Here is a 56,559-nt window from a genome sequence, read left to right on the forward strand (position 1 = left end):
AGCGGCTTAGCTGCGCCATCCATCGTCCCTATCAGGCTGTTGAAAACGGCTTGGTCTCGGACCTCCAGCCTGTTTCTTGCTGGGATTCCGTCGAGCTGACGTTCGGGCTGGATTACCTTCTCGTGAATCTCGTTCCGAAATACAACCTGGTCGTTAATAGCCGGAGCATCGCGGAGGCACGCGAGAAGAATGCAGAGAGCCGTAAGGCGTTGTTGCCCGTCAACGATGTCGTACTGCGAGATCGCACGCCGGTGAAGTACAAGGGTTCCGAGAAAATAAGGTTCGTCTTGATCGGTCCCCATGAGGTCATCGATCAAGTCGGTGAAGTCGTCAGCATCCCAGAGAAAGGGGCGCTGGTATTCGGGAACGCGGAAGAAGTAGTCCTGGGAGAAGAGCTTTGTTACGGGCAGCATGCCGCTTTCAAGGGTCTTGGACAATGCGATTCCTACTTTCACCTAACGAACGTTGTGATGCCTCGCGAGCAGTATGTCAGTTTCGGTCATCGTCGTCTGCCCGGTGTGGATGGACTCGCCTACCTCGCGCGTTGGCCCCACCACCGACGTAGACCTCCATGACGTTGCAGTACAGCAGAGAAGTACAGCAACGCCAGCAACCCGACACGGCCGAGGACGACCCCAGAACCCCGCATGAGCACGGCCGAGACCTCCAGCGATCTTGCCGCCGCGAGTTCGCATCGAGGGGTCAGGGGTTTAAATCCCCTCGTCTCCACCAGTACCACCGTTGAACCCGCGACTATCCTGCCGTGGTGGCAGGACCGAGCGGGCTTGCCGTCCGACTTGAGCGCTGAGACACTCCGGGCCATGCCTCGTGATACCAACGCCATCGATTCGGTGCCTCTTCGCGCGTCACGGTCGATCGAGAACCTTCCGAGATTTCTGCGGGTGGCGCTCTTCGCGGTGATCGTGGCTGTGGTCAGTTACGCAGCCGGCTCGCGGCGAGGATGGCTCATGGGCCTCCTTGCGGCACTGTTCTACGGCGGGCTTTTCCTTTGGAATACACAATGGCCCGATCGTGCGCGTAGGTGGTCTAGCCGGCATCTCGTGGCGGACGCGGCGCTCATCGTGCCCATGTTGTTCTTCGTCTTCGTCTTCTTGTCTCCGAGCACGTCCCTGCTCAAGGCCGCAATCATTGCGCTCGTCGTCGGGGCTGTACTGACTCCGATCACGGTCTGGCGACGTCGTCGAATACGGGCGCGTCGCCTCGATCAGGACCGCGCGGCCCTTGGCTAACCCGCCGCTGAGCGCCGGCGATTTTGTGTTTCCGGCCACCTCGACGAGCGGGGTCGGCAAGCGCTCAGACGGTAGCCGACGCGGGTAACGATCCCGGATCTGGATCGGGCCGTACCGAATCTTGTCCACGCCAGCGACGTGCCGTTCGCCGCCCCGGGTCACGAATGAGATCTCATAACAGGTCTCGGTCTGGCATGCAACACCGTGGTCGCAGGCCGGATCGAAGGTGATGCGCTTGTCCGAGACCACCTCGACGCGCTTGCGGTTCAGCGCGGGAAACCAGTAGACGCTCGCCAGAGCTGCGATCGCGACCGCTGACAGCCACCAGGCGGACCGGTCGGCGTATCGCGGCGGTGGACTGTGGCCACAGGGAAGGCCGCAGTCCAAGACCGGTTTGACAGCGACGGCGACCATCGGGCATGGATTCGACCGCCATGAGTGCGCTGACGACGATCGCGTCGGTTCTTCTCGGTGCAGCGCTCACCTACTGGATGAACGTGCGGACGAGGCGCCGTACGGCGGCTGAGGACACCGTTGACGCCGCGATCGCCGCCGTGGCGTTGGTGGAGGTGAACAGCCGCATGGCACCACAAATCGTGCTGCCCGAGGGCATCGATGACGCTGTCGGGCTGGAGCGTACCGGGAGTTGGCCCTCGCGGCGATCGCTCAGCACAATCGCCGCGGCGGTGAGGCGCGGGAGGCGCTGGCGCGGGTGTTCGTGATCGATGAGCGAGTCAGGTCGTACTACCTCGATGAGGATGCGGTCTACGCCGTACCGGAGGAGATCGTCACCCTGCTGCGAGTCATCAAGGCCGACGTGGTCGGGCGGCGACCGCGGTTCCGTCTTTCTCGGCGGTGAAACTCGGCGGTCAAGCTGCCCACCGAAGGAAGGTGGGCTGGCATGATCGCCGGGATGGTGAGCGACGGGGTGAAGCGCTGGGTGCGGCGTACGGCAAGGGTTTTGCTGGCGCTGCTGGGAGTCGTTGCTCTCGTGGTCGCCGCCGCCTTGGTGGCGCTGTCCGCCGAGTACGCCGGTACGCCCAGCGCGTCAGCCCGTGGCACCGGCCACGACGCCGAGTGGCTGGGGCATGCCTGGGTCGACGGGCGGAAGACCCAGTCTGATGTGGACGCACTCGTGGCGCAGGTGCGTACGACGGGGATTCGGGATCTCTTCGTGCACACGGGGCCGTTCAACGATGACGGAACGCTGGATCCCGGCCTGCGGCCGCAGGGGCGGTGGTTCGTCGAGACCGTCCATCGGGCGCTGCCGGGCGTACGCGTCCAGGCGTGGCTGGGTGCACATCCAGTGCCGGGCGAGCTGGACCTCCAATCGGCGAGTACGCAAGCGAACCTGCTGGGCTCGGCGACGCAGGTGCTCGACGACGGCTTCGATGGAGTCCACTACGACTTCGAGCCGGTCGTGGACGGCGACGCCGACCTGTTGACCGTGCTCGGTCAGGCGCACGAGCTCACCCGGCGACGAGGTGCGGTGCTCTCGGTCTCGGCGATCCACACCGAGCCGTGGCCGGGCATGGCCGCCGCGGTGACCGCGCTGCCAACGTCGCTTGCTCTCTGGTCCGCCGACTACCTCGCAAAGGTGGCTCATGAGGTGGACCAGGTGGCCTTGATGGCCTACGACACCGCACTGCCTTCGGAGGCGGCGTACGGGGGATATGTCCGGCGAGTGACCGAGGCGGCGCTTCGGGCGGTGCCGGCGGAGGTCACGTTGTTCATCGGCATTCCGGCGTACCACGACGAGCATCCGTTCCATCATCGCGGCGCCGAGACGGTGGCCGCCGCTCTACGGGGGATCCGTTTGGCGATGGGCGACCAGCCGCTCACCCGCGAGTTCGGCGTGGCCGCGTACGTGGATTTCGCCGCCACCACCGACGACTGGGCCGCCTACGACAACGGCTGGTCGACCGCTACCGTGTCGCCATGACTCGCGTTGTGGCGCGCCCGCGTATCCGGATCGCCCTGTTCATGATCCTTTCCGACGTCTTCGCGCTCGCGGGTCTTTCCTACCTGGCGAACGGGCACGTGGTGGCCGACCGCAATTGGCTGGGCGTCGCCCTGGGCTGCGTGCTGACGATCTGCGGCGGTCTCGGCGTCTGGCGGGCCCTCCGGCTGGGCGTGGTGATCGATCAGAGTGGGCTGCTGGTTCGTCGATTCGCCGCAGCGGACAAGACCTTGACCTGGACGGCTGTTCGGTCGATCAGCTCGGAGAAGCTCTTCCTGCGCGGCGGCAGGCCGTTCTTCGCACCCGTTCTTCAGGTCGACGGCCTCGGCCGGCTGTCGGTGCAAGAGCTTGGCTCGCACGCGGTGGAGGGGGCCGAGCGGAACGCCGCCGATCTTCGGGGTCTCCAGGGTTCGCCCCAGAGCTACGCATCTCCGGTCGCCCAGAACTAGCGAGGTTACGAGGCGAACCAGGCTTCGGCGCGGTCGGCGTACGCGTCGGCGATGCAGGCCAGTTCCCGCTGGGTGAGCGGCGGCAGATCCTCGGCGGAGAACCAGCCCACTTCGCTGGACTCGTCATCGTTGACGGCGGCTTCGCCCTCGACCGCGTGGCACAGGAATGCGACGTCCATGAACTGCACCTGATCGCCGTTCGGATAGGCCGACGGTGCGAGCGACTGGATGCGCAGCACCCGAACGGCGACGGCGGTGACGCCGGTCTCCTCCCGGACTTCACGAAGCGCCCCGATCGCGGGTTGCTCGCCGGGATCGAGGCACCCGGTCACGAGTGTCCAGCGACCGTTGTCCTTTCGGCGTACCAGCAGGATTTGCCGATCGGCATTGAGCACCACGGCCGTGACCCCCGGCAGCCAGAGCGGGTCGTGGCCGATCTTCTCGCGAAGCGCGACGATGAACTCGGGAGTAGGCATCACGTTCCCAGCAGCGTGGGCCCGAGGCGGGGGTCGAGCCGGCCGAGTGCCGCCGCGAGCTTGCGTTCCTCGTAGGTGAAGTGGGTTTCGAGCAGCGCGGCGAGCGTGGCGCGTTCGAGCGCGGTCGGGCCGGCCGCGAGTTTGCGCAGCGATTCGACGATCAGCTCGTGATCGCGGCGCAGTTCGTCCAGGACCGGGCCGAGTTCAGGGGATTCTTCCTCGAGCTGCGGGAAGGCACCGGTCTCCTCAGCCGTGTGGTGACGGGTGAGGGCTTCGCAGAAGGCGAGACAGTGGGTCGGGAGGTCGTCGAGGTCGGCGAGCTGGTCCCGGAGGCGGTCGTGGATGTCGGCGAGCTGGTGGCTCAGGGCGAGCAGGCGGTTGCGGTCGGCCATGGTCCGGCAACTGTACCAACGGCGTCGACGCGTTGATCATGGAGTTTCCGGCCCCGCCGCGCCGTCGAGACCACCGTTGGGCTCACCGGCGGGCCACGATGAGGACGGGGTTGCCGTCCGGATCCGCCACATACGCCGCGCGCTCGCCCCACGGCTGGTCGGCCGGCTCGGCGAGGACCGGCGCGCCGGCCTCCCGCAGGAAATCGACCGCGAGATCGACGTTGTCCGCATAGACGCAGACCTCGACGCGGTTGCCGGTCTCGAGACTGCGCATGCGGCCGTGCAGCGGGACTGAGCCGGCCCGGCCGAAGCCGAACTGGGCCGGGCCGAGGCTCAGCACCACGAACTCGGGATCGTCCAATGGAGACGAGGGAAACCGGTACGCCTCGGAAAAGCCGAGGAGGTCGCGGTAGAACGCCGTGATCGCCGCCATGTCGTCGGTCAGGAAGATGGGGAACGGATCGCGGAACATACCGCGACGATAGCTTTCTATTCGGCGTTCTCCGGGGGAACGTAGAACTCCGTCGTGTTGCGCGTGGCCGTGGCCGCCTCCTCCGGCGTGGCGCCCGACGCGAGGAGCGCCCGGCCCCAGCCTTCGCTGCTGCCCGTGGCGAGTTCGCGGCCCTCCGCCGAGGCGCCCCAAGCCATCCGCTCCTCGAACGACGCCTCGACGCCGGTCAAATGCCAGCTCAAACCGAGCAGGCCCAACTCCCAGCCGACCCCGACGGCGCCCGGCCCGTAGGTCGCCCACCGTTCCGCGTCGACCGTCGCCACATGCTCCAGATCCAGCACGGTCCGGTCGCCGTCCTCGGTCAGGCGTACCTCGACCTCGGAGACGTCGCCCGCGGCGGGCTCGCCGAAGAACCAGCTCACCCGCAGCCGCTCGGGCGGCTCGCACTCCAGCACCTCGCCCCCCGCATTGCCCTCGAACTGGTACCGGCCGCCGAGGCGCAGATCGCCGCTCACCGGCAGGAACCACCGGGTGATCCGATCGGCTCGGGTCAGCGCGTCCCAGACGTCGTCGATTTTCGCGTTGTACGCCCGGCGCAGCCGGACGGTCCGGGCTTCACCGTTCGGCAGTGAACGGCGTCCGGTCTCACGCTGCACGGCGGCGAGTTCCGCCATTATGTCCATCATTGGCTGACTCCTGTTCTTGCTGGTTGGTCTCTTGCTGGCGGCGTTCGCGTTGGCCACGGACGAGTTCGGTGGCCAACGCGTCCAGCCGCTGGTTCCAGAACGCCCGGAATCGGCTGAGCCACTCGTCGACCTCCTCCAACGCTCCCGGGTCGAGCGCGTAGAGGCGCCGGGCGCCCTCGGCGCGTACGGTGGTGAACCCGTTGTCCCGCAACACTTTGAGGTGTTGTGAGACGGCGGGCTGGGAGATGCCGAACTCCGCCTGGACGGTCGCGCTCACCGTGCCGGCGGCCTGTTCGCCCTCCGTCAGCAGCTCCAGGATCCGGCGGCGTACGGGGTCGCCGAGAACGTCGAACGCGTGCACCTCCCGACTATTTCAGGACCAGCTTATATAAGTCAAGGCTTAGGTAGTTGGCGGCGCACCGTGACGGTGCTCAAACCCAATGTCATCAGGCGATTCAGTCGTTCGATGCAGGCGTGTCGCACCTTGACTCTGGCGAACATCCGTTCGATAGTCTCCGTCCGTGGGACGCACGAAGATCTGGCTCCCGTACGGTCATCCGCCTCGCCAGCGAGGTCGGGTGCAGGCGTGCCCCGCCGGGCACGGAACGATGCGTCCCGCCTGGTCGATGTGCCTGGACTGCGGGGTCTACTGCCGTCACTGGGAGTGCGGTGACTGCGCCCAGGAGCTGCGCGACGTCACCCACGTGTGCGGATCCGGCTGAGCGCCTTTACGGCGTTCAGCGGCGACTCGGGGGGCGTCGACGTCGAGTCAGAGGCGTCGGGTCAGGATCTGCCCGGGCCAGTCGCGGTCGCCCTGCGCCACCGAGAACGTCTGCGCCCGGGTGAAGCCCTGTCCTTCGTAGTAGCGGACCAGCGCGCCCTCACCTCCGGCGAAGCAGTCCAGGCGCAGCAGCCCCACGTCGCGCTGCCGCGCCAGCTCGGCGGCGTGGTCGAGCAGTGCCGCGCCAACCCCGCTGCCCCGGACGGTCCGGTCGGAGATGAGTAGCTGGACGTAGAGTTCGGGCTCCTCGGCTGGTGGTGCGTACGGCAGAGATTCGCCGACCGAGAGAGCACCGACCGGCTGGCCGTCCGCCTCGGCGATCCAGAGCCCGCCGCTCCGGGCGAAGCCCTCGATCTGGGCGATCCGTTTCGGGTTCGTCGAGTGCGCCTCCGCACCCCACTGATCGGTACGCCCGATGGAGACCAGCCACTCGGTCGCCACGTCCATGAAGCGCAGCACCGTGGAGACGTCGTCGAGGGTCCCGGGGCGGATGGTCAGCGAAGGCATCCGACCATCCTGCCACCCGGAGCGGCGGCTCAGTCGGCGGCTGCCGCCCGCAGACTCCCCATCGGCCAGCCCGCATCTGCCGCGGTGAGGTGGCCGAGGCGTACGAGGCGGGCTTTGACGCCACCGACCGTCCGGCCGAGCGTCTTCGCGATGTCGGCGTACGCCTCGCCGGCCTCGAACCGCTCGACGAGCGCGGACTCCTCCGCCTCCGTCCACTTCGTATAGAGGTTCGGGTGTTTGCGCCGCCGCTCCGCCATCGGATCCGCCACCACGGGTACGCCGCCCCACGCGCCCATGGTGGCGACCTCCAACGGCAGGACGCTCAACACGAGGGACACGTCGGCGGGCGCGATCACCCCGGAGAGGTCGGTCATGACCTGCCCGTCGGCGTCACAGATGACCAAGCTGAAGTCCCAGCGCCCGTCGTCTGAGGGCGAGGCGGAGATCTGGCCGGTGCGATCAGGGCCGGTCACCTCGCGCACGAGGGCCTGCGCCGGAAGGGTGTATGCGCTCATGGAGAAGACGCTAGGGACCAGGGCCGACAACCCGGGCCGATCGCACGACAAGATCCGGGATAACGCGGTCTCGCACGTCTGCAAGGCCGCATCATCCCGGATAACGCGATCGTCGCCTCCGGTGCCGGCCCGCATCACCAACCCGGTGCCAGCGGCGGCGGGCAGGGGCGGCGGCGGGGGTTAGATCCAGCGGTTGCCTAGCCACATGCGGTGGAGCCAGGACTCGTAGGGGATCGACTGCCCGGTGAAGATCGGGTAGAAGTACGCGAAGTTCAGCGCGACCAGCAGCACGAACGCCCCGGCGATCACCGCGCCGGTCATGCGCCTTCGTTCGTCGGGTAGCCCGTCCTTGCCCGGCCCCATGATCGCGCCGAGGACGTAGACCACGGCGAGGATGAGGAACGGCTCGATCGGCAGCGCGTAGAAGAAGAACATCGTGCGGTTGTCGAGCTCGTAGTAGAACCAGGGCAGCCAGCCCATCGCGATGAAGCCGAGGATCGCGCCGGCCCGCCAGTCGCGGCGGGAGATCGCCAGCCAGACGAGCGCCGCCAGGGCGGGCAGGAAGGCCCACCACAGTGCCGGGGTGCCGTTGAGGACGACTTCGGCGGCGCAGTTGCCGCTGCCGCACGGGTCGTTGCTCGACCAGTAGAACGCCACCGGGCGGGCCAGGAGCAGCCACTGCCACGGCCACGACTGGTAGGTGTGCGGGTCGTCGAGGTGGGTGTGGAAGTCGTACGCCTGTTGGTGGTAATGCCACAGGTTCTGCAGAGCGCCCAGGACGGGGAGTTCGGTGCCGCCGGTGTCGCGCAGCCAGTGCCGGTTGTAGCCGCCGTCGGTGAGCAGCCAGCCGCTCCACGTCGTCAGGTAGAGGCCGAAACCGAGGACGGCGATGAGCAGGAACCAGCCGGTCTCATCCAGCAGGGTGTCCATGATCGGGTGGCGTACGCCGGCGACGCGCCGCGCGCCGATCTCCCACCAGTAGACGAGCAGGACCATGATCGGGAGGAACGCGAGCGCGCTCCACTTGACGCTGAACCCGAGCGTCCACATGACGAACGCGGCGATGCGCCACCACGGCACGGCGAACGAGGGGCGGCTGCCCCGGCCGCGCCCGGCCGGGTCCCCGCCCGCTTCGACGAACTCCACCCAGCGCCGCCGGCGCTGCTGCCGGTCGAGGACGAGGCAGGTGAACGCGGCGAGCACGAAGAACATGAGGAACATGTCGAGCAGGGCGGCCCGCGAGAGCACGAAGTGCATCCCGTCGAACGACATCAGCAGACCGGCCGCGCAGGCGAGGACGATCGAACCGAACAGCCGCCGCGCGACGAACATCAGCATCAGGACGCTGGCCGTGCCGAACAGGGCGGCGGAGAAGCGCCAGCCGAACTCGTTGTAGCCGAACAGCTGCTCGCCGATGCCGATGAGCCACTTGCCGAACGGCGGGTGCACCACATATCCGGCGGTGTTCGCCTTCTCGTCCCACTCGTAGCCCAGGCGCCAGATGTTGTGCGCGTCGGTGGCGTAGTAGACCTCGTCGAAGATCTTGCCCTTGGGCGCGTCCAGCCCGACGAAGCGCAGGATGCCGGCGATCAGGGTGACGACGCCCATGGCGAGCCAGGCCCACGGGTCGGCCTTGACATCGATCGGCAGCAGGCGCTGCCGGATGTCGGAGACGGCCGGGGCGGCGTCCGGCGCCGCCGGCTGCGGTGCGCTGGCGGTCGCTTCGGGGGCAATCGTCATGGGCGCATAGTAGCGCTGAAAACTCGCACAGCGGTGGCTCAGCCATCGGCGTCCCGGGCAAGCCCACTCCGGTAGACGGTGAGCAGCTCGCCCATACTGTCAGCATGCTGATCCTCTGCGGCGCGCCGCTCGGAAATCCGGCCGACGCATCGACACGTCTGCGTGAGACGCTCGCCACCGCGGAGGTCGTCGCGGCCGAGGACACCCGGCGGCTGGTGCGGCTCGCGCGCGACCTTTCGATCGAGATGCCCGGAAAACTGATCTCGTACTTCGAGGGCAACGAGGAGAAGCGGACCCCCGAACTGGTCGACCTGCTGCGTACGGGGACGACTGTCGCGCTGATCACCGACGGCGGCATGCCCAGCGTCAGCGACCCCGGCTACCGGCTGGTCACGGCGGCGTTGGCGGTGGGCGTACCGGTGACGTGCGCGCCCGGCCCGAGCGCGGTCACCACCGCCCTCGCCCTGTCCGGGCTGCCCGTCGACCGGTTCTGCTTCGAGGGTTTCCTGCCGCGTACCGGGTCCGCGCGGCGCGCTCGGCTCGCGGAACTCGCGGCCGAGCCCCGCACGCTCGTCTTCTTCGAGTCCACGCATCGCATCGAGGCCGCGCTGCGCGACCTGGCGTCCGCGTTCGGTCCGGACCGCGCGGCTGCTCTCTGCCGGGAACTCACCAAGACATATGAAGAGGTACGCCGAGCGCCGCTGGGCGAGTTGAGTCAAGCGGCAGCGCAGTTCAAGGGGGAGATCACGCTCGTCGTCGCGGGGGCTTCGCCGCAGCGGGCGCCCCGGCCGAGCGACGACGAACTCCGTGAGCTGGTGGCCGAGCAGGTCGCGGGCGGGCTGACCCGCCGGGACGCGATCGAGGCGGTGGCCGCCGCCTACGAGATCCCCAAACGAGAGGTGTACGCCGCCGCGGTTACGCGCTAGTAAGCGGCGGCGAGGAAGCCGATGATCAGCAGCAGCGGGGCGGCGAGGCTGGTCGCCACGGCCGCCCGCCGGGCCTTGCGGTCGCTGAACCGGATCGCGCCGGTGCTCAGGGCGATCCCGAGTCCGCACAGCATGGCCAGGCTGAAGCTCACGACCCAGCGCAGATGCAGGCCACGCAACGCGTCCCCCACGTACGCCTGGTCGCTGTGCGAGCCGACCATGCGGGCGAGGAGCTGGGACTGCCCGCCTTGGGGCAGGGTCGACTGGTCGACCCCGAGCAGCGCCACCCGTTCGACCACCAGCCCGGAGTCGGCCGTGAAGTCGCCGACGCAGCGCTGACTCACCCCGCCGCCGACGCACTGGATGGCGCTGGCCTTCCCGTCGTGCCCGTGACCCACCGCCAGCCACAACGGTTCGGCGGTGACCCAGGCGAAGAACGCGGCCAGGAGCGCGAAGAGGACCAGGCCCGCCAGGCCGACGGCGGACGCTGTGCGTACCCCTTGCTCTGGCTTGGCCGGACGGGACGCGGACGGACGGTGACCGCGGACCGTGCGGCCGGCCATCATCTCGCGCGTGGGCCAGGCTTCGGCCTCGACCGGCACGGCGCGGAGCGGAGCCGGGGCGGGGACGGTGACCACCGACTGGGCCGGCACCTCGACGGCCGGCGACTCGGCCGGCTCGAACAGGGCGGACTCGGTGTCGGACTCGGGGCGGGACCAGTGCGAGGCCCAGGGACTCGACTCGCCCTCCGGGCGCGCGGGCGGCGAACCGGCGCCGCCGTCGAACTCCGTTGATCCGGTCACTACATCATCTTCCCGGGAAAACCACCTCTAGCTGGACATTCCCCCGCGTGTCGCGCACAGTGATATCCAGTTAGCTGGCGTCCGACTCCCCTTACTAGGCTCTATGGCTATGAGTCACGTTCTCGCCGCGGTCGCCTGGCCTTACGCCAACGGCCCGCGCCATATCGGCCACGTTTCCGGATTCGGGGTGCCCTCCGACGTCTTCAGCCGCTACATGCGGATGGCCGGCCACGACGTGCTCATGATCAGCGGCACCGACGAGCACGGCACGCCGATCCTGGTGGAGGCGGAGAAGGAGGGCGTGACCGCGCGCGAGCTGGCCGACCGGTACAACCGGGTGATCGTCGAAGACCTCGCCGCTCTGGGCCTGTCCTACGACCTGTTCACCCGGACCACCACGCGCAACCACTACAAGGTCGCGCAGGAGCTGTTCAAGACGGTCAACGACAACGGCTACATGCTCGAGCAGACCACGCACGGGGCGATCTCCCCGTCGACCGGGCGGACGCTGCCCGACCGCTACATCGAAGGCACCTGCCCGATCTGCGGATACGAAAGCGCACGTGGGGACCAGTGCGACAACTGCGGGAACCAGCTGGACCCCGAAGACCTGATCAACCCGCACTCCCGGATCAACGGCGAGGTGCCGCAGTTCATCGAGACTCAGCACTTCTTCCTGGACCTGCCCGCGCTCGCTCCCGCGCTCGGCGAATGGCTGCGTACGCGAGAGGGCTGGCGCCCGAACGTCCTCAAGTTCTCCCTCAACCTGCTCGACGACATCCGGCCGCGGGCGATGACACGCGACATCGACTGGGGCATCCCGGTGCCGCTGCCCGGCTGGGAGGACAACCCCGCGAAGCGGCTGTACGTGTGGTTCGACGCCGTCATCGGCTACTTCTCGGCCTCGGTCGAGTGGGCGCGCCGCTTCGGCGACACCCCGGACGCCTGGAAGCAGTGGTGGTCGAAGGCGGAACGGCCGCGGTCCTACTACTTCATGGGCAAGGACAACATCACCTTCCACTCGCAGATCTGGCCCGGTGAGCTGCTGGCGTACAACGGGCAGGGGACCAAGGGCGGCAAGCCCGGCGAGTACGGCGAGCTGGCGCTGCCGACCGAGGTCGTGTCCAGCGAGTACCTGACCATGGAAGGCCGCAAGTTCTCCTCGTCGCGCCGGGTCGTCATCTACGTCCGCGACTTCCTGTCTCGCTACGACGCCGACGCGCTGCGGTACTTCATCGCGGTCGCCGGGCCGGAGACCACCGACACCGACTTCACCTGGTCGGAGTTCCTCCGGCGCAACAACGACGAGCTCGTGGCGAGCTGGGGCAACCTGGTGAACCGGACGATCTCGATGGCCGCGAAGAACTTCGGCGAGATCCCGGCGGCCGGCCCGCTGACCGTCGAGGACGAGCAGCTGCTGGCACTGGCCCGAGACGCCTTCCCGACGGTCGGCAACCTCATCGAGCACCACCGGCAGAAGCAGGCCATCACCGAGGCGATGAAGGTCGTCGCCGAAGCCAACCGCTACTTCTCCGACCAGGCGCCCTGGAAACTGAAGGGCGAGGAGGAGCGCGAACGGCTCGGCACCGTCCTACACGTCGCGCTGCAGGTCATCCGCGACTGCAACACGCTGCTGACGCCATTCCTGCCGCACGCCGCCCAGCAGATCCACGAACTGCTCGGCGGAACGGGAGTCCACGCCCCCATGCCGCAGATCGTCGAGGTCGACGACCTGGACGGCGGGCCGGCGTACCCGATCCTGACCGGGGACTACACCGGCGGGGCGAGCTGGGAGACCGTCCAGATCGAGCCCGGTACGCCGCTCAAGCCGCCGACCCCCGTGTTCAAGAAGCTGGACCCCTCCATCGTCGAGGAAGAACTGGCCCGGCTCGCCGGCTGACCTTCCCTTGTCGCTGCGGCCGCTGCTTTTAGCGCTGGATCAGGGATCTGGGTCGAATCTTGGCCCAAGATTCGGCCGATATCCCTGATCCAGCGCCATCGGCGGGTCATTCGCCGTTCACCTTCGGCGGCTACGGTCGCTGATTGTGACGATTGTCGATCACTCTGTGATCTCCACGAGTGAGCTGGACGGGCCGATGCTCGTCCCGCTGACCCGGGAGGTGAGCTGGGAAAGGATCCAGCGGCTCAGCCAGCAGCATGCGCGCGGCGCCGACGCCGAGCTGATCGCCACCGTCCGTGCCTCCGCCGCCGTCCGGCGAGGAACCCGGATGGTCAAGCCGTTGCCCGCCCGCGCCGTAGCCGGAGTGCTGAGGGGTGCGGTCGTGTCCGGCTTCTGCTACCGCGGCTACGACACCTCGTCGCTGCGTACGCCGGGGGACTGGTCGGTGCTCGGGGCCGACCCGACCGCCCCGGTCGCCTTCGTGCTCCGGTGGCGTGCCGTCGACCCGCTCGATTACGCGTACCCGAAAGCCGGCGGCGGCCTGAGCGCCATTCCGGCCCACGAACGGGTCGGCCCGCCTGTGCTGGGGACGGGGTTCGCCCCGAGCAGCACCGAGCTGATCCCGGAATTCCACACGACCCACTTCGCCGACCTGCCGCTCACCGCGAACGCCTCGCTGGTCGCGTACACGCCGGACGGGTCGGAGGCGATCCTCTACACCTACCAGCCGGAGCAGCGAGGCTGGCTGCGCCTGGCCGGCCCGCAGTGGCGGCCGCTGCTCTACGGGCTGCCCGGAGTCGCGCCCGAGCAGGAATATCACGCGCTGCACAGCGAGCGGCCGTTCAGCCGCCTCGTCGGCCGATTCCAGGAGGCCGACCACGACGCGGTCGCCGACCCGCCCGAGACGTTCCGCGTCCTGGCGATGTCCCGGGCTGCTCGCTTCCCGGTCGACTCGCTCGCCCGCCGCACCCGGTACGCCCGCTGGCGAGGCGTCCTCTGCACCGGCGTCGGAGCCGAAGGCGACTGGGCGCGACTGCGGATCTGCGACCCCGACGCGGTGAGCGTGGCCGCCACCGGGGCGCAGTGTCAGGAGCGGGGCGTCTACGAAGTGTGGGCACCGGTCGCCGAACTCACCGACGTGCAGGACGTCGACGTCCGCTACCAGATCTGACGCCGCGCTCCCGCGCTCCCGCGCTGCATGATCATTGCGTCACCCATGCTGTTTCGCGCGGCGAAATGTCCCTTGAAACAGCATGGCTGACGCAATGATCACCATGAGCGCGAGAACGCGCGCGACGGCGAGCGCGAGAACGAGCGCGAGAACGAGCGCGAGGAGCGCGGAGAACGAGCGCGGATAGGATCGCCGGGTGACCGACCGCAGCCGCCGTGCCGCCGACCGACGTGAACGTCCCGCCCCGGAGGCACCGGCGCCGCTGCCGTCGCCGGTGCTGGACAGCCACGTCCATTTGGACATCGTGGGGTCGAACGGTTCGGGTTGGTCGGTCGCCGATCAGGTCGCGGCGGCCCGGGCGGTGGGGGTGGACCGGCTGGTCCAGGTCGGGGTGGACGTCGCCTCGTCGCAGTGGAGCGCCGATCTGGCCGCGGCCGAACCTGCGGTGCTCGCCACGGTCGCCTTGCATCCGAACGAGGCCCCCCGGCTGGCCGATCTCGACGGGGCGCTCGCCGTGATCGACTCGCTCGCCGGGCAGCCACGCGTACGCGGCATCGGGGAGACGGGGCTGGACTTCTTCCGCACCGGCGAGGAGGGCCTGAAGGCGCAGGAGCACAGCTTCCGGGGGCACATCGAGATCGCCAAGCGCACCGGGAAGGCACTGGTCATCCACGACCGTGACGCGCATGCCGACGTCCTGCGGGTGCTCGACGAGGCGGGCGCCCCCGACACCGTGGTCCTGCACTGCTTCTCCGGTGACGTCTTCTTCGCCCGGGAGTGCGTACGCCGGGGGTATGTGCTGTCCTTCGCGGGCACGGTGACCTTCAAGAACGCCCCGCAGTTGCGGGAGGCGGCCGCGCTGACGCCGCCGTCGCAGATCCTCGTCGAGACCGACGCGCCGTACTTGACGCCGATGCCCCACCGTGGGGCGCCGAACGCCTCCTACCTGATTCCGCTGACGGTCCGGGCGCTCGCCGAGGCGAAGGGGCTGCCCGTCGAGGAGGTCTGCCAGGCCATCTCGGCCACCGGGGAGCGCGTGTTCGGCCCCTGGTGAAGACGCCCTGGTGAGGCCGTAGGCTGATCGACTATGACCGGACTGCTGGGGCCGGCGCAGATCCGCGCCCTCGCCGCCAAGCTGGGCGTACGCCCGACGAAGAAGCTGGGGCAGAACTTCGTTCACGACCCCAACACGGTCCGGCGCATCGTGGCGGCGGCCGGGTTGACCGAGGACGACGTCGTCTTGGAGGTCGGCCCGGGGCTCGGTTCGCTGACGCTGGGGCTGCTGGAGACCGCTGCCCAGGTGTACGCGGTGGAGCTGGATCCCGTGCTTGCCGCCGCCCTGCCGGAGACCGTCGCCGAGCAGGCGCCGGAGGCGAAGGACCGGTTGACGGTTCTGGCCGGTGATGCGCTGAAGACCACGGTCGGGGACTTCGCCTCGGCCCCCACCGCGCTGGTGGCCAATCTGCCGTACAACGTCGCCGTGCCGGTGGTGCTGCACCTGCTTGCGACGTTACCGAGCCTGCGGCACGGGCTGGTGATGGTGCAGTTGGAGGTCGCCGACCGGTTGACCGCCGGGCCGGGGTCCAAGGTCTACGGCATTCCGTCGGTCAAACTCGCCTGGTACGCCGAGTCGCGGCTGGCCGGAAAGGTGCCGCCGGCGGTGTTCTGGCCGGTGCCGAACGTCGATTCCGGGCTGGTGGCGTTCACGTTGCGCGCCGAGCCGCCCGCCGACGTCCCCCGGGAGGATGTCTTCACCGTCGTGGACGCGGCGTTCGCCCAGCGGCGGAAGACGTTACGGGCGGCGCTCGCCGGGTGGGCCGGTGGCTCGGCGGTCGCCGAGGAGATCCTGCGAGCGGCGGGCGTGGACCCGCAGGCGCGAGGGGAATCGTTGACCGTCACGGAATTCGCCGCCATCGCGGCCGCCCGCCGAGCCGTAGCGAGCGAGCCGCCGCGGGCGGTGCCAGACGGTAGGGTTGCCCGGTGACCGAAGCGTGGTGGCCGGACGAGGACGAGCAGGACCGGCCGTTGCCCAGCACCGTGAAGGTGCGCGTTCCGGCGAAGATCAACTTGCATCTGGGCGTCGGCCCGCTGCGCCGTGACGGGTTCCACGAGCTGCGCACGGTCTACCACGCGATCTCCCTTCACGACGAGGTGACCGCCCGCCGGGGCGACACGCTCACGCTCACCATGGAGGGTGAGGGGGCCGGTTCGCTCGCCCTGGACGACAGCAACCTGATCATCCGGGCGGCCCACGCGCTCGCCGAGTTCGCCAAGGTCAACGCGCACGCGCGGCTGCATCTGCGCAAGCAGATCCCGCTGGCGGGCGGGCTGGCCGGTGGCTCGGCCGACGCCGCCGCGACGCTGGTCGCCTGCGACGCGCTGTGGGGGACCGGCGTACCGCGGGACGAACTGGCCCGGCTCGCCGCGTCGCTCGGCTCCGACGTGCCGTTCCTGATCCACGGCGGCACCGCGCTCGGCACCGGCCGGGGTGAGGCGGTGAGCCCCGTGCTGGCGCGGGCGCATACCTGGCACTGGGTGCTCGGGCTGGCCGAAGGCGGTCTGTCCACTCCGGACGTCTATCGGGAGCTGGACCGGCTGCGGCTGAGCGGCGAGGCTCCAGAGCCGTTGGGGGACACCGACGATCTGATGGCGGCGTTGCGTCAGCGGGACCCGGCCGTGCTGGCCACCGCGCTCGGCAACGACCTCCAGGCGGCCGCGATCTCGTTGCGCCCGGCGTTGGGTGAGGTGCTGCGGGCGGGCACCGAGGTGGGTGCGCTCGCCGGCCTCGTTTCGGGCTCCGGCCCCACTTGTGTCTTCCTGGCCGCCAGTGCGGATCACGCCGGTGCGGTGGCGGCTGGGCTGGAGAAGGCCGGCGTGTGCCGGGCCGTACGCGTGGCGCAGGGCCCGGTGGTGGGCGCCCGCGCCGTCTGACAGCGTGATCATTGCGCCGGCCATGCTGGTGAGTGGGGCATTTCGCCGCGCGAAACAGCGTGGCTGACGCAATGATCACACGAAGTAGAGCAGGATCATGGCGAACATCATCAATCTCGACCGGGTCGGCAAGGGCTACGGCACCGCCGGGCAGCTGCTGACCGACGTGTCGCTGGGGCTGGACGAATCCGACCGGATCGGCGTCGTCGGGCTCAACGGCGCGGGCAAGAGCACGCTGCTCAAACTGCTCGCGAAGACAGAGGAGCCGGACACCGGCCGGGTCGCGCATCGCCGTGATCTGCGGGTGGCCACCCTGCCCCAGCGGCTCGACCTGCCGGGCGAGATCACCGTACGCGACGTCGTCCTGGGGACCGCCTGGCTCGACGAGGGGTTCGCCGCCGAGCACGAGTGGGCCGGCGACGCCGGTGTGCGTACGGTGTTGGACGGGTTGGGCATGCCGGGCATCGGGCTCGATGACCCGATCGGCCCGAAGTCGGGTGGCGAGCGCCGCCGGATCGCCCTCGCCGCGCTGCTCATCCGGCACTGCGACGTGCTGATCCTGGACGAGCCGACGAACCACCTCGACATCACCGGCATCGGCTGGCTGGCCGACTGGATCACCACCAAGCTGAAGTCCGCGCTCGTCGTCGTGACGCACGACCGCTGGTTCCTCGACGCCGTCTGCACCCGCATCTGGGAGGTCGCCGACCAGGCCGTGCGCGCGTACGACGGCGGCTTCGCGGCCTGGACCCTCGCCCGGGCCGAGCGGGCCCGCCGGGAGCAGGTGTCGGAGGAGCGCCGGCAGAACCTGCTGCGCAAGGAGATCGCCTGGCTACGCCGGGGCGCGCCGGCCCGGACGAGCAAACCGCGGTTCCGGATCGAGGCTGCGAACGCCCTGATCGCCGACGTGCCGCCGGTACGCGACTCGGTATCGCTGGCCCGGATGGCCACCGCCCGCCTCGGCAAGCAGGTGTTCGATCTTGAGAACGTCACCCTCTACGCCGGCCCCAAGAAGATCCTCGACGACGTCACCTGGCGGGTCGGCCCCGGTGACCGGATCGCCCTGCTCGGCCCGAACGGCGCAGGCAAGACGACCCTGCTCCGGGCGTTGACCGGGCAGCTCCAGCCCGAGTCCGGCCAGGTGCTCACCGGGCAGACGGTGAAGATCGCGTACCTGTCCCAGGAGCTGGCCGAGCTGCCCGGGGACCTGCGGCTGCTGGAGGCGGTCGAGGAGGTCGCCAAGCGGGTGCAGGTCGGCGACAAGGAACTGACGGCCACGCAGCTCGCCGAGGTGTTCGGGTTCACCGATCGTCGAGTGTGGACATACGTCAAGGACCTGTCCGGTGGGGAGCGGCGGCGGCTGCAACTGCTGCGGTTGCTGGCGGCCGAGCCCAACGTGCTCATCCTCGACGAGCCCACCAACGACCTGGACACGGACACGCTGGCGGCGCTGGAAGACCTCCTCGACGGCTGGCCCGGCACGCTCATCGTGGCCAGCCACGACCGCTACCTGGTCGAGCGGGTCACGGAGACGGCGTACGCGCTGCTCGGCGACGGCCGGATCACCCACCTGCCGGGTGGGATCGACGAGTATCTCGCCCGGTCTCCGGGCCTCGCGCCGCCCGCGGTGGCCGCGGCGGTCCGGGCGGAGCGGCCCGGTTCCTCGGCGGGGGACCTGCGCGCCGCGAAGAAGGAGCTGGTACGCGTGGAGCGGGCGCTGAGCAAGCTCGGCGAGCGTGAGGCGAAGCTGCACAAGCAGCTCGCCGACAACGCCACCGACTACGAGAAGGTGGCCGGTCTCGACGCCGACCTGCGGGCGCTGATCGCCGAACGCGAAGCGCTGGAGGAGGAGTGGCTCACCCTCGCGGAGACCGTCTCCGAGGGCTGAATCGCGGCGTTGTACCCTGCTCGGCGTTGTCTACGTTCCCGGCCGAGCCCCCGGTCCGCGCGACCCCACCCTCATCCGGGAACCCTCACTCGGGAGTGCGAGATGTTCAAGCACGCGCCGGTCAATCACCCGCTGCGCCCGCTCTACCGGACCATCGCCGCCGTCTCGGCGCTGGTGACCGTCGCGATCGGAGTGATCGGCTTCTTCGGCACCTCGTCCGACGACTACTTCGCCGCCGGCGACGGCAAGGTGCTCGGCCTGCTGGGCATGAACCCGGGGCACGCCCTGCTGATGGCCGGCAGCGGCGTCGTCCTCCTGCTGGCGCTGCTCGTCGGCCGCAACGTCGACCACGTGGTCAGCTTCCTCTTCGGAGCGGCCCTGATGGCGGTCGGCACGGCCGGCCTGCTGATCATGCGGACGGACGCCAACTTCCTGAACTACCGGATGTCCAATGTGATCGTGGCGTACGTCATCGGCTCGCTGCTGATGGCGGCCGGCCTCTACCTGAAGTCGGGCCGGGCCACCACCGCCGCCCACTGACGGATCCGTCCTCCGACGCTGGATCAGGGTTTCCGGTCGAACCTTCGCGCAAGATTCGACCTGAAACCCTGATCCAGCGCGTATGAGGGGCCGAAACTCGGCTGCGGTCGTCGCACCCGTCCGACATGCTGGGCGGATGAGTCTCGACATCGCCCTCGCCACCTTGGCCGACCACGACGACGCGTACGCCGTGTATCGCGCGGCCATGGGGGTGGACAACCCCCGCGGGCCGGTCTTCTCCCGTCGCACGTTCGACTGCTTCGTCACCGATCCGTTCCCCGGCCAGCTCGCCGAGCGGTATCTGGCCCGGCTGGACGGCACCGCTGTCGGGATGGTCCGGATCGAGGCTCCGTTGCACGAGAACACCGACCTGGCCAACGTCGACGTCATCGTCGCGCCGGAGTTCCGCCGGCGCGGCTTCGGCCGGGACCTGTTCGCGTACGCCGCCGACCGGGTTCGTGACCTCGGGCGGACGAAGCTGCACTGCGCCACGTTGTACGACGTCGAGGGCTGTCCGCCCGCTCCGGCCGCGCCCGCGGCCTTCGCCCGGTCGCTGGGCTTCGCGCCGGCGCTGCCCGAGATCGCCCGTCAGCTGGAGATCGCCGAGGTCGACGAGGCCGTCCTCGACCGGATGCTGGCCGAGGCGTGGGAGCGGGCCGACGGCTACCGCGTCGCCCAATGGCTCGGTACGCCCCCCGACGACCTGATCGACGATGTGGCGTACCTCGACGGGCGGTTGTTCTCCGACGCGCCGACCGGCGATCTCGAGATCGAGCCGGAGAAGGTCACCGCCGACCGGGTTCGGGAACGCGAGGCCTCGCTCGTCATCCGCGGCCGCAAGACGGTCCACACGGGCCTCGTCCACGAGGCGTCGGGCAAACTCGTGGCCTGGACGACGATCTGCCTCGACCCCGATCTGGACAACGGGCAGGCGCTGCAGTTCATCACCCTCGTCGACCCGGACCACCGGGGCCACCGGCTCGGCACCATCGCGAAGGTCGAGAACCTGCGCCGGGCCCGTCAGGAGGATCCGTCGGTCGCCCGGATCACGACCTGGAACGCGGCCAGCAACGGCTACATGATCTCCATCAACGAAGCGATGGGTTTCCGCCCGGCCTGGGGTGGTATGGAGTGGCAGCGCGCGCTCTAACGGGAATGGCCTGATTCGCGGGGTGGAGCGGTCGCGCGGATGGGAGAATCCGATCATGTCGCACATACCGGTCAACCATCGGCTGCGGCCGCTCTACCGGGCGCTGGCCGTCCTCATCGGGCTCTACCTGCTGATCTTCGGGATCATCGGGGCGATCCAGACCGCCGACGAGCCGTTCTTCTCACGCGGCGACACGGTCGTGCTCGGGCTCAAGACGAACATGGCCTTCTCGATCCTCTCCATCGTCATGGGAGCGATCGTGGTGCTCGCCAACCTCTACGGGCGCAACATCGACCACTTCGTCGACCTGGGGGCCGGCGGCCTGTTCATGTTCGTCGGCGTCTTCGGGCTGATCATCATCCGGTCCGACTTGAACAAGCTGAACTTCTCGGTCGCGACCTGTGTGGTGTCCAGCCTGATCGGCACCGCGCTGCTCACGATCGGCCTCTACAACCGCACCGGCCCGGCCGAGCAGGCCCGCCAGGAGGAGGCCATCCGCGTACCGGGCGGGCAGCATCCGGGGAAGAAGACGGCCAGCCACGCGGTGTGAGGCCGACCGCCGGGGCTACTTGCCCCGGCGGGTCAGCAGACCGGGCTTCTGCTCCAACTGGGCCAGCCCGTTCCAGGCCAGGTTGACCATGTGGGCGGCTACCGTCTCCTTGCGCGGCTTGCGCACCTCGAGCCACCAGCGGCCCACCAGCGACACCATGCCGACGAGCGCCTGCGAGTACAGCTCGGCCAGCTTCGGGTCGTAGCCCCGCGTCTTGAACTCGGCGCCGAGGATGTGCTCGACCTGGTGCGCGACGTCGTTGAGGACCGAGGAGAAGTTGCCCGAGGCCGACATCACCGGCGACTCCCGGACGAGCACCCGGAAACCGTTGGTCTCTTCCTCGATGTAGTCCAGCAGCGCCAGGGCGGCCTGTTCCAGGAGCTCACGAGGATGGCCGGCGGTCAGCGCGGCGGCGATGCGGTCCAGCAGCGAGCGCACCTCCCGGTCCACGACGACCGCGTACAGGCCCTCCTTGCCACCGAAGTGCTCGTAGACCACCGGCTTGGAGACCTTGGCCCGGGCCGCGACCTCCTCGATCGAGGTCGCGTCGAACCCGCGCTCCGCGAACAGCTGCCGCCCGATGGCGATCAGCTGCTCGCGACGCTGCGCCGCCGACATGCGGACCCGCCCCTTGGCCGTCGTGCGCTCGGCCGCCGGTCGCGCCGCCTGGTCGCGTACTCGCGCTTCTTCCACGCCGCCATCCTGCCAGGCCGACGCCCCCGCGGGTCGCTCCGGCAGTGCGGCGGTGAAGGTCACCGGCCGAGGCGGCCGGCGCTCGCCTGAGCGCCCTCCACCAGCTTCGAGGCCAGCCGGTCACGCTTGGGCCAGCGCACATTGGTCGCCCAGCCGGCCTTCTCGAAGAGCCAGATGGTACGCGCGGAGATGTCGATCTGGCCCTTCATGACCCCGTGCCGGGCGCAGGTCGGGTCGGAGTGGTGCAGGTTGTGCCAGCTCTCGCCGAACGACAGGATCGCCAGCGGCCAGAAGTTGGAGGCCTTGTCGCCGTCGCGGGTCTCGAACGGGCGCTCGCCGTACACGTGGCAGATCGAGTTGATGGACCACGTGACGTGGTGCAGCAGGCCGACCCGGACCAGCCCGGCCCAGAAGAACGCGGTCAGCGCGCCCTGCCAGGACCAGGTGACCAGGCCGCCGACGGCGGCCGGGGCGAGCAGCGAGACGGCGATGAGGGTGGGGAAGAGCTTGTCGACCTTCTGGATGTCCTTGTCGGCCACCAGATCCGGGGCGAACCGCGCGCGGTTGGTCATCTCCCGCTTGAACAGCCAGCCCATGTGCGCGTAGAACAGGCCCTTGGTCAGCGCCCAGAACGAGGTGCCGAAGCGCCACGGCGAGTGGGGGTCGCCCTCGTTGTCGGAGAACGCGTGGTGGCGGCGGTGGTCGGCGACCCACTGGGTGGGCGAGCCCTCGACCGCGAAGGAGCCTGCGACCGCGAGCGTCACGCGCAGCCATCGGGTGGCCTTGAACGAGCCGTGGGTGAGGTAGCGGTGGAAGCCGACCGTGATGCCCATCCCGGCCACGCAGTACCAGACTCCGAAGATCGCGACGTCGACCCAGGACAGCCAGCCGCCCCAGGCCACCGGGATCGCGGCGATCAGCGCGATGAACGGGATGACGACGAACGCCCACAGGCTGATCAGCACACCGGTCGACTGCGCGCCCTCGGTGAGCGGCTTCGGTCCCCGGATGGTCTGCTCGATCTCGGCGGCGCCGGTCGCGTTGGTCTCGAGGTCGGCCGTCACCGTTGACTTCGTGGCCGCGTGGACGTCTGTGCTCATGGGCAATGGCACCTCACTGTGCTGGGCGGGGGTGGGGCGGTCTCTTACGCCTACGTCACCGTAACTTACGGTCCCGTAGTTTTGTAGGGTCGGCACCTGTGAATTTCCTTGGTTCACCTGCACAAGCTCGAAGCAAACGCAAGACTCCCCTTCCTCGTACACCCGTGCTAACCCTTATGCATGGACATGGGGGAGGTGGCCCGCCGTCTGCGGGCCGACGATCAGCTGTCGATAGCCCAAATCCGTGAACTCCTCGGCGTCAGCCGCGCACAGATCGACGACTGGCTTCGGGGCGTACCCGTGCCGGAGTGGACCAAACGTCCGAACGCCAAGGACGAGTTGCGCGCCCGCGCGGTCGACCTGCGCCGCTCCGGGCACACCGTTCCCGGCATCGCCGAGGAGCTGGGCGTCGCCCGGTCCACGGCTTGGCAGTGGACCAAACACATCCCGCTCGCCGGTGATCCGGCGGACGCCGAGCGCCGCCGCGCCAACGCCCGGCGGATGACCGACGCCCGCTGGGAGCGGCACCGGAGCGAGCGTGCGGTCCACCGCCGGCGGCTGGCCGCCGAGAGCGCCGCTCGCATCGGCCCGCTCGACGAGCGTGACCTGTTGCTGCTCGGCTCGGTCATCTACTGGTGCGCCGGGACCAAAGCGACCCCGGCCCGGCCGAACGAGCGGGTGGAGCTGGTCACCGCCGACGCCCGGCTGGGCCTGATCTTCCTCCGCTTCCTGGACGCGCTGGGCGTCGCGCGCTCGGACCTGTCCCTCCGGGTGCTGCTGCAGGAGGCGGCCGATCCCGAATCAGCGGTCAGCTGGTGGGCGGATCACCTCGGCGCCCCCGTCGAGGACTTCCGTGCGCCCCATCGCAAACGGCTGCCGCCGATGCCGGTCCGGCCCGACCAGTCGGCGGAGCGCCACGGGAGACTCCGAATACGGGTTTGCCACAGCCGGGATCTCTACCGCACCATCGAAGGTGTCCTCGACGCGCTCGCCGAGCCTGCGGATGTGCCGGACGGCGAGGCGCGTTAGGCTTTCCGCGCACACCTTCGGCCGTGGTGAAATTGGCATCACCTCAGATTTTGGCTCTGAAGTTTCAGGTTCGAACCCTGGCGGCCGAGCTGCTCATCGCAGCAGACCCTGAAGACCTGCGGAACAAGAGGCGGTAACCCGCGTGGCGCGTACTGTGATCATCCTGGCGGCCGGCGAGGGCAAGCGGATGAAGTCCCAGCTGCCCAAGGTCCTCCATCCGCTGTTGGGTCGCAGTCTGGTCGGGCACGTCCTGGCCGCCACCGAGCCGCTGAGCGCCGAGCGTACGGCGGTCGTCGTCGGGCACAAGGCCGAGCAGGTCACCGAGCACCTCGCGGCGATCGCGCCGCAGGCGCGGCCGGTGCTGCAGGCCGACCAGCGGGGGACCGGGCACGCCGTGCGTACCGCCCTCGACGCTCTCGAGGACGTCACCGGCACTGTGCTCGTCGTCAACGCCGACGTCCCGCTGCTGCGGACCGAGACACTGAGCGCCCTGATCGAGCGGCACGAGGAGGAGGCCGCCGCGGCGACCGTGCTGACCGCGGTGGTGCCCGAGCCGGGGAACCTGGGCCGGATCGTGCGAGACGCCCAGGGCGGTCTGGCCGCGATCGTCGAGGCCCGGGACGCCGACGCCGAGCAGTTGGCCGTCCGGGAGATCAACGCCGGGGTCTACGCGTTCGAGGCGGACGCCCTGCGCGACGCGCTCGGCAAGCTGACCACGCACAACGCGCAGGGCGAGGAGTACCTGACCGACGTCTTCGGCCTGCTGCTGGCGGCGGGCCGCCGGCTCGCGGTCCACACCGCGCCCGCGGTGGAGGAGACGCTCGGCTGCAACGACCGGGCCGAGCTGGCCCGGCTGGGCGCCCTGCTCCGGGATCGGATCAACGACGCCCACATGCGGGCCGGCGTGACGATCGTGGACCCGGCGTCGACCTGGATCGAGCCCGCGGTCACGATCGATCCCGACGCGGTGATCGAACCGAACACGCAGCTCAAGGGAGCGACGTCGGTGGCGACCGGTGCGGTCGTCGGCCCCGAGGTGACGCTGATCGACACCGTCGTCGGCGAGCGGGCCGAGGTGGTCAAGGCGCACGCGGTGCTGGCCGAGATCGGCCCGCAGGCCAAGGTCGGGCCCTACGCGTACCTGCGGCCGGGGACGACGCTCGGCGTGAAGTCCAAGGTCGGCACCTTCGTCGAGGTGAAGAACTCGTCGCTCGGCGAGGGGACGAAGGTCCCGCACCTGTCCTACGTGGGGGACGCGACCGTCGGCGACTTCACCAACATCGGCGCGGCGAACGTCGTGGCCAACTACAACTGGCGATCGAAGAGCCGGACGATCATCGGCTCGCACGTGAACACGGGGTCCGACTCGGTGCTGGTGGCACCGGTGACGCTGGGAGACGGCGCGTCCACCGCGGCCGGCTCGGTCGTCGACACCGACGTCCCGCCGGGCGCGCTCGCGGTGGCGCGGGAGCGACAGGTCAACAAGGAGGGCTGGATCTTCACTCGCCGGCCCGACAGCGCCGCCGCACAGGCGGCCCGGGCCGCGCTCGACGCGGCGGGAGCGGCCGAAGAGGCCCCCGCTGACCAGGGGTGACACGCGTTGCGGTGATCTGTCGCACCTGATCGTGAACCGGCTACGACCTTGGTCAAGTGCCGGGAGAGGATGACCCGCGAGGGTCATACTTGGTCGCAGTGGCGCGCGGAGGGGCAGACAGAGCCGATGGGCAGCATCGTCGCGGAGAACCGGAAGAATCTGATGCTCTTCTCGGGGCGGGCGTACCCCGAGCTGGCGGAGGAGATCGGGCAGGCCTTGGGCGTCGCACCGACCCCCACCGCTGCTTACGATTTCGCCAACGGTGAGATCTTCGTCCGGTACAAGGAGTCCGTTCGCGGCTCCGACGCCTTCGTGGTCCAGTCGATCACGAGTCCGGTCAACACCTGGGTCATGGAGACCCTGATCATGATCGACGCCCTCAAGCGGGGCTCGGCCAAGCGGATCACCGTGGTGCTCCCGTTCTACCCGTACGCCCGGCAGGACAAGAAGCACCGCGGCCGGGAGCCGATCTCGGCCCGGCTGATCGCCGACCTGCTCAAGACGGCGGGGGCGAACCGGATCCTGACGGTCGATCTGCATACCGCGCAGATTCAGGGGTTCTTCGACGGCCCGGTGGATCACTTGTTCGCGATGGACACGCTGGCCGGCTACGTCGAGGCGAAGTACGGCGATCGCGCGCTGACCGTGGTCGCGCCCGACTCCGGCCGCGTACGCGTCGGCGAGCGCTGGACCGACCGGCTCGGCGGCTGTCCGCTGGCCTTCATCCACAAGACCCGCGACCCGCTCAAGCCCAACCAGGTGGTCGCGAACCGGGTGATCGGTGAGGTCGAGGGACGAACCTGCATCATCGTCGACGACATGATCGACACGGCCGGCACCATCTGCAAGGCCGCGGACATCCTCTTCGACTCCGGCGCGGGCGACGTCATCGTCGCGACGACGCACGCGATCAACTCCGACCCGGCGACAGAGCGCCTCAAGAACAGCCGCATCGCCGAGGTGATCGTGACCAACACGCTCCCGATCACGCCGGAGAAGCAGTTCGACAAGCTCACGGTGCTCTCGATCGCCCCGCTGCTGGCGCGAGCCATCCGCGAGGTCTTCGACGACGGCTCCGTCACGACTCTCTTCGGCGGCCTCAGCTAAGACGCCGCTCACAAAGCGGGGGTGGGCTGGGGTCACGCTAGGTGGTCGGGTAGGCTGGTCCGGTTGCCACGGCGAGGGTGCTCTGCGGGCTTCGCGGTCTGCGTTGAAGCACCGTGATCGACATGGTGCTCCGGGTCTGTGCCCGTGCGCCCTCGCGTCGGCCCACGACAGCCAGCCAGCCCGTTGAGCCAGGAGTATGAACCGTGTCTGAGGTAAAGATCAGCGCCGAGCCGCGTACGGAGTTCGGCAAGGGCGGCGCGCGTCGCACCCGCCGCGCCGGCAAGGTGCCCGCCGTCGTCTACGGGCATGGCGAGGCGCCCAAGCACATCGCCCTGCCCGCCCGGGAGTTCGCCGCCGCGATCCGTCACGGCGGCATGACCACCGTCTTCGAGCTGGTCGGCGAGGACGGCACCAAGACCCTCGCGCTGCCCAAGGCGATTCAGCGTGACCCGATCCGGGACACCTTCGAGCACGTCGACCTCGTGATCGTCAAGCGGGGCGAGAAGGTCACCGTGGACGTCCCGGTGCACCTGGTCGGCACCGCGGCCGCCGGCACCCTCGTGGTGACCGAGCACGACCGCGTCTCGATCGTCGCCGAGGCGCTGCACCTGCCCGAGGCGCTTGAGGCCTCGATCGACGGCCTGGAGGCCGGTTCGCACGTCACCGCGGGTGACATCAAGCTGCCGCGCGGCGTCGAGCTCGCGACCGAGGCGGAGACCACCATCGCCGTCGTCAGCGTCGCGCCGACCGCCGAGCAGCTCGAGGGCGAGACCGCCGAGGCGGCCGAGGAGGCGGAGGAGGCCCCGGCCGCCGAGGCCGAGGCTCCCGCCGAGAGCTGAGTTCGCTGTCGAAGAAGGCCGCCACGATGTGGCGGCCTTCTTCTTTCTGGCATGGTGTACGCGGGAGGTACGCGTGAGCACGTGGCTGGTGGTCGGGCTGGGGAATCCGGGCCCGCAGTACGCGCAGAACCGGCACAACGTCGGTTTCATGATCGCCGACCTGCTGGCGAAGCGGGTCGGGGGATCGTTCGCGCGCAAGACCAGGGGCGGTGTCGTCGAGGTGGCCGAGGGTCGCCTGGGGTACGGCGTGGACGCCCCGAAACTGGTGCTGGCCAAGCCGTTGACCTACATGAACCTGTCGGGCGGCCCGGTCGCCGCCCTGGCCCAGTTCTACAAGGTGCCGCCGGCACAGGTCGTCGCGGTGCACGACGAACTGGACATCCCGTACGGCCAGATCCGGATGAAGCTGGGCGGTGGCGAGGGCGGCCACAACGGCCTGCGCTCGATGAGCAAGTCACTGTCGACAAAGGACTATCTGCGGGTTCGCTTCGGCGTCGGGCGGCCGCCCGGTCGCCAGGATCCGGCCGATTTCGTCCTCTCCGACTTCTCGGCGGCCGAGCGTAAGGATCTCGACTTCTTCGTCGACCGCGCGGCCGACGCGGTGGAGTCGTTGATCGTCAAGGGCTTGGAACCAACTCAGAACGCTTACCACGCGGCGTGACGTCGTCGCTGCTCACCCGTTGAACATGCCGACATAACGGGCGTCCGCAGCGCCCGTGCGTCGGCGAGCGGGGGTGCGCGGATGGACGAGGTACGGCGACGGAATGGGCCTCGGCCACACCCACGGGGAACCGGGGCGCCCGTACCGCCGATCCTGGACACCCGGCCGGCGACGGAGATCGACACCGTCGTCCTGCCGAGGCTGTTGCCGGGGGCGTACCAGTATGTGCATCCGGCGCACGTGCGACGGGCGCGTCGTTGGGAGACGCGGTATCAGCTGACCCTGATCCTCGCCGACTTCCTCGTCGGCCTCGGAGCGGGCTGGCTGGCCTTCCACCTGCGGTTCAGCCAGCTCACCTCCTACACGCGGATCTACTTCGTCGTGTCCGCGCTGTTGCCGGTCGCGCTGGTCCTGGTGCTGGCCCTGGCGCGGGCGTACGACACGCGGTTCCTCTATGTCGGCACCGACGAGTACGACCGGGTGATCCGGGGCGGTCTGGCGTTGACGGCCGGGATCGCGATCGTCTCGTACGCCTTGGAGCTGCCGACCGCGCGTACCTATGTGCTCGTCGCCTTGCCGGCGGCCACCGCGACCGTCATCGTGGCGCGGTTCGCTCTGCGCAAACGCCTGCATCGCCGCCGGCTGCGGGGCGAGTGCCTGCGCCGGGTGATCGTCGTCGGGCACGAGCTGGCGGTCGTCGCGATCACGCATCAGCTGCGCCGGGAACGGTTCCACGGCCTGGACGTCGTCGGCGCGTGCGTGCCGGAGGACGGCGACGGGCAGGTCGGGCTGCCGGTGTTCGGCAACTTCGACGAGGTCGCCGAGGCCGTACGGCGGGCGGGCGCGGACACCGTGATCGTGTTGAGCTGCCCCGAACTGGACGGTCATCGGCTGCGCCGGCTGGCCTGGCGGCTGGAGGGCGACGACGTCGACCTCATCGTGGCCAGCGCGCTGATGGACGTCGCCGGGGATCGCACGACCCTGCGACCGGTCGACGGCCTGCCGATGCTGCACGTCGACCACCCCCGGCTGTCCGGTGGCAGCCGCGTGGTCAAGGAGCTGGTCGACCGGGTCGGCGCGGCCCTGCTCATCGGGCTGCTCTCGCCGTTGTTCGGGTTCATCGCGTGGCGGATTCGCCGGGACTCGCCCGGCCCAGTGCTGTTCCGCCAGGTGAGAGTGGGCCGGGACGGCCGGGAGTTCCGCATTTACAAATTCCGTACCATGCACGTCGACGCAGAGGCGCGTCTGAGCGAACTCCGACACCTCAATGAGAATGACCGGGTTCTCTTCAAGATCCGTGACGATCCGCGGGTGACCGATGTGGGGCGCTGGCTGCGCAGGCTCTCCCTCGACGAGCTGCCGCAGCTGTTCAACGTCCTCGCCGGGCAGATGTCGCTCGTCGGTCCCCGCCCGCCGCTGCCGCAGGAGGTGGCCATGTACCACGACGACGTGCTGCGCCGCCTCGCGGTGAAGCCGGGGATGACCGGCCTGTGGCAGGTCTCGGGCCGCTCGGATCTGCCGTGGGAGGAAGCCGTCCGGCTCGATCTGCGGTACGTCGAGAACTGGTCGCTCTCGTTGGACCTGGTGATCCTGTTGCGCACGCTCACCGCCGTGGTACGCACATCTGGGGCCTACTGATGACCGACATGCTGGACGCCGAACTCGCCCGTCACCTCGCCACCCAGGCCGGAGAGCTGCTCCTGGGTCTCCGGACCGAGCTGGGGTTCACCGACCCGAGCCGGCTGCGCGACGAGGGGGACCGGCGGTCGCACGAGTTCCTGATGACGCAGCTGGCCGCGTGGCGGCCCGACGACGCGGTCCTCTCCGAGGAGGCGCTGGGCGCCCGGGACGCCGACGAGGCCGCCGAACGCCTGGGCGCCGAACGGATCTGGATCGTCGATCCGCTCGACGGCACTCGCGAGTACGCCGAACCCGGGCGTACCGATTGGGCGGTGCACGTCGCGTTGTGGACGACGACACCGGCCGGCGCGGCCCGCAGAAGACGGCGTACCAGTGGCTCCTTGAAGAGCGAGCAGGGACGGCTCGCCGCCGGCGCGATCGCGTTGCCCGCCCAGGGCAGCGTGCTCGCCACGGACAGTGCGCCGCAGTCGCCGCCGGACCAGACCGCGCACGGCGCGCAGGTACGCATAGCGGTGAGCCGCAGCCGGCCGCCGGAGTTCGTGGCGCGCGTGGCCGAGGAGCTGGGCGCGGTGCCGGTGCCGATGGGGTCGGCGGGCGCGAAGATCGCCGCGGTGATCTCCGGCGAGGTCGACGCCTATCTGCACGCGGGCGGGCAGTACGAGTGGGACTCCGCCGCGCCGGTCGCGGTCGCGCTGGCCCAGGGTCTGCACGCGTCGCGGCTGGACGGCTCGCCGCTGATCTACAACCAGGCCGACCCGCGGCTGCCGGACCTCCTGGTCTGTCGCCCGCGGCTGGCCCGGCCGCTGCTGGAGGCGGTCGAGCGGGAACTGTTGACCGCGTCACACCCTGGGATGGCCTCAGCTGGTTGAACCGCCGTCGATCGCCGGGTACCTTAATTCCCCAGCAAAGCACTAGGAAAGGTCTGGAAATCTGATGTCCCAGACTGCGTATCGGATATCGCACCTGGACGCTCTCGAAGCGGAGAGCGTCTTCGTGATGCGCGAGGTCGCCGCCGAGTTCGAACGCCCGGTGCTGCTGTTCTCCGGCGGCAAGGACTCGATCGTCATGCTCCGGCTGGCCGAGAAGGCCTTCCACCCCGGGCGCATCCCGTTCCCGGTGATGCACGTCGACACCGGCCACAACTTCCCCGAGGTCCTGGAGTACCGGGACCGGCGGGTGGCCGACCTCGGCGTCCAGCTGGTGGTCGCGAGCGTCCCCGAGGCGCTGGCCCGCGGTCTGGTCCGCGAGCCCGCCGACGGCACCCGCAACCGCATCCAAACCCCGGTGCTGCTCGACGCGGTGGAGAAGTACCGCTTCGACGCCCTGTTCGGCGGAGCCCGCCGCGACGAGGAGAAGGCCCGGGCCAAGGAGCGGGTCTTCAGCTTCCGCGACGAGTTCGGCCAGTGGGATCCCCGCAATCAGCGGCCCGAACTGTGGTCGCTCTACAACTCGAAGATCAGCCCCGGTGAGTCGATCCGGGTGTTCCCGCTGTCCAACTGGACCGAGCTGGACATCTGGCACTACATCGCGCGCGAGCGCATCGACCTGCCCTCGATCTACTTCGCACACGATCGGGAGGTCGTCGACCGCGGCGGCATGCTCTACGGCGTCAACGAGTTCATCCGCCCCCGGGCCGGCGAGACGGTCACGAAGCGGCGCGTCCGCTACCGCACGGTCGGCGACGCGAGCATGACGGCGGCGGTGCCGTCCGAGGCCGACACCGTGGAGAAGGTGATCGACGAGGTCGCCTCGACCCGGATCACCGAGCGCGGCGCGACCCGAGGCGACGACAAGGTCAGCGAGGCGGCCATGGAAGACCGCAAGCGGGAGGGCTACTTCTGATGACTGTTCTCGAGTCGGCGCCGGTCTCGGCGCCGCCCGCCCGCATGGACCTGCTCCGGTTCGCCACCGCCGGCTCGGTCGACGACGGCAAGTCCACCCTCATCGGCCGGCTGCTCTACGACACCAAGTCGCTGTTCACCGACCAGCTCGAGGCGGTCGAGGCGGTCAGCGCCGCCCGCGGCGACGAGTACACCAACCTCGCTCTGCTGACCGACGGCCTGCGAGCCGAACGCGAGCAGGGCATCACCATCGACGTCGCGTACCGGTATTTCGCCACGCCCCGGCGCAAGTTCATCATCGGCGACACCCCCGGGCACATCCAGTACACACGGAACATGGTCACCGGAGCGTCCACCGCGGACCTCGCGATCATCCTCGTGGACGCCCGCAAGGGCCTGGTCGAGCAGTCCCGGCGGCACGCGTTTCTCTGCTCCCTCCTGCGCGTGCCGCACCTGGTCCTCTGCGTGAACAAGATGGACCTCGTGGACTACTCGCAGGAGGTCTTCGACTCCATCGCCGACGAGTTCGCGTCGTTCGCCGCCAAGCTCGACGCGCCCGACCTCACCGCGATCCCGATCTCGGCGCTCAACGGCGACAACATCGTCGCGCGCAGCGACAAGATGCCCTGGTACGAGGGCCCGTCGCTGCTGCACCACCTGGAGCACGTGCACATCGCGTCCGACCGCAACCTCGTCGACGTGCGGTTCCCGGTGCAGTACGTCATCCGGCCCCAGTCCTCGGCCGTGCTCGACTACCGGGGGTACGCCGGTCAGGTGGCCTCCGGCGTACTGAAGCCCGGGGACGAGGTCCTCGTCCTGCCCAGTGGCCTGACCACACGGATCGCCGGGATCGACACCGCCGACGGTCCGGTCGAAGAGGCGTTCCCGCCCATGTCGGTGACCGTCCGGCTGGAAGACGAGATCGACATCGCCCGCGGCGACCTGATCTGCCGCCCGCACAACGCCCCGGCGGTTGCCCAGGACATCGAGGCGATGGTCTGCTGGATGGACGAGAGCGCACCGCTCGCCGTCGGCGGCAAGTACGCCATCAAGCACACGACGCGGTCGGTCCGGGGCATCGTCAAAGCCCTGCACTACCGGCTCGACATCAACACGCTGCACCGCGACGAGGCGGCCTCCTCGCTCGGGCTCAACGAGATCGGGCGGATCCGCTTGCGGACGACCCAGCCGCTGCTGGCCGACGAGTACCGGCGGAACCGGACGACGGGCGGGTTCATCATCATCGACGAGGTGACGAACCGGACCGTCGGGGCGGGGATGATCGTCGCCGCATCCTGATCCGACGCCGCTTGTGTTTGCGCTGGATCAGGATTCCGGGTCGAATCATGGGCCAAGATTCGACCGAGAACCCTGATCCAGCGCGAACGACGGGGCCGACCGCTTTCGTGAATGAGGGCGGGTTCAGCTCGCGCGATCCCGGCGAACGGGTGATGATCGCTGGAGGAACGGACGATCCTCGCCGGGACTCCGATGGCTACAGTCCCGTCCGAAAGGGGGCGGCCATGACGCAGACCGTCCGGATCGGCGTGGCGGTCGACGTCCCGCCCCCGTGGGGACCGCAGCTGACCCGTCATCGCATCGAGGCGGGCGATCCGCTCGGCGCGGCCATCCCCGCGCACGTGACCCTCCTCGGCCCGACCGAGGTCGACTTGACCGACCTGGCCGCGATCGAAGGCCACCTGGCCACGGTGGCTGCCGAGCATGCTGAGTTCGAGCTGCTCCTGCGCGGCACGGGCACGTTCCGGCCGATCACCGAAGTCGTCTTCGTGGCCGTCGCCGCCGGGATCAGCGAATGCGAGCAATTGGCCGCCGCGATCACCGCTACGCCGCCGCTCCAGCGTCCGCGGCACTACCCCTACCACCCGCACGTGACGGTCGCTCAGGACGTGCCCGAGCCCGCCCTCGACGACGTCTTCGAGAAGCTGGCCGGCTTCGAGGCGCGCTTCGACGTCAGCGGATTCACGCTGTTCACCCACACCGGAGACATCAAGTCCCCGGAGAGCCGGTGGCACCCCCAGCGGGATTATCGGCTGGCGGGTCCGCCGATTCCGGTCGGCCCTCCGGCGGATCGGCCGGGCGTGGCCCCGCGGCCAGGTCGATGAACCGGCCCCGAGTCGACGTCGCCGCCAGCGCCGCGCCCCAGAGCACGATCTGATTGAAGAAGTAGAGGTAAAGCAGGAGTACGCCGGTCGTGGCGATCACCGTCGCGGTCGGGTAGAACCGCAGCGAGTGCGTGAAGTACGCCCGCCCGCCCCAGTTGAGCAGCGACACCCCGACCCCGACCGCGATCGCGGGTGGGATCAGCCGCCGGGGCTGGACGTGCAGGCGAGGCAGCACGGTCAGGAGCGCGGCCCCGATGAAGCTGTTGACGAGAAGGGTCACGGCGGCGGTCGCCAGCGTCAGCCAGACCGAGGACGTGTCGCCGGAGATCCACCCGAACAAGGCGGACGACAAGTCGATGACCGCCAGCGACAGCCCCAGCACCAAGGTCAGGGCCAGCAGCATCCCGAGGTCCACCACGCGGCGGACGAAGAGGTTGCCCGGATGCTGCTCCAGCCGCCAGATCGCCCGCTGCGAAGTACGGAAGGCGTCCACCCAGCCGAGCCCGGTCAGGACGAGGCCGACCAGACCGAAGATGCCGATCGCGGTGGAGTTGGCCTGCAGCTGCTCCGGCTGGAAGGTCGGCAGCGTCTGGGCGAGCCAGTCGGTGACGGCGCCCTTGACGGCGTCGTTCGAGCTGAACACGATGCCGAAGACCGAGAACGCGACGAGCGACAGCGCGAACAGCGCGAAGAAGGCGTAGTAGGCGATGGCGGCGGCGAGCCGGCCGCCGAGCACCTCCGAGTAGCGCTCCTTCGCGCCCCAGAAGTTGTCGAAGACCCCGGATCGCTTCCGTGCGGCGGCCACGGAATCTTCATAGCGCCCCAGCGCCGCGCTGCCAACCCGCTGGATCCGTCGGAAGATCGCCACCACACGTTCATCTTCGCGGATGCGGCTCGGTCGTCGCGCGCGCTCCCCGCTGGATCAGGGTTCTGTGTCGAATCTTGCCCCAAGATTCGACCGGGAACCCTGATCCAGTGCGGAAGGCTAGCGGTCGAGCGCGGAAGGCTAGCGGTCGAGCGCGGAAGGCTAGCGGTCCAGCGCGGAAGGCTAGCGGTCCAGCGCGGAAGGCTAGCGGGCGGTCAGGCGCGGCCGGCGCCGGCGCTCGGCACGGCCTTGAACGCGGCGGGCTCGGCGAACCCGTGCTCGGCGAACGCCTTCGCGACCGCGTCGGCGACGCTGTCCACATGGTCGGCGTCGACCAGGGCGATGACGCAGCCGCCGAAGCCGCCGCCGGTCATCCGGGCGCCGTATGCCCCGGCCGTCAGGGCGGCGGTCACAGCGACGTCCAGCTCCGGCACGGTCACCTCGAAGTCGTCGCGCAGTGACGCGTGCGAGGCGGTCATCAGCGGCCCGATCTGCCGGTGCCGGCCCGAGCGCAGCAGCTCGATGGTGTCCAGCACCCGCTGATTCTCGGTGATCGCATGGCGCGCTCGGCGTACCAGCAGGTCGTCGGAGAGCCGATCGAGATCGGCCGGGACCGCGTCGCGGAGCGCGGCCACCCCCAGCTCGGCCGCCGCCTGCTCGCACGCGGCCCGGCGCGCGGCGTATTCGCCGCCCGCGTGCTGGTGCGGGGCGCGGGTGTCGACCACCAGGATGGCCAGGCCGTCCGCGGCCAGGTCGAACGGGATCTGCTCGGTACGCAGCGAGCGGCAGTCCATGAAGAGGGCGTTGCCGGCGGTGCACAGGATCGAGGCCGACTGGTCGAGGATGCCGGTCGGTACGCCGACGTAGTCGTTCTCGACGCGCTGGGCGAGCCGGGGCCGGTCGGCGATCGGGAGGTCGAGGCCGGCCAGGTCGGCGAGGGCGGTCAGGACGGCGCACTCGAGCGAGGCCGACGAGGACAGCCCCGAGCCGATCGGGACGTCGGAGGCGATGGTGAGGCGGGCGCCGGGGATCCGGTGGCCCTGTTCGGCCAGCGCCCAGACCACGCCCGCGACGTATGCCGCCCATCCGTCCACCTTGGCGTCGAGGGTGAACTCGACGGTGTCGCCGCCCAGCTCCGAGGTGACCGACCAGCGCTGCTCTTCGAGCAGGTCGGCGGCGACCGCGGTGCGGTGCGGCAGGGCGAAGGGGAGGACGAAGCCGTCGTTGTAGTCGGTGTGCTCGCCGATGAGGTTCACGCGACCGGGAGCGGCCCAGACGCCGACCGGCTCCACCCCGTAAAGGCGCTGGAAAAGGTCGTGAGCGCGGGCGGCTGCTGTCATGGGCTGGATGGTAGTCGGCGTACATCGGAGCAGCCCAGCGGCCCTATCTGTTAGGACTCTTGACAGATGCTCGGCGGGGAGTGAGGGTCGTCACATGATTCGTTCACTCGTCAGGCCGGGTGTCGCCGTCGCGGCGGCGCTCGCCGTCGGCGTCGCACTCCTGCCCCCTCAGGCCGCGAGCGCCGGCGCCCCGCACGGGCAGGCGCCGAAGAAGGTCGTCTCGGCCTACTTCGCCGACTGGAACGTCTACGGGCGGGGCTACTACGTCAAGGACATCCCCGTCGACAAGCTCAACGTCATCCAGTACGCCTTCGGCGTACCCACCTTCGACGCGGCGACCGAGACCCCCGGCTGCTCCGTCCTCGACCCCTGGGCGGACTTCCAGCAGGTCTACTGGTCCGGCGAGAACACCGTCGACGGCGTCGCCGACAACTACCCCGACCAGCGCCTCTACGGCAACTTCAACCAGCTGCGGAAGCTGAAGGCGGCCAACCCCGGGCTGAAGGTCGAGATCTCGCTCGGCGGCTGGACCAAGTCCACCCACTTCGCCCAGGTCGCGAAGACCGCCGCGCGCCGCCAGGCGTTCGTCGCGTCCTGCATCGACACCTTCATCAAGGGCAACCTGCCGACCGGCGGCTGGCCGGAGAACGCGGGCGGCATCGGCGCCGCCGCGGGCGTCTTCGACGGCATCGACCTGGACTGGGAGTACCCGACGGCAAAGGCCGACGGCAACATCGACTACGGACCCGAGGACCGGCACAACGCCACCCTGCTGGCCCAGGAGTTCCGCCGTCAGCTCGACGCCCTCGGCCGCGAGACCGGGCAGCACTACCTGCTCACCGCGGCGCTCCCGGCGGCGAAGAACTCCACCAAGTACTACGAGCTGCGGGACTTCGTGAAGCAGCTCGACTGGGTCAACATCATGACCTACGACTTCAACGTCATGGGTGGAGCGGTCGCCGCGCACGACACACTGTTCACCCGGGATCCCCGGGACCCGAACGCGTCCGACTGGACCTGGAACACCGTCGGCACCGTCGCGTACTACCTGACGCAGGGCGTACCGGCGAACAAGATCGTCGTCGGCGTGCCGTTCTACGCCAACCAGTACATCCGTTCCGACGCGGGACTCTACGGCCCGTTCGACAACACGGGTCTCGACGGGGAATCGCTCCAGTGGGACCAGAAGCCCCAACCGTCCTACCACGACCTGGTGGACGTGGCCGGCATCGTCTCGCCTTCCGGGGTGGGCGCCAACGGGTACACCCGCAAATGGAACGCCCGGGCTGGTGAGCCCTACCTGGTCAACCCGGCCGGCGTACACGCGCTCAGCTCCGGGACCGTGACGGTCGCGACGACGATCTGCTACTCGGACCCGCAGTCGATCGGGGAGCGTACGGCGCTGGTCAAGGCGCTCGGTCTGCGGGGCGCGATGGCCTGGGAGATCTCCCAGGACTCCAACGACGGTGCGTTGATCGGGGCGCTCGCGCCGATCTTGGGCTGATCCCACGCTCGATTCGCCGCGCTTGATGCGCTGGACCCCTCTTGATCATCGCCGGATCCGGGATAGCGTCCTTAATTTCGCGAAGATAGCGACGTTATCCCGGAAAGCGCGATGATCAAGAGGGATCAAGGGGGATCAAGAGTGGGCGCGGTAGAACGCCCAAGCGTCCGCGACGATCGCCTCCAGCGACGTACGCGACGGCGCCCACCCGAGTTCGGCCTGAGCGAGGGCGGAGGAGGCGTACAGGGAGGCGGGGTCGCCGGGCCGCCGGGGCAGCCACTCGACCGGAACCGGGTGCCCGGTGACGGTACGCACCGCCTCGATGACCTGGGCGTTGGAGAACCCGCTCCCGCTGCCGAGGTTGTAGATCTTGTGTTCGCCCGGCACCGCCGCCGCCAGGGCGAGCAGGTGGGCTTCGGCCAGGTCGGCGACGTGGATGTAGTCGCGGATGCAGGTGCCGTCGGGGGTCGGGTAGTCGTCGCCGAACAGCGGCAGCTTCTCCCGCTTCCCGGCCGCCACTTCGAGGGCGATCGGGATCAGGTGCGTCTCCGGATCGTGGCGTTCGCCGATGGTCACGCCGTCTTCGCGTACCAATGCCCCGGCGACGTTGAAGTAGCGCAAGCTGACCGCGGCGAGCTTGTGCGCGCGGGCCTCGGAGGCGATGGCCAGGTCGACGGCGAGCTTGGTGGCGCCGTAGGTGTTGATCGGCATGGTGACGGCGCGCTCGGTGAGCGGCAGCTCGGACGGCTCGCCGTAGCAGGCGGCGGTCGATGAGAAGATCAGCTTCTTCACACCGGCCGTACGCATCGCGTCCAGCAGGTTGAGCCCGGCCCGGGTGTTGGCCTCCCAGTGCAGCTCGGGGTGGGCCATCGACTCGCCGGCGGAGATGAGCCCGGCGAAGTGCAGTACGCCGTCGAAGCCCGCGTCGGGGGTGAGGACCTCACCGACCTCCTGCACTCGGGCCTGCACGAAAGTCGCGTCGGCGGGGACCTGGTCGGCGTCGTTGCGCGACAGGTCGTCCAGGACCACGACCTCGTGGCCGGCGTCGAGCAGAAGGCGGGTGACGGTCGCGCCGACGAATCCGGCGCCCCCGGTGACGAGCAGCTTCATCTGACCTCCCTAACGGTTCGCTGGCAACACTACGTGCTGGTGGGACCTCGCCCACGCGGAGCCGTACGATGCAAAGATGCCCGATGGTCATAGACCCGGACTCTTTGCTCGAACTCTGTCCCCGTGGATCATGAGGGTCCTGCGGGAGCGGCTCAGCGAGGATCAGCTGCGCGCCCTCGTGACCACCAACACACACCTCGGCGGCGACGAACGCCGCATCATCGATGAGGTCTGGGCGAGTGGGAACTCCCTGATCCGCGAGGTCATGGTGCCCCGTCCGGACGTCGTCTTCCTCGACGCCCGCTGGGAGCGGCCACAGGCCGAGGCGATGGCCCGCGCGCACAACCACTCCCGGTTTCCCGTGGTCGACGGCGACGCCGACAACGTGATCGGCTTCGTCCATCTGCGGGACCTGCTCGCGGGCGACCCGGCCACGCCGTTGCGCGTACTGGTGCGGGAGATCATGCGGCTGCCGGCCGCGGTGCGCATCCTGCCGGCCCTGTCGGAGATGCGGCGCGAACGGCACCAGCTCGCCCTGGTCGTCGACGAATACGGCGGCACCGCCGGCATCGTCACGCTCGAAGACTTGATCGAGCAGCTCGTCGGCGAGATCCACGACGAGTACGACGAGGACGACGAGCCGTTCACCGGCCTGCTCCCGGCCGAGGTCGAGGGTCGCCTCAGCCTGGCCGACTTCGCCCGGCGTACCGGGGTGGAACTGCCCCAGGGTCCCTACGAGACGCTCGGCGGCTACCTCATGGCCGCGCTCGGCCGCCTCGCCCGGGTCGGCGACCAGGTCGAGGTCCCCAGGGCCGCGGTCACGCTGCGGGTCCTCGCGCTGGACGGCCGCCGGGTCGCGCGGGTCGTCCTCGCCCGGGTGGCCGAGGTCCCGCATCAGCTTCCGGCCGCGCCGGTCCCACTGGCCCTTCCAGCGGGTACGCCCACCGCAGCGATCGAAGCCGGCAGTCCTGCGCCGGCCGTCTCCGCCATCCTGGCGCAGAGCCGGGACTGACCCCCGGGGCGGTCGATGCGGCGGCGCGCGGACTGGAACAATAGGCCCATGTCTGTCGCGCCCACCGATCGCCGTCCCCGGGTCCTCTCCGGGATCCAGCCCACCGCGGACTCGTTCCACCTGGGCAACTATCTCGGCGCGGTGCGCAATTGGGTGACGATGCAGGACACCTGCGACGCGTACTACATGGTCGTCGACCTGCACGCGATCACCGCGGGCCACGAGCCGAAGGTGCTCCGCGACCGGACCCGGGTGAGCCTGGCCCAGTTGCTGGCCTTCGGCATCGACCCGGCGCGCAGCACCCTGTTCATCCAGTCGCAGGTGCCCGAGCACGCCCAGCTGGGGTGGGTGCTCAGCTGCATCACCGGCTTCGGCGAGGCGTCCCGGATGACGCAGTTCAAGGACAAGTCAGCCAAGCAGGGCGCCGAGCGGGCCAGCGTCGGGCTGTTCACCTACCCGATCCTGCAGGCCGCCGACATCCTGCTCTACCAGGCCGACGCGGTGCCGGTCGGCGAGGATCAGCGCCAGCACCTGGAGCTGACCCGCGACCTGGCCCAGCGGTTCAACCACCTCTTCGGCAAGACGTTCACGCTGCCGGAGGCGTACATCCCGAAGGAGACCGCGAAGATCCTCGACTTGCAGGAGCCCATGGCGAAGATGTCGAAGTCGTCCTCCTCGCCGACCGGCCTGCTGGAGATCATGGAGGACCCGGCGCGGTCGGCCAAGAAGATCAAGTCGGCGGTGACCGACACCGGTCGCGAAATCCTCTACGACCCCGAGGACAAGCCCGGCGTCAGCAACCTGCTGACGATCTACTCGGCCCTGTCCGGCCGGACGATCGAAGACCTGGTCTCGGCGTACGCCGGCAAGGGCTACGGCGACCTGAAGAAGGACCTCGCCGAGGTGTTCGTCGAGTTCGTGACCCCGATCCAGGCGGCCACCCGGGAGTACCTCGACGACCCGGCGCAGCTGGACAAGATGCTGGCGATCGGCGCGGAGAAGGCGCGCGCGGTGGCGTCCCAGACGCTCGCCACGGTCTACGACCGCGTCGGCTTCATCCCGGCTAAGTGACTCGCGCCCCGGCGCGAGTCACTTAGCCGGGATGAGCTGTGCTCCTGTGGCCGCTGCGCGGCCAGGGCGTTCCGCGTTCGGGAAGGCGGTCAGGCGGTGAGGTAGGCCGCCGTGTTGACCGGGAGGCAGCCGTCACCGTCGAGCGGACCGCTGGCCAGCAGGACCTCCGACCCGTACGCGGACAGGTCGACGGGTTCGCCGGAGACGTTGACGACGACCACGAGGCCGGGCTCCCGCCGGAGCACCAGTACGCCGGAGGGGCCGTCGAGCCAGGTCAGCGTGCCGCCGCCGAGCGCCGGGTGCTCCTTGCGGAGGCGTAGCGCGGCGCGGTAGAGGTTGAGCGTCGACGCCGGGTCGTTCTCCTGGGCTTCGGCGGTGAGGCCGGACCAGGACGCCGGCTGCGGCAGCCACGGCTGGGCCGAGCCGGCCGGGCCGAAGCCGAATCCGGTCTCGACCGTGCCCGACCAGGGCAACGGCACCCGGCAGCCGTCCCGGCTCTCGCCCGTACGCCGGAAGGCTGGGTCTTCGCGCAGCTCGTCGGGCAGATCGAGGACCTCGTTGAGGCCGAGTTCCTCGCCGTTGTAGAGGTACGCCGATCCCGGCAGCGCGAGCATGAGCAGTGTTCCGGCCCGGGCGCGGGCGAGCCCGAGGTCGCCGTCGCCGTACCGGGTCACGTGGCGGTGCTTGTCGTGGTTGGACAGGACCCAGGTCGTCGGCGCGCCGACGAGGTCGGCTTCGGCGAGGGACTTGTCGATGATGGTGCGGAACGACTCGGCGTCCCATGAGGCCATCATGAAGTCGAAATTGAACGCCTGGTGCAGTTCGTCCGAGCCGATGTAGCGGGCCAGCCGCTGGGCGTTGGGCACCCACGCCTCGGCGACGGCCATCCGGCCGCCGGCGTACGAGTCGAGGATCGGCCGCCATTCGCGGTAGATCTCGTGGACGCCGTCCTGGTCGAAGTAGGGCAGCGTGTCGTTGCCGATCATGACGACCTGACGTTCGCCGTCGGCGCTCGTACGCCCGACGTTCGGCAGCCCGTCGGCCTTGACCATGCCGTGGGCGACGTCGATCCGGAAGCCGTCGACGCCGCGGTCCAGCCAGAACCGCAGGATGTCGCGGAACTCGGCGCGGACCGCCGGGTGCTCCCAGTTGAAGTCGGGCTGCCCGGGGTCGAACAGGTGCAGGTACCACTGCCCGTCCGGAATGCGGGTCCAGGCCGGCCCGCCGAAGATGGACTCCCAGTCGTTCGGCGGCAGTTCGCCCTGCTCGCCCTGGCCGTCGCGGAAGACGAACAGGTCCCGCTCGGGCGAGCCGGGCCCGGCGGCCAGCGCCGCCTGGAACCACTCGTGCTCGTTCGAGCAGTGGTTCGGGACCAGGTCGACGATGATCCGGATACCCAGCGCGTGCGCGTCGGCGGTCATCTCGTCGAAGTCGGCGAGCGTACCGAAGCGGGGGTCGACGTCGCGGTAGTCGGCCACGTCGTACCCGCCGTCGGCCAGCGGCGAGGTGTAGAACGGGCTGAGCCAGATCGCGTCGATGCCCAGTTCCTTGAGGTAGGGCAGCTTCTGGCGGACGCCTCGCAGGTCACCGGTCCCGTCGCCGTCGCCGTCGGCGAAGCTGCGCGGGTAGACCTGATAGACGACCGCGTCGCGCCACCAGTCGTCGTTGCCCAGGATCGTCGCGGCCGGGGCGGCGGTCGTGCTCACAGGTGGTTCCTTTCGCAGGGGGTGGGATCGGTGAAACTCAGCGTGAAGTCAGGTCGAAGGCCACCGCGCTCTGCGCGGGGATGGTGAGGGTGGCCTGGCCCGTGGCGTCGACGGTGACGGCGGTGCCGTGGATCCGGTCGCGATAGGTCCCGGCCGGAAGTCCGGTCTCGACGGTCCGGGTCACGGCGGCGGCTGCGCGGTTCAAGGCGAAGTATCCCTTGCCCGTACGCGCGAAGCCGAGCTGGTCGTCGGTCGTCCACCAGCCGGAAACCGGCGCGTCGCCGACCGCCGTCCGGAAGGCCACCAGCTTCAGCAGTGAGCGGTGCTCGCACTCCCAGCCGTGACCACAGGAGACCGGCAGCGTCGTGCCCTTGGCGTCGCTCGGTGGTCCGGCGTCGTAGGAGTCGAAGCTGAAGCTCGACATCACCAGGGGCGTCCCATACGGGTACGCCAGCATGAACTGCCCGGCCAGGGTATGCAGCGCGCCGTCGGAGTAGGTCAACGTCGTGCCACCGCGCTGACTGTCGTGACTGTCCACATAGACAACAGCCGACGCCGACGGTTTGTAGTCGACCAGCGGGGTGCCCGACTCCTCGCCCAGCCCTTCGAGATTGCCCAGGCTGCCCCCGGTACGCAGGGCGCGCGCCAGGTCAGGGCCGTACCGGGGTTCGAGCACCGCACCGTAGGGGAGGTACTCCTCGGCCTGGATCGGCTCGCTGACGCTGAAGAGGACTTCCTGGTAGATGACCGGAGCGCTGCCTCCGGTGGTCTTGGACAGCTTGGCGTAGATCGCCGCCAGATCGGCCGCTGGGACGTGCTTGGCGGCGTCGATCCGGAAGCCGTCCACGCCCAGGCTGAGCAGGTCGTTCAGGTACGCCGCCAGCCGTTGCCGGACCGGTTCGCGCTCGGTCGCCAGGTCGGCGAGCCCGACGAGATCGCAGTTCTGCACCTCGTCGCGATTGGTGTAGTCGGAGATCGACCTGCCGCAGTGGTGAAAGTCGTCGGCGCCGTCGTAGCCCGGATAGCCGGTCTGCGTGAACTTCGTCCCGGCCGACCCGACGCCGTACAACTGGGCGGTCATGTGGTTGACGACGGCGTCGGCGTAGATCTTGACGCCGGCCGTGTGGCAGGCGGCGACCATGGCAGCGAACGCCGTGCGGTCGCCGCGCCGGCTGCCGAGCTGGTAGGAGACCGGCTGGTAGTCCTGCCACCAGGGGTAGCCCTGGTCGGCGAGGACCACGTGTTCCTGGGGCGGTGAGATCTGAACCGCCGCGACGCCGGCCGGGCCGAGCTGGTCGCGGCACTCGGTCGCCACCGAGGCCCAAGGCCACTCGAAGAGGTGGACGACGACGCCGGTCGGAGCGCTCCCAGCTGCCGGGGCGGTCGATGCCGTGGGCTGAACGGCTGCAAGCGGCGCGGCCGAACAGCCGGAGACGGCGAGCAGCAGCGCGCATCCGGCCCGCATTCGCCACCCGCGCACGCTGCTGCTCCTCTCCACCCGCCACCTGACTGGTGACGGGATGAAGGATGCGCCGCAAACCTTGCAAACGTCAAGCAGAAGCTTGCAGCAAGTTTCAGCGGCCCGTCGAATGCAGTGGCGTTGATCATGGAGTTTGCGCCCCCGACACGCCGTCGAACCAGGAGTTAACTCCATGATCAACGCGGCGACGCGGGGAGAGGCTGGGGGGCGGGGTTAGTGGGCTTGGGCGGTCGAGCCGCGTACGACCAGTTCCGGGCGGAAGACGTATTCGGAGTGCGGGGCGGGATGCCCCAGGATCTCGTCGATCAGCGCCCGGGCGGCGGCCACCGCCATGGCCCGGATGGGCTGCCGCAACGTGGTCAGCGGCGGGTCGGTGAAGGCCATCAGCGGGGAGTCGTCGAAGCCCACGACGCTGAAGTCGTCCGGTACGCCCAGCCCCTTCTGCCGCGCCGCACCGATCGCGCCCAGCGCCATGAGGTCGGATCCGCAGACGACGGCGGTCACACCCCGGTCCAGCAGCCGGGTCGTGGCGGCGTACCCGCCTTCCACGCCGAACAGCGGGGACAACGAGATCATCGAATCCATGTCGCGGTCGCTCAGCTGCAGCAACCGGCGCATGGCGTCGCGATAGCCGATGATCTTGCGCTGCACCGGCTGGAAGCGGTCCGGTCCCGAGATCAGGCCGATTCGCTTGTGGCCGAGGGCGGCGAGATGGGAGACCGCGGCGTCGGCGGCGGCCCGCTCGTCGACCGAGACGAACGGCGCCTCCAGCCCTTCGACGAAGCCGTTGACGAGCACGATCGGCAGCGGTCGCGTCAGGAGTTTGCGGTAACGGTCCGGATCCGACGTCGTGTCGGCGTGCAGGCCGGAGACGAAGACGATGCCGGCCACCTGGCGGTCGAGCAGCATCTCGATGTACTCGTCCTCGGTCACGCCGCCGGCGGTCTGCGTACACAGCACCGGGGTGTAGCCCTGTTGGGCGAGGGCCGACTCGATGATCTGAGCGAACGCCGGGAAGATCGGGTTGTCCAGCTCCGGAACTACCAGCCCGACGAGTCCCGCGCTACGTTTGCGCAGCTTGGTGGGGCGCTCGTAGCCCAGCACATCGAGCGCCGTCAGCACCGCCTGGCGGGTCTCCGTCGACACCCCGGGACGGTCGTTGAGGACCCGCGAGACCGTGGCCTCGCTCACTTCGGCCTGCCGAGCGATGTCGGCCAGACGTGCACGCATGGCGGAATGCTAACTGAACAGACAAGATCTTGCGGCTACGGGACTGCAAGGACTTCCACTCCTTGCAAACTCTTGCTAACGTGCGCGCAACACACAACTGCATACCCCTGGATTGACCCCCTCTGGGCCCCTGAAGGCGTGGCCCATCTGAACAGGAGACCTTGATGCGTAGACGTACCGTCTTTGCGGCTCTGGGCGCGGCGGCGTCCGCCTCGGCGCTGGCGGCATGCGGATCGGACAAGGACGAGCCCACGGCGACCCCGTCGAAGGACAAGGGCAACGGCAAGCTGGTCATCTGGGCCGACACCAAGCGCACGGCCGTGCTCAAGAAGTACGCCGACCAGTTCGGCAAGGACAACGGCGTCACCGTCGAGGTCAAGGAGATCAGCGAGAACCTGCAGCAGGTCTTCGTGACCGCCTCGCAGCAGGGCAGCGGCCCGGACGTCGTCGTCGGCGCGCACGACTGGATCGGCAACCTGGTCCAGAACGGCGCCATCGACCCCGTGCAGCTCTCCGCGCAGCAGAAGTCGCTGTTCGCGGCGGCCGCGGTCAAGGCCGTGACCTTCAACGGCCAGATCTACGGCGCCCCGTACGCGCTGGAGAACATCGCTCTCGTCCGGAACACCGACCTGGCTCCGACCGCTCCGGCGAGCATCGAGGACCTGGTGAAGGCCGGTCAGGACCTGAAGAAGACCGGCAAGGCGTCGGAGATCCTGCTCTGCCAGTCCGGTGCGGCGGGCGACGCGTACCACATCTACCCGATCTACTCCTCGGGCGGCGGCTCCATGTTCGGCCTCACCTCGGCCGGCGACCCGGACCCGAACAACGTCACGGTCAACAGCCCCGACTCGATCGCCGCGTTCACCAAGCTCAAGGAGCTGGGTGAGAAGGGCTCCGGCGCGCTGAAGACCTCGATCGCCGCCGAGAACGTCGTAGCCACCTTCACCAGCAAGAAGGCCGCCTTCTTCATCACCGGCTCGTGGAACATCGCCGACATCAAGAAGGCCGGCATCAAGTACGACATCACCCCGATCCCGGGCTTCGCCGGTGGCAAGCCGGCCCAGCCGTTCCTCGGCGTCCAGGCCTTCTTCGTGGCGAGCAAGGGCAAGAGCAAGGCGATGGCGCAGGAGTTCGTGGCGAACTACGTCACGAACAAGGAGGTCGCCAACGCCCTGTACGCCGCCGACCCGCGTCCGCCGGCGCTGCTGGCCGCGCAGGACGACGCGAAGGCCGCCGACCCGGACGTGGCGAAGTGGCTGGACGCCGGCAAGGACGGCCTGCCGATGCCGGCCATCCCCGCCATGAACGAGATCTGGGGCCCGTTCGGCAACGCCGAGGTGGCCGTGATCAAGGGCGGCGACCCGAAGACCGCCGCGGAGGCCGCGGCGAAGGCCATCAACGACGCGATCGCGAAGAAGAAGTAGGCAGCGTACGCCGATGACGACGCCGAGCACGACCTCATCCGGGTCGGGTGGCGTGACGGGCGCGGGGAGCTCCGGCTCCCCGCGCTCCGGCCTGCCCGGCCAGCGTGGTTCCGACGCACCGAAGCGTGGGACCGCCAAGTCCGCCAACGACCCTCGTCCCCGAGAGATCACCGTCGGTTTCCTCGTGGGCCGGCTGATCGCGCTCGGCCTCGTCGCCGCCCTCCTGCTCTTCGGCCTGCCGCCGCTGATCCGCACCGACAACTGGATCGGTGTGGGCGTCCTGGTCGCGGCGGGCGCGGGGATCGCGTACCTCTATCTGAGCCGGCGGCACATCCCGCTCAAGTACCTCCTCCCCGGCACGGTCTTCCTGGTCGTCTTCCAGCTCGTGCCGGTGATCCTCACGGTGAGCACCGCGTTCACGAACTTCGGCGACGGCCACCGCGGGACGAAGGAAGAGGCGATCACGGCCATCCGGACCGGGTCGCTGGAGCAGGTCGCCGGGGCGGCCTCCTACAACCTGTCGCCCGCGGTCAAGGACGGCAAGCTCGTCTTCCTGCTCGTCCCGGTGGACGACAAGGGTGAGCCGCTGCTGGCCCAGGCGAAGGTCGGTACGCAGGACGGCCTCACCGATCTGCCCGGCCTCACGGACGCGAACTTCTCGCTCACCAAGCAGCTCTCCGAGGTCCCGGGCTACGACATCCTCAGCAAGCCGGACGCGAGCGCCCGCGCCGACGAGATCGCGAACTTCGCGGTGCCGACCGGGCAGGGCGCGATCAAGTCCAGCGGCCTGAGCAAGGCGGTCGAGCTGATGTCGGTCCGCAACTACGACGCCGGCTGCGACTGCGTCACGGACACGAAGACCGGCACCGTCTACACCGCCGACGAGGCCAAGGGGTACTTCGTCGGAGCCGACGGCACGGTCCTGTCCGGCGGGCAGGGCTGGAAGGTCGGTGTGGGCTGGGCGAACTTCTCCCGGATCTTCACCGACAAGACGGTCTCCGGGAACTTCTTCTCGGTCTTCGTCTGGAACGTCGTCTTCGCGCTGCTGTCGGTCCTGACGACGTTCGCGCTGGGCCTGGTGTGCGCGCTCGCGCTGCACTCGCCCCGGATGCGGGGCACCAAGATCTACCGGACGATCCTGATCCTCCCGTACGCCATGCCGTCGTTCGCGATGCTGCTGGTCTGGCGGGACATGTTCAACAAGGACTTCGGCCTGATCAACAACCTGTTCGGCTGGCACATCGACTGGCTCGGCCAGCCGACGACGGCCCGGATGTCGCTGATCCTCGTGAACCTGTGGCTCGGCTTCCCCTACATGTTCCTCGTCGCCACCGGCGCCCTGCAGGCCATCCCGAAGGAGCTGACCGAGGCGTCCAGCATCGACGGCGCGACGCCCTGGCAGGGCTTCAAGCGCGTGACGCTGCCGTTGCTGCTGGTCGCGCTGACCCCGCTGCTGATCTCCTCGTTCGCGTACAATTTCAACAACTTCAACGCGATCAAGCTGGTCACCGACGGCGGTCCGTACGCCATCGACAACGCCACCGTCGGGGCGACCGACCTGCTGATCAGCTACACCTACCGATTGGCCTTCGGCGGCATCGCGCAGCTCGGCTTCGCGGCGGCCGTCTCGGTGATCATCTTTACGCTGGTCGCCGTCATGTCGATCATCGGCTTCCGGCGCAGCCGGTCGCTCGAGGAGGTCTACTCGTGACCTGGTTCAAGCGGACGGGCTGGCGGCATCTGGTCGCCGTCGTCGTGGCGATCTTCTCGCTCTTCCCGATCGTCTTCGTGGTCTCGGCGGCGCTCAACCCGCTGGGCACGCTGGCCTCGACCAAGTTGTGGCCGACGGGGGCGGGCCTGGACAACTTCGAGCACCTGTTCACCGACTCCCGGTACCCGTTCGCGCACTGGTTCGTGAACTCGCTGGTCATCGCGCTGATCTCGGCCTTCGCCAGCGTCTTCCTGAGCTTCTCGGCGGCGTACTCGTTCAGCCGGATGCGCTTCAAGGGGCGCCGGGTCGGCCTGATGGCGCTCCTGCTGGTGCAGATGTTCCCGCAGTTCCTGGCGATCGTCGCGATCTTCATCCTGTTCACCGACATCACCGAGAACTGGCGCTACATCGGCTTCGACACCACGGCCGGCCTGCTCCTGCTCTACATGGGCACGGCCCTGGGCGTGAACACCTGGCTGATGAAGGGCTTCCTGGACACGGTCCCGAAGGAGCTGGACGAGTCGGCCACCGTCGACGGCGCCTCGCACGTCCAGATCTTCTTCCGGATCATCCTGCCGCTGGTCGCGCCGATCCTCGCGGTCACCGCGATGCTGGCCTTCATCGGCACCATGAGCGAGTTCCTGATGGCCAACGTCTTCCTCCGCGACGCCGAGTCCAAGACCCTGGCGGTCGGCCTCTACGGCATGGTCGCGGGGGAGCGGAACGTCAACTTCGGCATGTTCGCGGCGGGCACGCTGCTCACCGCGATCCCGACCGTGGGCGTCTTCCTCTATCTCCAGAAGTACATCGTCAACGGCCTCACCGCGGGTGCGGTGAAGGGCTGACCATCACCATGTCGCGACCCCACCATCGCGTGGGATGAAACGTCGACTTCTCACCAGAAGGGGACGCGACATGCGTCTGATCGACCAACCCCATCACGACGGTTCCTCGCTCTACGTCTCCACCGCCCGGCCCGCGCTGGGCGAGACCGTGACGCTGCGGGTACGCGTACCCGCAGCGTCACGGGTCCGGGAGGTCTGGTTGCGGGGCACCCCGGACGGGGAACCGCGCTTCCTCCCGGTACGCCATCACGAAGGCGAGTGGTGGGTCATCCACTACGAGGCGCGGAACCCGGTGACGAACTACCGGTTCTACCTCCTGCCCGAGGAGGGCGAGCCGTATTGGCTGACCGCCGCCGGGGTGGTGGCCGGGGATCTCACCGACGCCACCGACTTCCGGCTGGTCGCCTACGACGCTCCAGCGGAGTGGATGACCGACGCGATCGTCTACCAGATCTTCCCGGACCGGTACGCCCGCTCGGCCGCTGCCGGGCAGCTCGACAAGGACGCCCTCCCGGACTGGGCGTTGCCGCGCGACTGGGACCTCGACGAGGTGATCGGCCGGGGTCCGGGCACCGCCGAGCAGTTCTTCGGCGGCGACCTGGACGGCGTCGTCGAGCACCTGGACCACATCCAGGCGCTCGGCGTGAACACGGTGTATCTGACGCCGATCTTCCCGGCCCGGTCGAACCACCGCTACGACGCGTCGACCTTCGACGTGGTGGATCCGCTGCTCGGCGGGGACGACGCGCTGCGGCGGCTGGCCGACGCCGTGCACGCCCGGGGCATGCGGCTGATCGGCGACATCACGACGAACCACTGCGGCGACGCGCACGAGTGGTTCCAGGCCGCCGCGGCCGACCCCGATTCGCCGGAGCGCGAGATGTTCTACTTCGGCCCGGACTACGGTCTGGCCGACGGCGACTACGAGTCGTGGAACGGCGTCAAGAGCCTGCCCAAGCTCAACTGGGGCAGCGCGCTGACCCGCGAGCGGATGATCGGCGTACTGCGGAAGTGGCTGCACGCCCCGGACGGGACACCGCTGCTCGACGGCTGGCGGGTGGACGTGGCGAACATGACCGGCCGCCGCGCCGCCGAAGACCGTACGCACGAAGTCGCCGCGCTGCTGCGCCGCGAGATCATGGCCGTACGCCCGGACGCGATGCTCGTCGCGGAGCACATGCACGACTCGACCGGCGACGTCGACCGGGACGGCTGGCAGGGGACCATGAACTACGGCGGGTTCACCCGCCCGATCTGGACCTGGCTCTGCGAGCCCGACACTCCGAACGACTACTTCTTCGGCGTCCCGGGCGGGGTTCCGCGGCGCACGACGGAGTCGGTTCTGGACACGGTGCACTCCTTCGGCGGCCGCATGTCCTGGCGCACCCTGGTGCACTCGTGGAACCCGCTCGACTCGCACGACTCGGCCCGGATGCGGACGGTCGCCGGGAACCGCGAACGGCACCTGGTCGCCGTCGCCCTGCAGATGACCATGCCGGGTACGCCGATGGTCTTCGCCGGCGACGAGTTCGGCCTGACCGGGTGGAACGGGGAGAACTCCCGTACGCCGATGCCCTGGAATCGGGCGGGCGATCAGGACCAGGAGACGCTTTCGGCGTACAAGTCGCTGGTGAGGCTGCGCACCGAGCAGCCGGCGCTGCGCCGCGGCGGCCTGCGCTGGGTGTACGCCGCCGCCGACGTCCTGGCCTTCCTGCGCGAGACGCCGGAGGAGACCTTGCTGGTGGTGGCCCGGCGCGCCGCCGGCGAGCCGCTCGACCTCGGTCTCCCCGACGGCGTCAACCTGTACGGCGGCGCGGACCTCGCGGCGGGCGTCGTGCCCGGGGCGAACGGGCCCGGCGTGCAGGTGTGGCGACTGGCGTAAGCTGCGCGGCGTGAAGGAGATCGTTCGGTACGTCCTGCTCTACGCCCACCTCATCGGCTTCGCGCTGCTGCTCGGCGGGGCGGTCACCCAGTGGCTGGCCGGGAAGTTCCGGATCAACCAGGCGATGGTCATCGGCGTCTGGACCCAGCTGATCACGGGGATCGCCCTGTCGGCGCCGCTGCGGGACGAAGGTGACGAGCCGCCGACGGCGAAGCTGATCGTCAAGCTCGTCCTGGCGCTGCTGATCTTCGGCGCCGTCTTCCCCGTCCGCAAGCGGGAAGAGGTCTCCAAGGGCCACTTCTTCGGGATCATCGGCATGGTCCTGGTGACCGCCGGAGTAGCCGTCTTCTGGCGCTAGCAAGGTACTCCCGTTCCGGCCCGTGATTCCGACAAAAGCGATAGATTCGTCAAAGACGGGGATCATGACGGGTGGCTGAGGTGACCCAGTGCACCTCTTAGTCACGCGGCCATAACGGGTGCTCAACAACCGGGCACGATGATCCGCTGTTGGGCAGGGAGAGGCGTAATCTCCCGTCCGTAGATTCGTCGCAAGTTGTTTGCAACAGCAGACCTGGACTTGCGACGTCACATGGGAGAGGAGACCGTCTTGCGCCCTGTGCGTGGGATGAAGATTGCCGCGTTCGTCGCGGCCAGCGGCCTGGCGCTGTTCGCCGCCGCGTGTAGCAAGCCGGCCGAGACGCCGAGCGGCGGCTCGACCAGCGCCGCCGGCGCCGCCTTCAAGGCCTGCATGGTGACTGACACGGGTGGCATCGACGACCACTCCTTCAACGCCGGCACCTGGGCGGGCATGGAGAAGGCCAAGGGCGCCAACTCCGGCATCCAGACCAGCTACGTCGCGTCCTCGGCGCAGTCGGACTACGCGCCGAACCTGACCAACCAGGCCAGCGCGGGCTGCCAGTACATCCAGGCGGTCGGCGGTCTGATGGCCGACGCGACCACCGCCGCCGCGAAGGCGAACCCGAAGATCCAGTTCTCCATCGTGGACTCGGGCAACGGCGATCAGGCCAACATCTACCCGATCCAGTTCGAGACCCAGCAGGCCGCCTTCCTGGCCGGCTACCTGGCCGCGGGCTACTCGAAGACCGGCAAGGTCGGCACCTACGGCGGTATGAAGATCCCGCCGGTGACGATCTTCATGGACGGCTTCGCCGACGGCGTGAAGAAGTACAACGAGGTCAAGGGCAAGAACGTCCAGGTCCTCGGCTGGGACAAGGCCAAGCAGGACGGCCTGTTCACCAACGACTTCGTCAAGCAGGACGCGGGCAAGGCCAAGTCCGACGCGCTCGCCGCGCAGGGCGCCGACGTCATCATGCCGGTCGCCGGTGGCGCCGGTCTGGGCACCGCCGCGAACGCGGGCAACAAGTACACCGTCATCTGGGTCGACTCGGACGGCTGCAACACCACGCAGTACTGCTCCGTCATGCTCAGCACGGTCGTCAAGAACATGACCGACCTGGTGTCCGAGGCTGTCGGCAAGGCCGCGACCTCGAACGGCACGCTGCTGTCGAACACGGGCTCGAAGGGCACGCTGGAGAACAACGGCGTCTCGCTGGCCCCGTACCACGACTTCGACTCGAAGATCGACGCCGGTCTGAAGGCCGAGATCGAGCAGCTGAAGGCGGACATCATCTCCGGCAAGATCACGGTCACCTCGCCGGCTCAGCCGAAGTGACCTGTTCTTCCACTAAGGGCGTTCGCGGGTGAGATCATCCCGCTAGGGGGTAGATAACCCGCGAACGGCCGGTCCTAGCCGGCCGCCCGCCTGCGCGTTCTGCGCGACAGGCGCGGCGGCCGGTGGGCTTTCGTGGACGAACGTCTGCTACAAAAGACCGCCCGCGTGCTGAAGAATCTTCGCGCACAGGTGGTCACAGAAGAAAAAAGGTCACAAGGACGGCCCTGACCGAGGAGGTCCCGCTGAGACTCGAACTGCGCGGCATCACCAAGCGCTTCGGTGGCCTCGTCGCGAACGACCAGATCAGCCTGACTGTGGAGCCGGGCGAGATCCACGCCCTGCTCGGCGAGAACGGCGCCGGCAAGTCGACCCTCATGAACGTCCTCTACGGGCTGCTCCAGCCGGACGAGGGCGAGATCCTGGTCGACGACAAGCCCGTCAAGATCAAGGGCCCGAGCGACGCCATCGCAGCCGGCATCGGCATGGTGCACCAGCACTTCATGCTCGTCCCGGTGTTCACCGTGGCCGACAACATCATGCTCGGCGCGGAACTCGTCAAGGGCGGCTTCCTCGACCACGAGAAGGCCCGCAAACTCGTCGTCGAGGTCTCCAAGCAGTACGGTCTGCCGGTCGATCCGGATGCCGTCGTGGAGGATCTGCCGATCGGCGTACAGCAGCGGGTGGAGATCGTGAAGGCGCTGACCCGCGACGTCGACCTGCTCATCCTCGACGAGCCGACCGCCGTGCTCACCCCGCAGGAGACCGACGAACTGCTCGAGGTCATGCGCGGGCTCAAGCGGGCCGGCAAGTCCATCGTCTTCATCACCCACAAGCTGCGCGAGGTGAAGGCGGTCGCGGACCGCATCACCGTCATCCGCCGCGGCAAGACGGTGGGGACCGCCCCGCCGTCCGCACCCGAGTCCGAGCTGGCCGAGCTGATGGTCGGCCGCGACGTGCTGTTGCGCGTCGAGAAGGACGTGGCCCAGCCCGGCGAGCCGGTCCTGGCCGTCGAGGACCTCGTCGTCGCCGACGACCGCGGTCTGCAGGCGGTCGCCGGGGTCTCCTTGGAGGTACGCGCGGGCGAAGTGCTCGGCGTGGCCGGCGTCCAGGGCAACGGGCAGACCGAGCTGGTCGAGGCGATCATGGGTCTGCGCCCGGTGGCCTCCGGCAAGATCTCGCTCAACGGGCAGGTCATCAACTCGTGGAAGACCCGGGAGACGCTGGACGCCGGAGTCGGCTACATCCCCGAGGACCGTGGAGTCGACGGCCTGGTCCGGGAGTTCTCGGTCGCCGAGAACCTCGTCCTGGACACCTACAACCAGAAGCCGTTCGGCTCGAAGTTCTCCCTCAATCCCGGCAAGATCGACGAGGGCGCCAAGGAGCGGATCGAGCACTTCGACATCCGTACGCGCTCCGCCGACTATTCGGTGGGCACGCTGTCCGGCGGCAACCAGCAGAAGGTGATCGTCGCCCGGGAGATCTCCCGCGACCTCAAGCTGCTGGTGGCGTCGCAGCCGACCCGAGGCGTGGACGTGGGCTCGATCGAGTTCATCCACAAGCAGATCATCGCCGAGCGCGACGGGGGCACGGCCGTCCTCGTGGTCTCCAGCGAGCTGGACGAGGTGCTCTCGCTGTCCGACCGGGTGGCCGTGATGTACCGGGGCCAGGTGCTCGCCGTCGTCTCGCCGGACATCCCGCGTGACCAGATCGGCCTGCTGATGGCCGGCGTCACCCAGACCGAGACCCCGGAGGCAGGGGCATGAACAGCCGCAGGCTGATCATCAGCAAGCTCAGTCTTACTCAGGCGGTCGCCGGCCGCAGGACGGTGATCGCATGAACAGCTGCAGGCTGATCATCGGCAAGCTCAGTCTTACTCAGGCGGTCGCCGGCCGCAGGACGGTGATCGCATGAGTGAGAATCCTCCCGTCGAGCCGGGTGGCGGGGCTGACAGCGCGCCGGAGACCGGCGGCGGTCAGGCCATCCCGGTCAACCCGACGCCCGTGCCGAGCGCCGCACAGGCCGAGGCCCAGGCCGGCCAGCCGGTCGCGCCGACCAAGGGCGGCAAGCCCAGCCTGGGTCAGGCCTTCCTGAAGGAACTGTGGGCCGACAACAGCTTCACGGTGACGTTGCTCGCCATCGTGCTGGCGGGTGTCGTCGCGGCGGTCCTGATGGTCCTCGGCGACGCGAACACGCGGCAGCAGTGGGCGTACTTCTTCTATCAGCCGGGCACCACGCTTCAGGCGACTTGGGACCTGCTCAGCGTCTCGTTCGGCAACCTCTTCAAGGGCTCCATCGTCGACCCCGACACGTTCAGCCGCTGGGTGTACGGGATGGACGGGGTCACCTGGCAGCGGGTGCTCTACCCGATCTCGGAGACGCTCACCGCGGCCGCCCCGCTGATCTTCACCGGTCTAGCGGTCGCGCTGCCCTTCCGGGCCGGCCTGTTCAACATCGGTGGCCAGGGCCAGGCGATCATGGGCGCGCTCGCGGGCGGCACCGCCGGGTTCGCCCTCGGCTGGGCGTCCCCGTTCGGCTGGATCGCGGCGATCATCGCCGGTGCGCTGGCCGGTTTCCTCTACGGCGGGCTCGTCGGCCTGCTCAAGGCGCGTACGGGGGCGCACGAGGTCATCCTGACCATCATGCTCAACTACGTCGCGCTGTACTTCATGAGCTGGTACATCATCCAGCCCTGGGTGAAGAACCCGGCGCGGAGCGACGCGATCAGCAAGCCGATCCCGCCCGACTCGATGTTCCCCAAGATCTTCGGGACGACGGCGTCGGACACCGGCCTGCGGGCCAACCTGGCGATCGTGCTGGCCGTGCTGGCCGCCTGGGCGATCTCCTGGCTGCTGCGGCGGGGCACGTTCGGCTTCGAGCTGCGGGCGGTCGGCTACAACCCGGACGCCGCCAAGACGGCCGGCATGAAGGTCGGCGCCACGCTGGCCCTGACGATGGCCATCTCGGGTGCGCTCGCCGGCCTCGGCGGCACCTCGATCGCCGTCGGCACGGCCGGCGCGCTGACCGTCGACATGATGGGCCAGGTCGGCTTCAACGGCATCCTGGTCGCACTGCTCGGCCGGGTGAAACCGTGGGGTGTCGTGGCGGCCGGTCTGCTCTACGGCGCGCTGACCGCGGGCGGTAGCAAGATGCAGACCGGCGGCGTGGCCACCCACGCCGACGGCACCACGGTGAACATCCCCGGCATCTCCAACGAGATCGTCGGCGTCATCCAGGCGCTGATCGTGATCTTCGTGGCGGCGCCGCTGCTCGTACGGGCGATCTTCAAGCTGCGCCGCTCGCCCTCGGCGGCGGCCACCGTCGGACTGGCGAAGGGGTGAGCATGACCGCGCCTACTGCGGACATCGTGCTGGTCGCGCCGGAGGCGACCTGGAACCGCGCGCGCAAGACCGGCGCGGTCCTGGCCGGACTCGGCCTGATCGCGACCGTCGTCTTCGGCATTCTGGCCAGCAGCAAGACGGTTCATTTCGCCCTGGGGACGACCACGTCCGGGGCGAACATCCCGATCCCGGGCAAGCTCGGGGCGATCCTGTTCGGGCTCATCGCGCTCGGTGCCGGGCTGGCCCTGATGCTTACCCAGAAGCGCTACGGCCTGTGGGTCGGCGTCTCGCTCGGGGCGTTCGTCGTCTCGTCGCTGTGCTGGCAGGTGTCCCAGGCGGCCAACGGCGACACCATCCCACTGGGTTCGCTCGCCCAGCTGACCGTGCTCGCGGCGCTGCCGCTGATCTTCGGGTCGATCGGCGGCGTCCTGTGCGAGCGCACCGGCGTCGTCAATGTCGCGATCGAGGGCCAGCTGCTCACCGGGGCCTTCCTCGGAGCGTTCCTCGGCTCGGTCGCGGGCAGCTACTGGGTCGGCCTCCTCGCGGCGGCGGTCGGCGGCGTGATCATCTCCGCGCTGCTCGCGGTGTTCGCCATCCGGTACCTGGTGGACCAGGTGGTCATCGGCATCGTGCTCAACACGTTCGCCCTCGGCA

Annotated in this window: 56 protein-coding genes and 1 tRNA gene (2 of these 57 only partly in view); 38 read left to right on the top strand and 19 right to left on the bottom strand. The window is 69.2% G+C overall.

The features are described from left to right. Window positions 1–455, bottom strand: the 5' portion of a protein-coding gene (locus AB0H43_RS31290; protein WP_360005208.1) for a DUF262 domain-containing HNH endonuclease family protein. 1,222 nt of this gene lie to the left of the window's left edge; only the first 455 of its 1,677 coding nucleotides appear in the window; it begins with the start codon at window positions 453–455; the stop codon falls past the left edge of the window. A 411-nt stretch (window positions 456–866) separates the two neighbouring features. After that, the gene (locus tag AB0H43_RS31295) at window positions 867–1,664 is read right to left on the bottom strand and encodes a hypothetical protein (RefSeq protein WP_360005210.1); all 798 of its coding nucleotides are present in this window, start codon (window positions 1,662–1,664) and stop codon (window positions 867–869) included. 5 nt (window positions 1,665–1,669) lie between these two features. On the opposite strand from AB0H43_RS31295, the gene AB0H43_RS31300 reads away from it, so the two are divergent. The 4 genes from AB0H43_RS31300 to AB0H43_RS31315 are packed head-to-tail and all read left to right on the top strand — an operon-like array spanning window position 1,670 to window position 3,659. Then, window positions 1,670–1,972, top strand: a complete 303-nt coding sequence (locus AB0H43_RS31300) for a hypothetical protein (RefSeq protein WP_360005212.1) — start codon at window positions 1,670–1,672, stop codon at window positions 1,970–1,972. Beyond that, the gene (locus AB0H43_RS31305) at window positions 1,963–2,109 is read left to right on the top strand and encodes a hypothetical protein (RefSeq protein ID WP_360005214.1); all 147 of its coding nucleotides are present in this window, start codon (window positions 1,963–1,965) and stop codon (window positions 2,107–2,109) included. Before AB0H43_RS31300 ends, AB0H43_RS31305 begins: the two co-directional genes overlap by 10 nt. Window positions 2,110–2,151: 42 nt before the next feature. Next, complete coding sequence (locus tag AB0H43_RS31310; protein ID WP_360005216.1) at window positions 2,152–3,192, top strand: hypothetical protein; 1,041 nt, start codon at window positions 2,152–2,154, stop codon at window positions 3,190–3,192. Then, window positions 3,189–3,659 (top strand): hypothetical protein, encoded by a 471-nt coding sequence (locus tag AB0H43_RS31315; protein ID WP_360005218.1) that lies wholly within the window; start codon window positions 3,189–3,191, stop codon window positions 3,657–3,659. Before AB0H43_RS31310 ends, AB0H43_RS31315 begins: the two co-directional genes overlap by 4 nt. A 5-nt stretch (window positions 3,660–3,664) precedes the next feature. Here the strand turns inward: AB0H43_RS31315 and AB0H43_RS31320 are convergent, their stop codons facing one another. The 5 genes from AB0H43_RS31320 to AB0H43_RS31340 all read right to left on the bottom strand — a co-directional run bounded on the left by AB0H43_RS31320 (window position 3,665) and on the right by AB0H43_RS31340 (window position 6,025). Continuing rightward, window positions 3,665–4,135 (bottom strand): NUDIX domain-containing protein, encoded by a 471-nt coding sequence (locus AB0H43_RS31320; RefSeq protein WP_360005220.1) that lies wholly within the window; start codon window positions 4,133–4,135, stop codon window positions 3,665–3,667. Further along, complete coding sequence (locus tag AB0H43_RS31325; RefSeq protein ID WP_360005222.1) at window positions 4,135–4,527, bottom strand: hemerythrin domain-containing protein; 393 nt, start codon at window positions 4,525–4,527, stop codon at window positions 4,135–4,137. Before AB0H43_RS31325 ends, AB0H43_RS31320 begins: the two co-directional genes overlap by 1 nt. Window positions 4,528–4,609: 82 nt before the next feature. Continuing rightward, window positions 4,610–4,999: a VOC family protein gene (locus AB0H43_RS31330; protein ID WP_360005224.1), complete on the bottom strand. Its 390-nt coding sequence runs from the start codon at window positions 4,997–4,999 to the stop codon at window positions 4,610–4,612. Between the two features lie 17 nt (window positions 5,000–5,016). After that, window positions 5,017–5,652, bottom strand: a complete 636-nt coding sequence (locus AB0H43_RS31335; RefSeq protein ID WP_360005226.1) for an SRPBCC family protein — start codon at window positions 5,650–5,652, stop codon at window positions 5,017–5,019. Continuing rightward, complete coding sequence (locus tag AB0H43_RS31340) at window positions 5,624–6,025, bottom strand: metalloregulator ArsR/SmtB family transcription factor (protein ID WP_360005228.1); 402 nt, start codon at window positions 6,023–6,025, stop codon at window positions 5,624–5,626. The genes AB0H43_RS31335 and AB0H43_RS31340 overlap by 29 nt, the downstream gene beginning before the upstream one ends. Before the next feature lie 160 nt (window positions 6,026–6,185). Between AB0H43_RS31340 and AB0H43_RS31345 the strand changes: the two genes are divergently transcribed. Continuing rightward, complete coding sequence (locus AB0H43_RS31345) at window positions 6,186–6,386, top strand: hypothetical protein (protein WP_360005230.1); 201 nt, start codon at window positions 6,186–6,188, stop codon at window positions 6,384–6,386. A 47-nt stretch (window positions 6,387–6,433) separates the two neighbouring features. Here AB0H43_RS31345 and AB0H43_RS31350 read toward each other — a convergent pair whose 3' ends face one another. The 3 genes from AB0H43_RS31350 to AB0H43_RS31360 form a co-directional block, all read right to left on the bottom strand. Next, window positions 6,434–6,952, bottom strand: coding sequence for a GNAT family N-acetyltransferase (locus AB0H43_RS31350; protein WP_360005232.1), 519 nt, complete (start codon window positions 6,950–6,952; stop codon window positions 6,434–6,436). 29 nt (window positions 6,953–6,981) lie between these two features. Continuing rightward, window positions 6,982–7,467 carry a hypothetical protein gene (locus tag AB0H43_RS31355; protein ID WP_360005234.1) on the bottom strand — a complete coding sequence of 162 codons (486 nt, stop codon included), beginning with the start codon at window positions 7,465–7,467 and terminating at the stop codon, window positions 6,982–6,984. A 180-nt stretch (window positions 7,468–7,647) separates the two neighbouring features. Beyond that, complete coding sequence (locus AB0H43_RS31360; protein ID WP_360005236.1) at window positions 7,648–9,207, bottom strand: phospholipid carrier-dependent glycosyltransferase; 1,560 nt, start codon at window positions 9,205–9,207, stop codon at window positions 7,648–7,650. Between the two features lie 104 nt (window positions 9,208–9,311). Here AB0H43_RS31360 and rsmI point away from each other — a divergent pair, with 104 nt between their 5' ends. Further along, entirely contained in the window at window positions 9,312–10,133 is an 822-nt protein-coding gene (gene rsmI / locus AB0H43_RS31365; protein WP_360005238.1) for a 16S rRNA (cytidine(1402)-2'-O)-methyltransferase, read from the top strand. On the opposite strand, the gene AB0H43_RS31370 is transcribed toward rsmI, so the two are convergent. Beyond that, complete coding sequence (locus tag AB0H43_RS31370; RefSeq protein WP_360005240.1) at window positions 10,130–10,936, bottom strand: hypothetical protein; 807 nt, start codon at window positions 10,934–10,936, stop codon at window positions 10,130–10,132. The two genes, rsmI and AB0H43_RS31370, sit on opposite strands and share 4 nt — an antisense overlap. Window positions 10,937–11,045: 109 nt before the next feature. On the opposite strand from AB0H43_RS31370, the gene metG reads away from it, so the two are divergent. From metG to AB0H43_RS31415, 9 genes are all read left to right on the top strand, one after another. Beyond that, entirely contained in the window at window positions 11,046–12,836 is a 1,791-nt protein-coding gene (metG, locus tag AB0H43_RS31375) for a methionine--tRNA ligase (protein ID WP_360005242.1), read from the top strand. 145 nt (window positions 12,837–12,981) lie between these two features. Then, on the top strand, window positions 12,982–14,007 hold the full coding sequence (locus AB0H43_RS31380) for a hypothetical protein (RefSeq protein WP_360005244.1): 1,026 nt from the start codon (window positions 12,982–12,984) through the stop codon (window positions 14,005–14,007). Between the two features lie 196 nt (window positions 14,008–14,203). Continuing rightward, complete coding sequence (locus AB0H43_RS31385) at window positions 14,204–15,061, top strand: TatD family hydrolase (protein WP_360005246.1); 858 nt, start codon at window positions 14,204–14,206, stop codon at window positions 15,059–15,061. A gap of 33 nt (window positions 15,062–15,094) precedes the next feature. Next, window positions 15,095–15,991: a 16S rRNA (adenine(1518)-N(6)/adenine(1519)-N(6))-dimethyltransferase RsmA gene (rsmA, locus tag AB0H43_RS31390; RefSeq protein WP_360005247.1), complete on the top strand. Its 897-nt coding sequence runs from the start codon at window positions 15,095–15,097 to the stop codon at window positions 15,989–15,991. After that, window positions 15,988–16,938 (top strand): 4-(cytidine 5'-diphospho)-2-C-methyl-D-erythritol kinase, encoded by a 951-nt coding sequence (locus tag AB0H43_RS31395; protein ID WP_360005249.1) that lies wholly within the window; start codon window positions 15,988–15,990, stop codon window positions 16,936–16,938. Before rsmA ends, AB0H43_RS31395 begins: the two co-directional genes overlap by 4 nt. 97 nt (window positions 16,939–17,035) lie before the next feature. Further along, complete coding sequence (locus AB0H43_RS31400; RefSeq protein ID WP_360005251.1) at window positions 17,036–18,826, top strand: ABC-F family ATP-binding cassette domain-containing protein; 1,791 nt, start codon at window positions 17,036–17,038, stop codon at window positions 18,824–18,826. Window positions 18,827–18,928: 102 nt separating this feature from the next. Beyond that, on the top strand, window positions 18,929–19,366 hold the full coding sequence (locus AB0H43_RS31405) for a DUF4383 domain-containing protein (protein WP_360005253.1): 438 nt from the start codon (window positions 18,929–18,931) through the stop codon (window positions 19,364–19,366). 136 nt (window positions 19,367–19,502) lie between these two features. Next, the gene (locus AB0H43_RS31410; protein WP_360005255.1) at window positions 19,503–20,516 is read left to right on the top strand and encodes a GNAT family N-acetyltransferase; all 1,014 of its coding nucleotides are present in this window, start codon (window positions 19,503–19,505) and stop codon (window positions 20,514–20,516) included. Between the two features lie 55 nt (window positions 20,517–20,571). Beyond that, entirely contained in the window at window positions 20,572–21,066 is a 495-nt protein-coding gene (locus tag AB0H43_RS31415) for a DUF4383 domain-containing protein (RefSeq protein ID WP_360005257.1), read from the top strand. A gap of 15 nt (window positions 21,067–21,081) precedes the next feature. On the opposite strand, the gene AB0H43_RS31420 is transcribed toward AB0H43_RS31415, so the two are convergent. Both AB0H43_RS31420 and AB0H43_RS31425 read right to left on the bottom strand, forming a co-directional pair. Beyond that, window positions 21,082–21,684: a TetR/AcrR family transcriptional regulator gene (locus AB0H43_RS31420; RefSeq protein WP_360005335.1), complete on the bottom strand. Its 603-nt coding sequence runs from the start codon at window positions 21,682–21,684 to the stop codon at window positions 21,082–21,084. A 134-nt stretch (window positions 21,685–21,818) separates the two neighbouring features. Beyond that, window positions 21,819–22,859, bottom strand: coding sequence for an acyl-CoA desaturase (locus AB0H43_RS31425; RefSeq protein WP_360005258.1), 1,041 nt, complete (start codon window positions 22,857–22,859; stop codon window positions 21,819–21,821). A 180-nt stretch (window positions 22,860–23,039) separates the two neighbouring features. On the opposite strand from AB0H43_RS31425, the gene AB0H43_RS31430 reads away from it, so the two are divergent. From AB0H43_RS31430 to AB0H43_RS31480, 11 genes are all read left to right on the top strand, one after another. Beyond that, on the top strand, window positions 23,040–23,888 hold the full coding sequence (locus tag AB0H43_RS31430) for a helix-turn-helix domain-containing protein (protein WP_360005260.1): 849 nt from the start codon (window positions 23,040–23,042) through the stop codon (window positions 23,886–23,888). Between the two features lie 17 nt (window positions 23,889–23,905). Then, window positions 23,906–23,977 (top strand) — tRNA-Gln (locus AB0H43_RS31435). 53 nt (window positions 23,978–24,030) lie between these two features. Then, entirely contained in the window at window positions 24,031–25,482 is a 1,452-nt protein-coding gene (gene glmU / locus AB0H43_RS31440; RefSeq protein WP_360005262.1) for a bifunctional UDP-N-acetylglucosamine diphosphorylase/glucosamine-1-phosphate N-acetyltransferase GlmU, read from the top strand. A gap of 126 nt (window positions 25,483–25,608) precedes the next feature. Further along, window positions 25,609–26,589: a ribose-phosphate diphosphokinase gene (locus tag AB0H43_RS31445; protein WP_253758127.1), complete on the top strand. Its 981-nt coding sequence runs from the start codon at window positions 25,609–25,611 to the stop codon at window positions 26,587–26,589. A 203-nt stretch (window positions 26,590–26,792) separates the two neighbouring features. Beyond that, window positions 26,793–27,428, top strand: coding sequence for a 50S ribosomal protein L25/general stress protein Ctc (locus AB0H43_RS31450; RefSeq protein ID WP_360005264.1), 636 nt, complete (start codon window positions 26,793–26,795; stop codon window positions 27,426–27,428). A 73-nt stretch (window positions 27,429–27,501) separates the two neighbouring features. After that, complete coding sequence (pth, locus tag AB0H43_RS31455; RefSeq protein WP_360005266.1) at window positions 27,502–28,089, top strand: aminoacyl-tRNA hydrolase; 588 nt, start codon at window positions 27,502–27,504, stop codon at window positions 28,087–28,089. Between the two features lie 81 nt (window positions 28,090–28,170). Continuing rightward, window positions 28,171–29,727, top strand: coding sequence for a sugar transferase (locus AB0H43_RS31460; protein WP_360005268.1), 1,557 nt, complete (start codon window positions 28,171–28,173; stop codon window positions 29,725–29,727). A gap of 8 nt (window positions 29,728–29,735) precedes the next feature. Then, a complete protein-coding gene (locus AB0H43_RS31465) occupies window positions 29,736–30,599 on the top strand; it encodes a 3'(2'),5'-bisphosphate nucleotidase CysQ (RefSeq protein ID WP_360005337.1) in 864 nt (287 codons plus the stop codon). Window positions 30,600–30,660: 61 nt separating this feature from the next. Further along, complete coding sequence (gene cysD / locus AB0H43_RS31470; RefSeq protein ID WP_360005339.1) at window positions 30,661–31,572, top strand: sulfate adenylyltransferase subunit CysD; 912 nt, start codon at window positions 30,661–30,663, stop codon at window positions 31,570–31,572. Next, window positions 31,572–32,870, top strand: a complete 1,299-nt coding sequence (locus AB0H43_RS31475) for a GTP-binding protein (RefSeq protein ID WP_360005270.1) — start codon at window positions 31,572–31,574, stop codon at window positions 32,868–32,870. Before cysD ends, AB0H43_RS31475 begins: the two co-directional genes overlap by 1 nt. A 224-nt stretch (window positions 32,871–33,094) precedes the next feature. Then, entirely contained in the window at window positions 33,095–33,694 is a 600-nt protein-coding gene (locus tag AB0H43_RS31480; protein ID WP_360005271.1) for a 2'-5' RNA ligase family protein, read from the top strand. Here AB0H43_RS31480 and AB0H43_RS31485 read toward each other — a convergent pair. Both AB0H43_RS31485 and galK read right to left on the bottom strand, forming a co-directional pair. After that, on the bottom strand, window positions 33,579–34,499 hold the full coding sequence (locus AB0H43_RS31485; RefSeq protein ID WP_360005273.1) for a YihY/virulence factor BrkB family protein: 921 nt from the start codon (window positions 34,497–34,499) through the stop codon (window positions 33,579–33,581). The two genes, AB0H43_RS31480 and AB0H43_RS31485, sit on opposite strands and share 116 nt — an antisense overlap. A 275-nt stretch (window positions 34,500–34,774) precedes the next feature. Then, the gene (galK, locus tag AB0H43_RS31490) at window positions 34,775–35,899 is read right to left on the bottom strand and encodes a galactokinase (protein WP_360005275.1); all 1,125 of its coding nucleotides are present in this window, start codon (window positions 35,897–35,899) and stop codon (window positions 34,775–34,777) included. 94 nt (window positions 35,900–35,993) lie between these two features. On the opposite strand from galK, the gene AB0H43_RS31495 reads away from it, so the two are divergent. Further along, window positions 35,994–37,403, top strand: a complete 1,410-nt coding sequence (locus AB0H43_RS31495; RefSeq protein WP_360005276.1) for a glycoside hydrolase family 18 protein — start codon at window positions 35,994–35,996, stop codon at window positions 37,401–37,403. A 135-nt stretch (window positions 37,404–37,538) separates the two neighbouring features. On the opposite strand, the gene galE is transcribed toward AB0H43_RS31495, so the two are convergent. Then, a complete protein-coding gene (gene galE, locus AB0H43_RS31500; protein WP_360005278.1) occupies window positions 37,539–38,513 on the bottom strand; it encodes a UDP-glucose 4-epimerase GalE in 975 nt (324 codons plus the stop codon). Between the two features lie 130 nt (window positions 38,514–38,643). Between galE and AB0H43_RS31505 the strand changes: the two genes are divergently transcribed. After that, window positions 38,644–39,525, top strand: coding sequence for a hemolysin family protein (locus AB0H43_RS31505; protein ID WP_360005280.1), 882 nt, complete (start codon window positions 38,644–38,646; stop codon window positions 39,523–39,525). Between the two features lie 48 nt (window positions 39,526–39,573). Further along, a complete protein-coding gene (gene trpS / locus AB0H43_RS31510) occupies window positions 39,574–40,596 on the top strand; it encodes a tryptophan--tRNA ligase (protein WP_360005282.1) in 1,023 nt (340 codons plus the stop codon). 89 nt (window positions 40,597–40,685) lie between these two features. Here trpS and AB0H43_RS31515 read toward each other — a convergent pair whose 3' ends face one another. The 3 genes from AB0H43_RS31515 to AB0H43_RS31525 all read right to left on the bottom strand — a co-directional run bounded on the left by AB0H43_RS31515 (window position 40,686) and on the right by AB0H43_RS31525 (window position 45,012). Next, window positions 40,686–42,302, bottom strand: a complete 1,617-nt coding sequence (locus tag AB0H43_RS31515; protein WP_360005284.1) for a glycoside hydrolase family 13 protein — start codon at window positions 42,300–42,302, stop codon at window positions 40,686–40,688. A 37-nt stretch (window positions 42,303–42,339) separates the two neighbouring features. After that, a complete protein-coding gene (locus tag AB0H43_RS31520; protein ID WP_360005286.1) occupies window positions 42,340–43,782 on the bottom strand; it encodes an alpha-amylase family protein in 1,443 nt (480 codons plus the stop codon). Between the two features lie 213 nt (window positions 43,783–43,995). Further along, window positions 43,996–45,012: a LacI family DNA-binding transcriptional regulator gene (locus AB0H43_RS31525; protein WP_360005287.1), complete on the bottom strand. Its 1,017-nt coding sequence runs from the start codon at window positions 45,010–45,012 to the stop codon at window positions 43,996–43,998. A gap of 164 nt (window positions 45,013–45,176) precedes the next feature. Between AB0H43_RS31525 and AB0H43_RS31530 the strand changes: the two genes are divergently transcribed. The 9 genes from AB0H43_RS31530 to AB0H43_RS31570 form a co-directional block, all read left to right on the top strand. Then, window positions 45,177–46,436, top strand: coding sequence for a maltose ABC transporter substrate-binding protein (locus tag AB0H43_RS31530; protein ID WP_360005289.1), 1,260 nt, complete (start codon window positions 45,177–45,179; stop codon window positions 46,434–46,436). 13 nt (window positions 46,437–46,449) lie between these two features. Further along, a complete protein-coding gene (locus tag AB0H43_RS31535; protein WP_360005291.1) occupies window positions 46,450–48,147 on the top strand; it encodes an ABC transporter permease subunit in 1,698 nt (565 codons plus the stop codon). Further along, window positions 48,144–48,992, top strand: coding sequence for a sugar ABC transporter permease (locus AB0H43_RS31540; RefSeq protein WP_360005293.1), 849 nt, complete (start codon window positions 48,144–48,146; stop codon window positions 48,990–48,992). Before AB0H43_RS31535 ends, AB0H43_RS31540 begins: the two co-directional genes overlap by 4 nt. Window positions 48,993–49,062: 70 nt before the next feature. Further along, window positions 49,063–50,874: a glycoside hydrolase family 13 protein gene (locus tag AB0H43_RS31545; protein WP_360005295.1), complete on the top strand. Its 1,812-nt coding sequence runs from the start codon at window positions 49,063–49,065 to the stop codon at window positions 50,872–50,874. A 10-nt stretch (window positions 50,875–50,884) separates the two neighbouring features. Beyond that, window positions 50,885–51,232 (top strand): hypothetical protein, encoded by a 348-nt coding sequence (locus tag AB0H43_RS31550; RefSeq protein WP_360005297.1) that lies wholly within the window; start codon window positions 50,885–50,887, stop codon window positions 51,230–51,232. 267 nt (window positions 51,233–51,499) lie between these two features. Then, a complete protein-coding gene (locus tag AB0H43_RS31555) occupies window positions 51,500–52,567 on the top strand; it encodes a BMP family ABC transporter substrate-binding protein (RefSeq protein WP_360005299.1) in 1,068 nt (355 codons plus the stop codon). A gap of 302 nt (window positions 52,568–52,869) precedes the next feature. Continuing rightward, a complete protein-coding gene (locus AB0H43_RS31560; RefSeq protein WP_360005341.1) occupies window positions 52,870–54,330 on the top strand; it encodes an ABC transporter ATP-binding protein in 1,461 nt (486 codons plus the stop codon). A gap of 144 nt (window positions 54,331–54,474) precedes the next feature. After that, a complete protein-coding gene (locus AB0H43_RS31565) occupies window positions 54,475–55,905 on the top strand; it encodes an ABC transporter permease (protein ID WP_360005301.1) in 1,431 nt (476 codons plus the stop codon). Between the two features lie 2 nt (window positions 55,906–55,907). Next, window positions 55,908–56,559, top strand: the 5' portion of a protein-coding gene (locus AB0H43_RS31570; RefSeq protein ID WP_360005303.1) for an ABC transporter permease. The gene runs 620 nt beyond the window's last position; the window shows 652 of its 1,272 coding nt (coding positions 1–652); it begins with the start codon at window positions 55,908–55,910; the stop codon falls past the right edge of the window.

It is taken from the genome of Hamadaea sp. NPDC050747 (assembly GCF_040654195.1).
Taxonomy (GTDB): domain Bacteria; phylum Actinomycetota; class Actinomycetes; order Mycobacteriales; family Micromonosporaceae; genus Hamadaea.

Bases quoted from the DNA above. Each gene is read 5' to 3' on its own strand.
- rsmA (WP_360005247.1), top strand. From the start codon at position 15,095: ATGACCGGACTGCTGGGGCCGGCGCAGATCCGCGCCCTCGCCGCCAAG.
- AB0H43_RS31465 (WP_360005337.1), top strand. From the start codon at position 29,736: ATGCTGGACGCCGAACTCGCCCGTCACCTCGCCACCCAGGCCGGAGAG.
- AB0H43_RS31565 (WP_360005301.1), top strand. From the start codon at position 54,475: ATGAGTGAGAATCCTCCCGTCGAGCCGGGTGGCGGGGCTGACAGCGCG.
- AB0H43_RS31295 (WP_360005210.1), bottom strand. From the start codon at position 1,664: ATGGTCGCCGTCGCTGTCAAACCGGTCTTGGACTGCGGCCTTCCCTGT.
- AB0H43_RS31460 (WP_360005268.1), top strand. From the start codon at position 28,171: ATGGACGAGGTACGGCGACGGAATGGGCCTCGGCCACACCCACGGGGA.
- AB0H43_RS31415 (WP_360005257.1), top strand. From the start codon at position 20,572: ATGTCGCACATACCGGTCAACCATCGGCTGCGGCCGCTCTACCGGGCG.
- AB0H43_RS31430 (WP_360005260.1), top strand. From the start codon at position 23,040: ATGGACATGGGGGAGGTGGCCCGCCGTCTGCGGGCCGACGATCAGCTG.
- AB0H43_RS31320 (WP_360005220.1), bottom strand. From the start codon at position 4,135: ATGCCTACTCCCGAGTTCATCGTCGCGCTTCGCGAGAAGATCGGCCAC.
- metG (WP_360005242.1), top strand. From the start codon at position 11,046: ATGAGTCACGTTCTCGCCGCGGTCGCCTGGCCTTACGCCAACGGCCCG.
- rsmI (WP_360005238.1), top strand. From the start codon at position 9,312: ATGCTGATCCTCTGCGGCGCGCCGCTCGGAAATCCGGCCGACGCATCG.
- AB0H43_RS31310 (WP_360005216.1), top strand. From the start codon at position 2,152: ATGATCGCCGGGATGGTGAGCGACGGGGTGAAGCGCTGGGTGCGGCGT.
- AB0H43_RS31335 (WP_360005226.1), bottom strand. From the start codon at position 5,652: ATGGCGGAACTCGCCGCCGTGCAGCGTGAGACCGGACGCCGTTCACTG.
- AB0H43_RS31545 (WP_360005295.1), top strand. From the start codon at position 49,063: ATGCGTCTGATCGACCAACCCCATCACGACGGTTCCTCGCTCTACGTC.
- galE (WP_360005278.1), bottom strand. From the start codon at position 38,513: ATGAAGCTGCTCGTCACCGGGGGCGCCGGATTCGTCGGCGCGACCGTC.
- AB0H43_RS31445 (WP_253758127.1), top strand. From the start codon at position 25,609: ATGGGCAGCATCGTCGCGGAGAACCGGAAGAATCTGATGCTCTTCTCG.
- AB0H43_RS31425 (WP_360005258.1), bottom strand. From the start codon at position 22,859: ATGAGCACAGACGTCCACGCGGCCACGAAGTCAACGGTGACGGCCGAC.
- AB0H43_RS31480 (WP_360005271.1), top strand. From the start codon at position 33,095: ATGACGCAGACCGTCCGGATCGGCGTGGCGGTCGACGTCCCGCCCCCG.
- AB0H43_RS31420 (WP_360005335.1), bottom strand. From the start codon at position 21,684: ATGTCGGCGGCGCAGCGTCGCGAGCAGCTGATCGCCATCGGGCGGCAG.
- AB0H43_RS31360 (WP_360005236.1), bottom strand. From the start codon at position 9,207: ATGACGATTGCCCCCGAAGCGACCGCCAGCGCACCGCAGCCGGCGGCG.
- AB0H43_RS31410 (WP_360005255.1), top strand. From the start codon at position 19,503: ATGAGTCTCGACATCGCCCTCGCCACCTTGGCCGACCACGACGACGCG.
- galK (WP_360005275.1), bottom strand. From the start codon at position 35,899: ATGACAGCAGCCGCCCGCGCTCACGACCTTTTCCAGCGCCTTTACGGG.
- AB0H43_RS31535 (WP_360005291.1), top strand. From the start codon at position 46,450: ATGACGACGCCGAGCACGACCTCATCCGGGTCGGGTGGCGTGACGGGC.
- AB0H43_RS31495 (WP_360005276.1), top strand. From the start codon at position 35,994: ATGATTCGTTCACTCGTCAGGCCGGGTGTCGCCGTCGCGGCGGCGCTC.
- AB0H43_RS31350 (WP_360005232.1), bottom strand. From the start codon at position 6,952: ATGCCTTCGCTGACCATCCGCCCCGGGACCCTCGACGACGTCTCCACG.
- AB0H43_RS31400 (WP_360005251.1), top strand. From the start codon at position 17,036: ATGGCGAACATCATCAATCTCGACCGGGTCGGCAAGGGCTACGGCACC.
- AB0H43_RS31300 (WP_360005212.1), top strand. From the start codon at position 1,670: ATGGATTCGACCGCCATGAGTGCGCTGACGACGATCGCGTCGGTTCTT.
- AB0H43_RS31355 (WP_360005234.1), bottom strand. From the start codon at position 7,467: ATGAGCGCATACACCCTTCCGGCGCAGGCCCTCGTGCGCGAGGTGACC.
- AB0H43_RS31525 (WP_360005287.1), bottom strand. From the start codon at position 45,012: ATGCGTGCACGTCTGGCCGACATCGCTCGGCAGGCCGAAGTGAGCGAG.
- AB0H43_RS31530 (WP_360005289.1), top strand. From the start codon at position 45,177: ATGCGTAGACGTACCGTCTTTGCGGCTCTGGGCGCGGCGGCGTCCGCC.
- AB0H43_RS31405 (WP_360005253.1), top strand. From the start codon at position 18,929: ATGTTCAAGCACGCGCCGGTCAATCACCCGCTGCGCCCGCTCTACCGG.
- AB0H43_RS31505 (WP_360005280.1), top strand. From the start codon at position 38,644: ATGAGGGTCCTGCGGGAGCGGCTCAGCGAGGATCAGCTGCGCGCCCTC.
- AB0H43_RS31475 (WP_360005270.1), top strand. From the start codon at position 31,572: ATGACTGTTCTCGAGTCGGCGCCGGTCTCGGCGCCGCCCGCCCGCATG.
- AB0H43_RS31555 (WP_360005299.1), top strand. From the start codon at position 51,500: ATGAAGATTGCCGCGTTCGTCGCGGCCAGCGGCCTGGCGCTGTTCGCC.
- AB0H43_RS31330 (WP_360005224.1), bottom strand. From the start codon at position 4,999: ATGTTCCGCGATCCGTTCCCCATCTTCCTGACCGACGACATGGCGGCG.
- AB0H43_RS31325 (WP_360005222.1), bottom strand. From the start codon at position 4,527: ATGGCCGACCGCAACCGCCTGCTCGCCCTGAGCCACCAGCTCGCCGAC.
- AB0H43_RS31315 (WP_360005218.1), top strand. From the start codon at position 3,189: ATGACTCGCGTTGTGGCGCGCCCGCGTATCCGGATCGCCCTGTTCATG.
- trpS (WP_360005282.1), top strand. From the start codon at position 39,574: ATGTCTGTCGCGCCCACCGATCGCCGTCCCCGGGTCCTCTCCGGGATC.